Raw genomic sequence first — 56,351 nt, forward strand, 5'->3', positions numbered from 1 at the left:
GAAAGTGGGAATCGCCAACACTCGACGGATCGGCCGGTCGATTTTTTCCTGGGACACCTGCACGGTTTCCGCCGCGCCGCGCTTGGGCTCCTTGATGAAGAACATGAACAACGCCAGCACCAAGCCTGGTACCGCGGCGATAAAGAACGGCGCGCGCCAGCTGTCAAAGGCCTTGACCATCGCGCCGATGGTGAAGAACGCCAGCAACAAGCCAATCGGCAGGCCCAGCATGAAGATGCCCATGGCCCGCGCCCGGCGATGGGCCGGGAACAGATCGCCGATTAGCGAGTTGGCCGCCGGCGCATAGCTCGCCTCGCCGATCCCGACGCCCATGCGCACCAGCAGGAACGCCCAGAAACTGCCCACCAGGCCGTTGACCGCCGTCAGCGCGCTCCAGGTCGCCAGGCCCCAGCCCATCAACTTGCTGCGCGAACCGGTATCGGCCATGCGTCCCAATGGCAACCCGGCAATGGCGTAGACGATGGTGAAAGCGGTGCCGATGATGCCGATCTGGAAGTCGCTGAGGCTCCACTCCATGCGGATCGGCTCGATGATGATCGCCGGGATGGTGCGGTCGAAGAAGTTGAACAGGTTGGCCAGGAACAACAGGAACAGAATGCGCCAGGCATTCGCCGCTTGGGTCGAGTTCTGCATGGGTCCGTCTCTTTTATTGTTATGGAGCATTAGCGGAATCTGCAATCTAGACAGCGGTGTGCGGACTGTCTCCAATCATTCGCAAGGCTGATACCCACCCATGGCGAGCGGCGCGTTTCTTGATAACGGTCAATTTCCTGTAACAATTGCCATCATTTCGCCCATTCTTGATTAAAGATCGCCTGCCGGTGGCCGATTCAACCTATCAGGAAAGAATCTCTCGAGCGGCGCCCAGGCTATAGCCCTGGACGCTCGGGGCCGACCTTCGCGCCATCCAGGACGCGAGCTCCCATCCGCGATGGCTCGATGACAGCGCTCGTCGAGCCAACCAGTTCAGGCATATGGCGCACAATGACTTCCAAAAAAACAGCCACTGCGGTATCCGATCTGACCCTGAGCCCGGCCGCCAACGGCCCTGAAGTCTCGAAACCATCGAGCAGCTCGCGTCCCCTGTCGACTCAGCAGTATCTGTATTTCACCGAAACCAACACCGACCGGATCCTCGACAACCTCGATGGCCTGCGCGACGCGGTGTTCCCGCGACCGCCCCATCTGGTGGAAGACGAGAGCGACCGCGCCCAGCAGGAATTCCCGTCGGTGTGCCTGATCGGCCTGGGGCGCTGCGGTTCCAACATCGCCCTGGACGTGGCGGAGCTGGTGTACAACGCCCGCAAGTTCTACCTCAACGAATTCAATGCTGAAGACAAGGCTTACAGCGACAAGGGCTACAGCCCCGCGCAGTGGATCCGCAACAACCTGCGTCTTGGCACCAGCAAGGCCAGCAAACCGGTGTTCCTGGTGGAACCGCTGGTGATGCTCGGCGACCTGGACAAGGACATCGCCGGGCGTATCCGTTTTTCGCGCAAGGGCGAGAAAAGCGGCTTTTTGCGCGACTACAGCAAGATGAAGATCATGGACTTGTCGGAAGTCCACGCCGGTGGCGCCGGTAACGCGCCGATCCTGGGCCAGTACCTGGCCAAGATCATCCTGAACAAGGACACCCAGCGCTTCTCCAGCCCCGACTGGAAAATGATCCACTCGTACCTGATCGACAGCTGCGGTATCAAGGCCAACCAGTCGCGCCTGTACTTCTCGATCTTCAGTGCTGGCGGCGGTACCGGTTCAGGCATGGCCTCGGAGTTCGGCCTGGCCCAGCAATACTCGTACATGAACAAGACGTTCGACACCAAGCCGATGGACGAACACGACAGCAAGAGCGGTCACTCCTTCGTCTTCGAACCGATTTTCACCAGCGGCATCTGCGTACTGCCGAATATTTCCGACCATCGCAGCGAAATGTCCGAAGCCTTGCACATCAACGCCGGACGCCTGCTGTGCAAGTACCTGTCGGAAGAATGGGATTTCTCGTACAACTTCGCCAACGAAGACAGCAGCGAAGCCAGCGTGATGGGCCGTATCCGCCCATGGAACGCGATGATGCTGATCTCCAACGACATCATGCGCTATGCCGAAGAAAGCGATGACGGCAACATCCAGAACATTGATGTCAATGCCATGGAGAAGCACGCCAACCAGTACATCTCCCAGCAGATCTTCAACATCCTGACGGCCCAGGCGGTTACCACCGACTACGATCAGAACTACTTCCGCCGTGCCGGCATCGACATTGGCGAAACCATTCGCCTGGACGCCAACGACCTGTTCATGAGTCTGGCCGGCCCGGTGGCGATTGCCTACGCCGAGTCCGTCGTCCCGGAAACCCCGGCGCCGAGCGGCGACAAGTTCAAGGTGTTCGAGAAAGAACCGCCGCGCCTGAACATCGACGACCTGTTCTTCCGTTCCATCGACCTGCCGCACTTCAACAAGGTCACCCAGGCCATCGAAGGCATCAGTCTGTTGCCGATCGAATCCAAGCGCTACCGGGCGTCGCTGGAGCAGTACAAGAATTCCGGCTACGACGCCGCGGCCCTGCATGACCTGCACTTCTTCAAGAACTGCTCGTCGGTGGTGTCCATCGTCTCCCTGCCCAAGGACTACAAGCTGTCCTACATGGACCTGAACCGGCTCAAGACCCACCTCAACAGCCTGTTCCCCAACACCACGCTCAAGCGTTACGCGTTGGTGATCGGCGCGTCGGCCAACCTGTCGCTGACCACCCTGATCGCCAAGAGCCCGTGCCTGTCGGATGATTTCCTGACCCTGATCGTGGCCTTCATCAAACGCTGCTTCGCCCGCACCCCGTACCGCTTCGACGACACCCTGGACAACTCGATCCTGGACTTCATCATCAATGAAGACTTCGACGAAGAACGGATCGACGACCTGCTCAACGAATTCGAAAACCCGGCGAAAATCCTCGACACCAACTGGTACGCGATCAAGCCGATGTACGAGAAGAAGTATCGCGAGCTGATCAACGACAAGGACAAGTTCGTCTCGATCAACGACATCCGCCTGTCCCGCGACTGCGTGAAAAAAGCCATCAAGTACCTGCGCGAGATCTACCGTCACCGCATTGGCAAGACCAAGGTTATTTCCCTTAATAACCATACTGGCAGGACTTACTGAGGCCGGCGCAGCACCGTGTTGCCTCCAATCGCGAGCAAGCTCGCTCCCACAGGGATTTGTGAACACAGACCCAATGTGGGAGCGAGGCTGCTCGCGATAGCGGTCCTGAATCCCGCACCTGGACAACATCCAGAAACAATTGAGCAGCCCAAAGGCTGCTCCATAAACTGTTCCCGTTACGTATACGTCACCCTCCCCTGTGGCGTTTCGCCACGGCAGGACGCCATCACGCTACTCACCTACACACTTTCTTGCCCGCCCGAATACGAACCAACTTGGTGCATCGATCAGTTCGACGCCCTTTCCTGGATCATAATCCAGGGCGAAACCACCACCGCCCAAAGCTGCGGATCGCGTTCCAGAAAATCCAGCGCCCGCGTTTCAGACAGCTTGGCGAGCTGGTCGGCGGCCAGCCAGGCGGCGACTTTGGTACCTTCGTCCTGGGCGACGGCCTCGGCGGCTGCGATCAAATCCAGTGCCGGATCGACCCACAATAGGGCACCCTTGGCAAAGAACGGCTCCAGCTCTTTCCAGGTGATGGATGCGGTTTCACCAAGCAGCTTGGCATAGAGGGTGCTAGGTTCTTGACTCATGGGACCTGTCCGGAAAAGAAATCGGCGCGAATGATAACGTCGGTGCTCTGGCAGAAAAACCCGTTAGCAACTGCAGTACCGATTGAAAAGCGCAGGAAAGCCAAGGATTGCCGATATGACCGGACAAAACCCCGCCGCTATTCTGTCTTTTTCTTTCAATTAAGCGACACCCTCAGGTTTTGCCCCCAAGCGCCAGCTTCCCTTGCCAACAATCGGCGCTCTACACTGTACCGGTACAGTTGCCGGGGGCATTTTCCGCGAGGATATCCAAGATATCTGACCCGGTTCTGCTGCTACGGCGCCAGGACTATAAAAACTACAACAGCATGAGTGGAGCACTATGACTAAGGCTACTAAGCAGATTTCCAAACTGTTTGCCGCTATGGTTCTGGCCGGGGTTGCCAGCCATTCGTTCGCCGCCGACACCATCAAGATCGGCATCGCCGGCCCAAAAACCGGCCCTGTAGCCCAATACGGCGACATGCAATTCAGTGGCTCCAAAATGGCCATCGAACAGATCAACGCCAAGGGCGGCGTCAACGGCAAGCAACTCGTCGCCGTTGAATACGATGACGCCTGCGATCCAAAACAAGCGGTCGCGGTCGCGAACAAAGTCGTCAACGACGGCGTCAAGTTCGTGGTCGGCCACCTGTGCTCCAGCTCCACCCAGCCGGCTTCGGACATCTATGAAGACGAAGGCGTGGTCATGATCACTCCGGCCGCTACCAGCCCGGACATCACCGCTCGCGGCTACAAGATGATCTTCCGCACCATCGGCCTGGACAGCGCCCAAGGCCCTGCGGCCGGCAACTACATCGCCGACCACGTCAAGCCGAAGATCGTTGCGGTCCTGCACGACAAGCAGCAGTACGGTGAAGGCATCGCCAGCGCCGTGAAGAAAACCCTCGAAGGCAAAGGCGTCAAGGTTGCCGTCTTCGAAGGCGTGAACGCCGGCGACAAAGATTTCTCCTCGATGATCGCCAAGCTCAAGCAAGCCAACGTCGACTTCGTCTACTACGGCGGCTACCACCCGGAGCTGGGCCTGATCCTGCGTCAATCCCAGGAAAAAGGCCTGAAGGCCAAGTTCATGGGTCCGGAAGGCGTGGGTAACGACTCCATCTCGCAAATCGCCAAGGACGCTTCCGAAGGCCTGCTGGTGACCCTGCCGAAATCCTTCGACCAGGATCCGGCCAACGTCGCCCTGGCTGACGCGTTCAAGGCCAAGAAAGAAGACCCGAGCGGTCCGTTCGTGTTCCCGTCCTACTCCGCTGTCCAGGTGATTGCCCAGGCCATCACCACAGCCAAGAGCGAAGACGCGGCCAAAGTGGCTGAAGCCATCCACGCCGGCACCTTCAAGACCCCAACCGGTGACCTGAGCTTCGACGCGAAGGGCGACCTGAAGGACTTCAAGTTCGTGGTCTACGAGTGGCACTTCGGCAAACCTAAAACCGAAGCTTCGCCTCAGTAAGGCCTGGTCTGACTGACTGCCAATAAAGCCCACGGCGTGCCGTGGGCTTTGTTTTAAATGTATTGGGCCGCGCTGGCGTGATCCGCCAGTCTCCCCACCTGAAAATCTCAAAACCGTCATCAGCGGTTCGCTGGCAAACCTCGTGTTCGAAGTGGATGCAGATCCACGGGACCCGGGCGGGAAAATGACTCCACCAGTGAAATGCGTATCAGGTTTTTAGGAGCGCTGTAATGCCTGACATCTATCACTTCTTCCAGCAGCTGGTTAACGGCCTGACCGTTGGCAGCACGTATGCCCTGATCGCCATCGGCTATACGATGGTTTACGGCATCATTGGAATGATCAACTTCGCCCACGGCGAGGTGTACATGATCGGCTCCTACGTGGCGTTCATCGCCATCGCCGGGCTGAGCATGATGGGACTCGACAGTGTCCCGCTGTTGATGACCGCGGCTTTCATCGCGAGCATCGTCGTCACCAGCTCCTATGGCTACAGCATCGAACGGATCGCCTACCGCCCCCTGCGCGGCAGCAACCGTCTGATCCCACTGATTTCCGCCATCGGCATGTCGATCTTCCTGCAGAACACCGTACTGCTTTCGCAAGACTCCAAGGACAAATCCATACCCAACCTGATTCCGGGCAACTTTGCCATCGGGCCAGGCGGGGCACATGAAGTGCTGATTTCCTACATGCAAATCGTGGTGTTCGTGGTGACCCTGGTCGCCATGCTCGGCCTGACGCTGTTCATCTCCCGTTCCCGCCTGGGCCGCGCCTGCCGCGCCTGTGCCGAGGACATCAAGATGGCCAACCTGCTGGGCATCAACACCAACAACATCATCGCCCTGACCTTCGTCATCGGTGCGGCCCTGGCGGCCATCGCCGCGGTGCTGTTGAGCATGCAATACGGCGTGATCAACCCCAACGCCGGCTTCCTCGTCGGCCTGAAAGCCTTCACCGCCGCGGTACTGGGCGGCATCGGCAGCATTCCCGGCGCGATGCTCGGCGGGCTGGTGCTGGGCGTGGCGGAAGCCTTTGGCGCCGACATCTTCGGCGACCAGTACAAGGACGTCGTGGCATTCGGCTTGTTGGTTCTGGTTCTGTTATTCCGGCCGACCGGCATCCTGGGCCGCCCGGAGGTTGAGAAAGTATGACTAGGCATCTCAAATCGGCGCTCTTCAGCGCCCTGCTGGTCTGGGCCGTGGCCTACCCGGTACTGGGTCTTAAACTGACCATCGTCGGCATCAACCTGGAAGTGCATGGCACCAGCCCGGCCATCCTGGCGACCATCGCCGTGTGTTCGCTGCTGATGTTCCTGCGGGTGCTGTTCAGCACGCAGATCAGCGCCATGTGGAAGTCGTCGCCCGGCCTGCCGGTGATCCCGGCCAAGGCCAGCAACTTCCTCACCCTGCCATCGACCCAGCGCTGGATCGTGCTGGGCCTGATCGTCGTGGCACTGGTCTGGCCGTTCTTCGGCTCCCGCGGCGCGGTGGACATCGCCACGCTGATCCTGATCTACGTGATGCTCGGCCTTGGCCTGAACATCGTGGTAGGCCTGGCCGGCCTGCTGGACCTGGGTTATGTCGGCTTTTACGCCGTCGGCGCCTACAGCTATGCGCTGCTGTCCCACTACTTCGGCCTGAGCTTCTGGATCTGCCTGCCGATCGCCGGGATGATGGCCGCCACCTTCGGTTTCCTGCTGGGGTTCCCGGTCCTGCGCTTGCGCGGTGACTACCTGGCCATCGTGACCCTGGGTTTTGGCGAGATCATCCGTCTGTTCCTGCGCAACCTGACCGACATCACCGGTGGCCCGAACGGCATCAGCAACATCGAGAAACCGACGTTCTTCGGCCTGACCTTCGAACGTAAAGCCGCCGAAGGCCTGCAGACCTTCCACGAGTACTTCGGCCTGGAATACAACTCGATCAACAAGGTGATCTTCCTCTACCTGGTTGCCCTGTTGCTGGCCCTGGCCGCGCTGTTCGTCATCAACCGTCTGCTGCGCATGCCGATCGGCCGCGCCTGGGAGGCATTGCGTGAAGACGAAATCGCCTGCCGTGCCCTGGGTCTCAACCCGACGATCATCAAGCTGTCGGCCTTCACCCTCGGTGCTGCGTTTGCCGGTTTTGCCGGCAGTTTCTTCGCCGCACGCCAGGGCCTGGTGACGCCGGAATCCTTCACCTTCATCGAGTCGGCGATCATCCTCGCCATCGTGGTGCTGGGCGGGATGGGCTCGCAGCTGGGCGTGATCCTGGCAGCCATCGTGATGATCCTGCTGCCCGAAATGATGCGTGAATTCAGCGAATACCGCATGTTGATGTTCGGCGCCTTGATGGTGCTGATGATGATCTGGCGTCCTCAAGGTCTGCTGCCTATGCAACGCCCCCACATGGAGCTGCGCAAATGAGCCGCGAGATCCTGAAAGTTGAAAATTTAAGCATGCGCTTCGGCGGCTTGCTGGCGGTCAACGGCGTAGCCCTGACCGTGAAAGAGAAACAGGTCGTTGCGCTGATCGGGCCGAACGGCGCGGGCAAGACCACCGTGTTCAACTGCCTGACCGGCTTCTACCAGCCCACCGGTGGCACCATCGTGCTGGACGGCGAGCCGATCCAGGGCCTGCCCGGCCACCAGATCGCCCGCAAGGGTGTGGTGCGCACCTTCCAGAACGTGCGGCTGTTCAAGGACATGACGGCGGTCGAAAACCTGTTGATCGCCCAGCATCGTCACCTGAACACCAACTTCTTTGCCGGCCTGTTCAAGACCCCGGCGTTCCGCAAAAGCGAACGCGACGCCATGGAGTACGCCGAGTACTGGCTGGACAAGGTCAACCTCAAGGAATTCGCCAACCGTACCGCCGGGACCCTGGCCTACGGTCAGCAACGACGCCTGGAAATCGCCCGTTGCATGATGACCCGTCCGCGGATCCTCATGCTCGACGAGCCGGCCGCCGGCCTGAACCCCAAGGAAACCGAAGACCTGAAAGCCCTGATCGGCGTGCTGCGCGAGGAGCACAACGTCACTGTGCTGCTGATCGAGCACGACATGAAGCTGGTCATGAGTATTTCCGACCACATCGTCGTGATCAACCAGGGCACCCCCCTGGCCAACGGCTCGCCGGAACAGATCCGCGACAATCCTGAAGTGATCAAAGCCTACCTGGGGGAAGCGTAAATGCTGCAATTCGAAAACGTTTCCACCTTCTACGGCAAGATCCAGGCCTTGCACAGCGTCAACGTCGAAGTCCGCCAGGGCGAAATCGTGACGCTGATCGGTGCCAACGGCGCCGGCAAATCCACCCTGCTGATGACGCTCTGCGGTTCGCCCCAGGCCCACAGCGGCAGCATCCGCTACATGGGTGAGGAACTGGTGGGCCAGGACTCGTCACGGATCATGCGCAAGAGCATCGCGGTGGTGCCGGAAGGTCGTCGGGTATTTGCCCGGCTGACCGTGGAAGAAAACCTCGCCATGGGCGGATTCTTCACTGACAAGGGCGACTATCAGGAACAAATGGACAAGGTCCTGCACCTTTTCCCACGCCTGAAAGAACGCTTTACCCAGCGCGGCGGCACCATGTCCGGCGGCGAACAGCAAATGCTCGCCATCGGCCGTGCGCTGATGAGCAAGCCCAAGCTGCTGCTGCTCGACGAGCCTTCCCTGGGCCTGGCACCGATCATCATCCAGCAGATCTTCGACATCATCGAACAACTGCGCAAGGATGGCGTGACGGTGTTCCTGGTGGAGCAGAACGCCAACCAGGCGCTGAAAATCGCCGACCGGGCGTACGTGCTGGAGAACGGTCGCGTGGTGATGCAAGGCACCGGTGAAGCCCTGCTGACCGACCCGAAAGTGCGCGAGGCGTACCTGGGCGGTTGAGTCTGCAGCTATAGAAAAACGGCCTTCGGGCCGTTTTTTTTTGGAGTAGACAAAAAAATCGAGGACCCGCTGTAACACTTCCCCATCCCCCTTCTCTAGTTCAGCAGACCGGCGCTAACGCCGGTTCATTTCCCTGAATGACTGGAGAATCATCATGACTGTTTCGACCCGCACCCTGTCCGCCACCGCCCTGATCCTGGCCCTGGGTTCTGCCCTGAGCATGACAGCCGTCTCGACCGTCCACGCAGCCGACGACACCATGGAGAAATGCTTCGGTGTCGCCCTCAAAGGCAAGAACAACTGCGCCGCCGGTGCCGGCACCACCTGCGCCGGTACGGCGAAAATGGACTATCAGGGCAACGCCTGGAAATCGGTACCCAAAGGCACTTGCACCACTACCAAAAGCGAAACCTCCCCCACCGGTTTCGGCCAGCTCGAAGCGTTCAAAGCCAAGTCCTGATCGCATCTGCCGGAGGCCCGCCAGCATGTTGAATACCCCATCCCTCGCCACTGATAACCGGCTGCCGCCAAGGGCAGGGTTGGGGCTCAAGAGCGAGCATTTTCGTGAGGTGCTCCAGACCCGACCGGATCTGGGCTTTTTCGAAGTGCACGCGGAAAACTACATGGTGGCCGGCGGGCCGCTTCACCACTTCCTGGGGCGGATACGCGAACAGTACCCGCTGTCGCTGCACGGCGTCGGCCTGTCGATCGGTGGGGAGGGGCCGCTGGATATCGCGCATTTGCAGCGCCTGGCCGCATTGATCGACCGCTATCAGCCCCAATCCTTTTCCGAACACCTGGCCTGGTCCAGCCACGGCCCGGTGTTCCTCAATGACCTGCTCCCCCTGGCCTACGACGAAGCGACCCTAGACCGTGTCTGCGAACACGTCGACCAGGTGCAGTCCAGCCTCAAACGCACGCTCTTGCTGGAGAACCCGGCGACCTATCTGGCGTTCGAAGCCTCGACACTCGACGAGCCACACTTCATCAGCGAAGTGATCCGGCGCACCGGCTGCGGCCTGCTGCTGGATGTGAACAACGTTTACGTTTCGTGCATCAACCACCGCCGCGATCCACTGGCCTACCTCAACGCCCTGCCGCTGCAAGCGACCGGCGAAATCCATCTGGCCGGTTTTGCCGAAGACACCGACAGCCTTGGCGAGCGTCTGTTGATAGACGACCACGGCGCGCCAATCGACAACGCAGTCTGGCAGCTGTACCTCAAGGTTCTGGCGCAGACCGGGCCGGTAGCCACCTTGATCGAGCGCGACAACCACATCCCCCCATGGGAGGTGCTGCTGGCCGAAGCGCGCCAGGCCGATCAACTTTTAAATGCCATTGGAGCCAGGTCATGAGCGACCAGCGCACATTCGCCGCCGCCCTGCTCGACCCGCGCAAGGCTTGTCCGCCCGGCCTGGTCAGCGCCAACGGCGCCGACCCGCAGAGCCGCTTCGCGGTGTACCGCAATAACGTGCTCAGCTCATTGATCAACGCCCTGGCCGACAATTACCCGGTGGTGACGCAACTGGTGGGCGAGGAATTTTTCCGAGGCATGGCTGGGGTCTACGTCCAGTCGGTGCCACCGCGAAGCCCGGTGATGAGCAACTATGGGGATGATTTTGCCGGGTTCATCGAAGGCTTCGAACCCGCCGCCTGCGTACCGTATCTGGCGGACGTCGCCCGCCTGGAACGACTGCACCTGCAAGCCTGGCATGCCGCCGACGCCGAGCCCATGGCGCAAGAACGCATCGTCGAGGCGCTGTCATCCCCCACACAGACAAGGCACCTGAAGATCGGTCTGCACCCGTCACTGCGGCTGCTGCAATCGCCCTTCGCCGTGGTGACGATCTGGGCCGCCCATCAGCACGAGACACCCGTACCGTTCGAGGCGTCTGCTGCACAAAACGCCTTGGTACTGCGCGACGGCCTCGATGTGCAAGTGTTCGCGATCAATCACGCGGCCCATGGATTCATCAGCGCCCTGCAACAGGGGCGGTCCCTGACCGCCGCCATTGAAACCTCAATCGACCTCGACCTGGAACAGACCCTGGCGGGGCTCATTCGCCACAGAGCTATCACTCACCTCCTAGCTGGACAGGTATCCCCATGAACACGCTGATTGCCGGTTCCATTCAATGGCTGGAGAAAATCCCCCACAGCCTGATCGCCTTCATCGCGCGATTCTCGATTGCCGCGGTGTTCTGGAAATCCGGCCAGACCAAAATCGAAGGCTTGGCCATCGACCTGTTCGACGGCACCTTCCAGATCGGTCTGCCGCGGCTGGCGGACTCGACCATTCCCCTGTTCAAAAGCGAATACGCCTTGCCGTTGCTGTCACCGGAACTGGCTGCGCACCTGGCAGCCTCTGCCGAGCATGTGTTCCCGGTCCTGATCCTGTTTGGCCTGGCGACACGCTTTTCAGCGCTGGCCTTGCTGGGGATGACCTTGACCATCCAGCTGTTCGTCTACCCGGACGCCTACCCGACCCATGGTACCTGGGCAGCGATATTGCTCTACCTGATGGCGCGCGGACCGGGGGTACTGTCCATCGACCACCTGATCGCCAAGCGTTACGCCCGCTGACTGCGACTAGAAACTCCTGTGGGAGCGAGCCTGCTCGCGATAGCGATACCCGCTTCAATACAGTTGTTGACTGACCCACCGCTATCGCGAGCAGGCTCGCTCCCACAAGGGTTATCCAATAGGTTGAGACCATTACTACTTGAGCCGATCCAACGCCTCGCCGCTGCGCTTGAACCAGTCGATCAGATAGTCAGCCAGCACCTGGGTGCGCTTGGGCAATCCACCCTGGTACGGGTGCACCAGGTACATCGGCATGCGCCGGGTCTGGTAGTCGCGCAGCAGCCAGTGCAAGCGTCCGTCGGCCAACTCCTCATGCAGCAGGTATGACGGCAGCCGGGCGATTCCGGCCCCGGCCAGGGCGGCTTTTTTCAGCAGGCTGTAGTGGTTACTGGCGAACGGTCCCGACACTCGGACCCGCAGCAGTTCGTGTTGCTGGTGGTAAAGCCATTCTTCCCGGCCGCTGTAGTGGCTGTTCAGCAAGCAGCGATGTTCAGCCAGGGCCTGAGGGGTCTCAGGTTCGCCATAGCGTTCCAGGTAGGCCGGGCTGGCGCAGGTCATTTCGTGCCACGCCAGCAGTGGCCGGGCCACCAATCGCTCATCGATGGCGGCGTCGGAACGGATCGCCAGGTCGAAACCATCGCGGGTCAGGTCACGGTAACCGTTGTTGAGCTCCAGTTCGATCTGCACGTTGGGATACGTACGAGCGAACTCCATCAGCAAGCCTTCGAAGAACGTTTCGCCCAACGAAACCGGAACCGTCATACGCACCGGTCCGGAAATATCGTCCTTCAACCGGGCCAATGCCTGACGCGCCCTTTCCACCTGCACCAGCAACGCCTGGGCCTGGGGCAGCAACGCCGCCCCTGCCGCCGTGAGGCTCAAGCGCCGCGTGGTGCGTTGCAGCAACACCACCGAAAACCGCCTCTCCAACAGGCTGATGCGCTTGGACAACTGACCCTTGCTGCACCCCAGCTGCTGGGCCGCCAAGGTGAAACTGCCAGCCTCCATCAACACGGCAAACGCCGCCAGGTCATCCATTTCGCTCATTGGATTGTTTCCAATTGAAAACCAAAGGTTGCCTATTAGCATGATTATCAATGGAAAGAACCCCTCTAGACTGAAAACTCATTCACCCCATCGAGGAACAGCTCATGAAAATCCTGTTGATCGGCGCCAACGGCACCATCGGTTCGGCCATTGATAACGAATTGTCGCCGCGCCACGAGATCATTCGGATCGGTCGCCATAGCGGTGAACTGCAGGTGGATATCAGCGACAGCGCTTCAATCCGTGCGCTGTTCGCAAAAACCGGCCGCTTTGATGCCCTGGTTTGCGCCGCCGGCAACGTCACCTTTGCGCCCCTGGCCGACATGACCGAAGAGAGCTTCGCCCTGGGTCTGAAAGACAAGCTGATGGGCCAGGTCAACCTGCTGCTGATCGGCCGCGAATTCGCCAACGACGGTGCGTCCTTCACCTTCACCACCGGCGTGCTCAGCCACGATCCGATCAAGAGTGGGGGTTCGGCGGCCCTGGTCAATGGCGCCTTGGACAGTTTCGTGCGCGCCGCGGCAATCGAGTTGCCACGGGGCTTGCGGGTCAACTCGGTGAGCCCGAACGTGTTGCTGGAAGCCATGGACAAGTACGCCCCGTACTTCCGCGGCTACAAACCGGTTCCGGCCGTCGATGTGGCCTTGGCCTACGCCAAGAGTGTCGAAGGCCTGCAAACCGGTCAGACCTTTCACGTGGGCTAACCCCCTTGTGATGCAGGATCAGTCTGAGTAACTTGGCGGCACTTGTCTGGAGACCCAATGATGCGTGCCGCCCGCTCCCTGCTGTTTATCGCCCTCCTGCCGCTGTTCACCGGCTGCCAATTGCTCGATGCCCCACGTCAGAGCGCCTCCCACGCCGGCCAGACGCGCATGCAGGGCGAGCTCACGGCGGCCGACGGCAAGCTGGTGTTCCAGCCGTGCCAGGAACAGCGCCGCTACATCGTCAGCGACAGCGGTGGCACTAGCGTGCTGCAGCAGGCCGCCAGCTTGGCCGATGACCAGGGCAAGCTGTTTGCCGATGTCCGTGGCCGTATCGTCTCCAGCGCAGCGGCTGGCACCGACAGTCAGTTGGACGTTGAACAACTGTATCGCCTGGAGCGCTCGGGAACGGCTTGCGAAGACGTTGACTTCAAACGAGTGATTCTGCGCGCCGCAGGACACAGCCCTGAATGGATGCTCAAGGCCAGTGGCAAGGGCCTGGTGCTGGACCGCGAAGGCCAGCCGTCGTTGGCGGTGCCTTACGTCGAGGAGCAATTGGGCGATGGCCGCTTCAATTTGGGCACCGAGGCCAACGGTCAGAAAGTCGAGCTCTGGGTCACACCTGCGCGTTGCGTCGACAGCGTCAGCGGCAGTGTGCAACACATGAGCGCCGAACTGCGGGTCAACGGCCAGGTCCAGCGTGGCTGCGCCTACTTCGGTGGTGCGCGCAACGACTGATTCGCCGGTTTTGGCTTATAATCGCCGGTTCACGCCCTGGTGCAGTTGTGCATCCCGCGAACCGGATCCCACCATGTTACGAATCACCGAACTCAAGCTGCCGATCGACCACCCCGAAGAAGACCTGCGCCCCGCCATCGTGCAGCGCCTGGGTATCGCCAGCGATGACCTGCTCGACTTCACCTTGTTCAAGCGCAGCTACGACGCGCGCAAGAAATCCTCCGAACTGTGCTTCATCTACACCATCGACCTGACGGTGCGCGACGAAGCCAGCCTGCTGCGCAAGTTCGCCGATGACCGTAACGTCAACGAGGCGCCGGATGTCAGCTACAAAGTGGTGGGCCAGGCACCGGCCGACTTGAGCGAACGGCCGATCGTGGTCGGCTTCGGTCCGTGCGGGATCTTCGCCGCCCTGCTGCTGGCACAGATGGGCTTCAAGCCGATCATCCTCGAGCGTGGCCCGGAAGTGCGCCAGCGCACCAAGGACACCTGGGGCCTGTGGCGCAAAAGCGTGCTTAACCCCGAATCCAACGTGCAATTCGGTGAAGGCGGCGCGGGGACGTTTTCCGACGGCAAGCTCTACAGCCAGATCAAGGATCCGAAATTCCTTGGCCGCAAGGTTTTGCACGAATTCGTCAAGGCCGGAGCGCCGGAAGAAATCCTCTACGTCAGCAAGCCGCACATCGGCACGTTCCGTCTGACAGGTGTGGTGGAAACCATGCGTGAGCAGATTCGCGCCCTGGGCGGCGAAGTACGCTTCCAGCAGCGGGTCACCGATGTGCTGATCGAAGACGGCCAACTGGTCGGCGTCGAACTGGCCAGCGGCGAACAGATTCATTCGAAACATGTGATCCTGGCCCTGGGTCACAGCGCCCGGGACACCTTCCGCATGCTCCACAGCCGCGGCGTGTACATGGAAGCCAAGCCGTTCTCGGTGGGTTTCCGTATCGAACACCCGCAATCGCTGATCGACAGCGCGCGCCTGGGCAAGTACGCCGGCCACCCGAAACTTGGCGCCGCCGACTACAAACTGGTGCACCACGCCAAGAATGGTCGCTCGGTGTACAGCTTCTGCATGTGCCCGGGCGGCACCGTGGTAGCCGCGACGTCCGAGCCGAACCGCGTCGTGACCAACGGCATGAGCCAGTATTCGCGCAACGAGCGCAACGCCAACTCCGGCATCGTCGTCGGGATTACCCCGGAAGTGGATTATCCCGGTGGCCCGCTGGCCGGGATCGAGTTGCAGGAACGCCTGGAATCCCACGCGTACGTACTCGGTGGCAGCAACTACGAGGCCCCGGCGCAACTGGTGGGTGACTTTATCGCCGGCAAACCGTCTACGGCACTGGGCAGCGTCGAACCGTCCTACAAGCCCGGGGTGTCCCTGGGCGATTTGGCCCTGGCCCTGCCGGATTTCGCCATCGAAGCGATCCGCGAGGCCCTGCCGGCGTTCGAGAAACAGATTCGCGGTTACTCGCTGCACGACGCCGTGCTGACTGGCATCGAAACCCGCACCTCATCGCCCCTGCGCATCACCCGCAACGAATCGCTGCAGAGCCTGAACGTCAAGGGCCTGTTCCCGGCCGGTGAAGGCGCCGGTTATGCCGGCGGGATCCTGTCGGCGGGCGTGGACGGGATCCGGATTGCCGAGGCGGTGGCGCGGGATATCCTCGGGCTCGAGGCCTGAGGGGCCGATGCTGTTCACTCAAGGCAGAATTTGCCTGAGTGAACAGCATGACCCTGTGGGAGCGAGCTTGCTCGCGATGGCGGCCTGTCATCAACACAGATGTTGACTGATCCACCGCTATCGCGAGCAAGCTCGCTCCCACAAGGGACCTCAGTGATTCAGATATTGGCCCGCAACACGCTCTCCGGCAGCGCCTCGCCCCGTTCCACACACGCCGCCACGATGTCCATCAGCCCGCTCAACTCATACCCCTGGGCCTTGAGCCACACCGGGTCGTAATAGGTCGTGGCGTAGCGCTCGCCACCGTCACACAAAATCGCCACGATCGACCCCGACTCACCCGCATCCACCATCTGCCGGGCCGCCATGAGTGCGCCGATCAGGTTGGTGCCGCTGGACCCGCCGACCCGTCGTCCCAAGCGCTGGGCCAGGTAATGCATGGCCGCCAATGACAAGGCGTCCGGGACCTTGACCATCGCATCGATGACTTTCGGCAAGAACGACGCCTCGACCCGTGGCCGGCCGATACCCTCGATGCGTGAACCGCAATCCAGGCGCAGGCTGGCATCGCCGCTGCGGTAGTAGTCGAAGAACACTGAACGCTCGGCGTCGGCACACAGCACGCGGGTACCGTGCTGGCGATAACGGACGTAGCGCCCCAGAGTGGCCGTGGTGCCGCCAGTGCCGGGGCTTGAAATCAACCAGCTCGGCTCCGGGTGCCGCTCGAAGCGCATCTGCTGGAAGATCGATTCGGCAATGTTGTTATTGGCCCGCCAGTCCGTGGCGCGCTCGGCATAAGTGAATTGGTCGATGAAGTGTCCATCATGCTCGTGAGCCAAACGTTCGGATTCGGCGTAGATCTGCGTAGGATCGTCCACCAGGTGGCTCTGGCCGCCATAAAAAGCGATCTGTGCGATTTTTTCCCGGGAGGTGGTCGCCGGCATTACCGCAATGAACGGCAGGCCCAGCAACCTGGCGAAGTAAGCCTCGGAAATCGCCGTCGAGCCGCTGGAGGCCTCGATCACCGGCGCTCCGGGCTTGAGCCAGCCGTTACACAACGCGTAGAGAAACAGCGAACGAGCCAGTCTGTGCTTGAGGCTGCCGGTGGGATGGCTGGACTCATCCTTGAAATACAGTTCGATGCCCGGCAGGCCAGGCAGCGGCAGCGGAATCAGGTGAGTATCGGCGCTGCGCTGGAAGTCAGCCTCGATGATGCGGATCGCTTCGCGCGCCCACTGGCGATGGTCGTTCATGTTGTTTTCTCACTGGCTCGGTTCGACGCGGGGAAAGCTGATGGTCATGCAGGCGCAACGTGGTCTCGGAAAAACCAGTCGCAAGCTTAGGAAAAAACCGACATCGCGCACAGGTACAGCTAAGGTCCAATATGGCCCATAACTGCCTGACTGCGTGGAGCAAGCGTTGTAACGACATATAACAAAAAAGAATATAACTTTTGTTTTAACAACTAACAGTACGGGTTAGGGTGTGCCATCTTTTGATTCAATGAATGGAGAGCGATCGTGGCTCTACGTAATTCTCTGACACGTTTTTTCCAACTGGAGGCTGCCAGCGGCCTGCTGCTGATCGCCGCCGCCCTGCTGGCCCTGGCCATCAATAATTCACCGCTGTCCTGGCTGTATAACGGTCTGCTGGACACGCCGGTGGTCGCCCAGGTCGGCGCGTTGAAGATCGCCAAACCCTTGTTGCTGTGGATCAACGACGGCTTGATGGCGATGTTCTTCCTGCTCATCGGCCTCGAAGTCAAGCGAGAGGTCCTCGGCGGGCAACTGTCGAAACCGTCGCAAATCGTCTTGCCCGGTGCAGCAGCGATTGGCGGCATGGTAGTGCCGGCGCTGATCTACTGGTTCCTCAACCGCGACAATCCTCCCGCCCTCGCCGGCTGGGCAATTCCGACGGCCACCGACATCGCGTTCGCCCTCGGCGTGCTGGCCTTGCTGGGCAAGCGGGTGCCGGTGTCGCTCAAGCTGTTCCTGATGACCCTGGCGATCATCGACGACCTGGGCGCCATTATCATCATCGCGATCTTTTACTCCGGCGCCCTGTCCAGCCTGTCGCTCATACTGGCGGCAACCTGCATCGCCGCACTGGTGGCGATGAACCGGATGGGCGTGGTCAAGCTCGGGCCCTACATGGTTGTGGGCCTGATTCTGTGGGTCTGCGTGCTCAAGAGCGGTGTCCATGCCACCCTGGCCGGGGTAACCCTCGCGTTCTGCATCCCGCTGCGCACGAAAAACGCCGAGACTTCGCCCCTGCTCACCCTGGAACATGCCCTGCATCCCTGGGTGGCCTATGGCATCCTGCCGCTGTTCGCCTTCGCCAACGCCGGCTTGTCCCTGAGCGGCGTCACCGTCGAAAGCTTCACCCATCATGTGCCAATGGGCATTGCCATCGGCCTGTTGCTGGGCAAGACCGTCGGCGTCTTCGGCCTGACCTGGCTGGCCGTGAAAGTCGGCATCGCCAGCCTGCCCCTTGGCGCCAACTGGGGCCAGGTATTGGGGGTGGCGATCCTGTGCGGTATCGGGTTCACTATGAGCCTGTTCGTTGGCTCCCTCGCGTTTGAGCCGGGTGTCAGCGACTATGCGGGCATGGACCGGATGGGGATTCTCACTGGTTCGATACTGGCGGCGTTGTTGGGTTATGCGGTGACGGCGGCGGCCAGTCGCAAGCAGCCTGCATTGCCTGGTTGATCCTTGCTTCTGCGTTAGCGTCTTGAGAGCCATGGGAGGTTAAGGAATGGTGTGTATATCCGTTTCTGCGGTAACGGCCACTTAGGGTTCCGCCCTGACGGCGGCTCACTTTCGAAAAGCGCGAAAGTAAGCAAAGCGCTTCTGCCCCACCACTTGGCACCTCGCTTAGGCTCGGTGTGCCCTCACTCCGGCATTGCTCCGTGGGCCCGCCGCGAAGGGCCATCCATGGCCCAGCGCGGCTATCCCGGCATCCATGCCGGGATACCCACTGCGCAATGCCTGCGTTCGGCCAGCGTGGTTAACGGGGCGCCGAGATCAACGTCCGCCACGAGGCGTGCCTAGTAGCCGACCTGGTTCTGGGTGGGACCGCGTTTTTCCTGTGGGAGCGAGCTTGCTCGCGATGAGGCCAGCAAGCCCAGCATCCATGTAACTGAACCACCGCCATCGCGAGCAGGCTCGCTCCCACATTGGATCTTCAGCAGGCGCCCTATTCGTGTGCACCCGGAGCCCGCTCCCACAGGAGAAACACGGTCCCACCCAGAACCAGGTCGGCTATCAGGCCGCCTCGGTTCTGTTTTTGATCTGGGGCGCCCCGTTAACCACGATGGCTGAACGAAGGCCTTGCGCAGTGGGCACCTCGGCATGGATGCCGAGGTAGCCGCGCTGGGCCATGGATGGCCCTTCGCGGCGGGCCCACGGAGCAAGGCCTTCGTTCAGGCATGCCGAGCCTAGGCGAGGCACCGAGTGGTGGGGCAAGAGCGTTTTGGTTACTTTTGCGCTTTTCAAAAGTGAGCCGCCGTCAGGGCGGAACCCTAAGTGGCCGTTACCACAGCAACGGATATGTACCCAATCCAATCCAACCCCATAAAAAAACGGCGCTTTCCATTCCCGGAATAAGCGCCGTTTTCTCTTACCGACTCAAGCTTAGTGCGATACGCGACTCGTACCATCCACAGTGGAAATACGAACCCGCTCACCCACACGGAACACCTCGTTCTCCTGAACCTGCTGCACATAGGCGCGCATGCTACCGTCATCTTCACGAACGGTGATTTCCACACCCTGGGTACGGGTCAGGCCTTCCTCAGTCGCAGAACCAATCAGGCCACCAGCCACCGCGCCAATCACAGCGGCGACGATGCTGCCACGGCCACCACCGATGGCGCTGCCACCGACACCACCGACCACCGCACCGGCCGCACCGCCGATTGGGGTCTTGGTGCCTTCGATCTTCACAGGGCGCAAGGACTCGATGGTCCCCATGCGAATCGTCTGCACGCGACGCGCTTCGTCACGGGAGTAGGAGTCACCGGTCAGGCTCGACTGACAGCCAGTGAGCAACATCGCCATCGTGGAAAAGGAAGCAACCAGCAAAACAGACTTACGCATAGCATCAACTCCAAAAGACAGGGATTCATTAAACTCCGCAGCTTGACGCCTGTCACGGCCTCGCCGGGATAAAATTGTTTTCATTCAGGTGGGATACAGGCGCACCCGAAAAATTCACCAAACAGTAGCGCCAATTTCCGAAACCTGCGTCATCAACCCGGGGATTTTCATGGATTATTTCATCATCGTCGCGGTCACCGTGGCCGGTTTGTACTTCCACTGGTGGCTGTACGTACGAATCAAACGCTGGATGGACCGCGACCTGGCGCTGTCCCTGGCGGGGCAGGATGAGCAGAAAAAGACCTACATGCTGCAACAATTGGCCCGCGCCCGGGAGCAAGGGGTCAAGCGCCGGGACTTGCCGCAATGGCTTAAAACCGCTGCGGCAGGTTACCCAGAAAGTTAAGGCGCCAGACGCTCGCGCGTCCAGTTCGCCCCTTGCAGGCGGTAGTTGAGGCGATCGTGCAGGCGGCTCGGACGCCCCTGCCAGAACTCGATGCGCTCGGGCAGCAAACGATAACCGCCCCAATGTTCCGGGCAGTGCGGTTGGCTGTCGCTGAAGCGTTGTTCGGTGGCCTTGAGCAAGTCGTCCAGCTCAGCGCGCCCTGAAATCACTCGGCTCTGGGGTGAAGCCCAGGCGCCGAGGCGGCTGCCTAGCGGGCGAACCTGATAATACGCGTCCGACTCCTGCGCGGTGACCTTCACCACTTTGCCCTCGATGCGCACCTGGCGCTCCAGGGCCGGCCAGAAAAACGTCATGGCCGCGAATGGATTCGCGGCCAATTGCTGGCCCTTGGCGCTGTCGTAGTTGGTGAAGAACGTGAAACCCAGGGCATCCAGGCCCTTGAGCAGCAGGATCCGGCAATGCGGGCGCCCTTCTGCATCCACCGTCGCCAAGGTCATGGCGTTGGCCTCCACCGGGGCCTGTTCGGTTTTCACCGCGTCGGCGAACCATTGGTGGAACAGTGCAAACGGCTCGGCCGGAGCTTGCGCCTCGGTCAAGCCATCGCGGGTGTAGTCGCGGCGCATATCAGCCAGCGGTTGGGTCATGGCGCGTTCCTTGTGGTTAGCCCATCACTGCTTGGGGGTATCGGCGGCCGCGACTTTCTTGGTATCGGTGGCGGCTTTGGCCGGTTGGGTTTTCTTCGCCGGGGTAGTGGCCTTGGCAGGGGCTTTCTTGGCAGGTGCCTTGGCCACGGCTTTTTTGGCCGGTGCTTTTTTGCTGGTCGGGGTCACGGCTTTTTTCGCCGCAGGCGCTGGGGCCGGGGCCACGGGCTTCACGTCCTGGGCCGCCACCAGCGTCACTGGTGCGGGGGCTGGCATGTTGTATTTACTCAGCAGCGCAACCATGGTGTTGGCCGGCGTGACCAGCAGTTCCACGCGACGGTTCAAGGCACGCCCTTCCACACTGTCGTTGGCCGCACGTGGCGCCACTGCGCCCATGCCGCGCAGCATCAGGCGATCACGTTGCAGACCGCTGAGACGGAAAATCGCCGCCACGGACTGGGCACGCTCCTGGCTGAGCTTCAGGTTCGCAGGTGCGGCGCCCGAGGTGTCGGCGTGGCCGAGGATCAGCACGGCGGTCTTGGGGTCGGCTTCAAGGATCTTCGCCACGCGGGTGAACGGCCCTAGGGTCACGGGCAGCAGCATGGCCGGACGGTCCGGGTTGAAGGAGCCGTCCACGGGCGCGGTGACCACCAGCACGTTGTCGCGGCGCTCGAGTTGGAGCTTGCTGTCCTGGATAGCCGTGCGCAGCTTCGGCTCGTAGTCGTCGAGCCAGGCCTGGGTGACTTTCGGATCGGGCATCGGCACCGCCTTGGCGGTTTCCTGATCCTTGCCGCCAAACGGCCACCACCACTTGCCGTTGCTTTCGGCTTCGGCCTTGGCAACGGCCGGCGCCTTGGCTTCAGGCTTGTCCTGGGGCTTGACGTCATCTTTCTTCGCAACGTCGGCAGCATCATCGGAAGAGAACGGCCACCACCAGTGGGTGGCGCTCTCCGCCTTGGCTTGCGGTGCGACGGCGGCCGGTTTCAGAGGCGCCGCTGGCGCCGTGTCCTTGGCCACGACCTTGTCGGAAGAGCCGAACGACCACCAGCTACTGCCGCCTTCGGCATCATTTTGTGGGGTTTGTGCGCAACCGGTGATAGCGAAGCACAGCGCCAGAGCGAGGGTTTTATTCGATGACATTGGATATCCACAAAATGATGTAAATGGAAAATAAAGGCCATGTTTTGGCCGCATAAACAGTCGCTTGGAAACTGAAAAGGCCCCGAGGTTCCGGTGCCCGCCGCCTTCAATGGCGTTTTATAGACAAGTGGCAAGTACCTTCGCAAGGTTCTGCGCGCGCGGGTCCATCAATACGTAAGGCCCGAGCGTGTTGGTCACGAAGCCAAAAGCCACATCATGTTCCGGGTCGGCAAAACCCAAGGAGCCCCCGGCCCCCGGATGACCGAACGCCCGTGGGCCGAGGCCGTAGGTCGCATTCGGCACATCCGGCTGGTCGAGCATGCAACCCAGGCCGAAACGGGTCTGGGTCAACAAAGTCTTATCCTCGCCGAAGCTGTGCTGGCGAGTCAGTTCATCGAGCATTTCACCTTCCAGCAGGCTGCCATCCAGCAGCCCCGCATAGAACCCGGCCAGGCTACGGGCGTTACCGTGGCCGTTGGCCGCCGGTTGCTGCATGCGCCGCCACTCCGATTTGTTGGTACTGGTCATGATCGACGGCGGGTTGGTGAAGGCCCGGGTGGTCATGGCCGTGGGCTCGCGCATCGTCACCTGCAGCAGGCGTTGGGCCGCGGCATCGCCGACGTTACCTTTGCCACGGGCGATGTGGGCCACGCGATGAAACTCCTCGTCGGCCAGGCCAACATGAAAATCCAGGCCCAACGGCTTGGCCACACGGGCCACGATGGACTCACCCGGACCACGCCCATCAGCCCTTCGCAGCAGCTCGCCGATCAGCCAGCCATAGGTGATCGCGGCATAACCGTGACCCTCGCCCGGCGTCCACCAAGGTGCTTCGGCGGCCAGGGCATCGACCATGGCTTGCCAGTCATAAAGCGCTTCGGGCGGCAGCAATTCACGCAGCGCCGGCAGCCCGGCCTGATGGCAGAGCAACTGACGCAGGGTAATGGATTGCTTGCCGGCGGCGGCAAACTCGGGCCAATAGCGGGCTACCGGGGCATCCAGCTGCAACTTGCCTTCGGCCACCAGTTGCAGGGCGGTGACGGCGGTGAAGGTCTTGGTGCAGGAAAACAGGTTGGCGATGGTGTCGCTGTGCCAGGCTTCATGGCCATCCTTGTCGGCGGTACCGGCCCACAGATCGATTACCGTGCGACCACCCACCTGGATGCACAACGCCGCGCCGCGCTCCTGGGGATTATCGAACAGCGCCGCGAACGCTTCACGCACCGCCTCGAACTGAAGTTCATAATGGCCTTGAATCTGCACCCGTAACTCCCTTGAAACAAACACTTTTAAGGTGGCAGGCATTGTTTCAGCCATTAGGGTTTTTGGGAACCGTCGCAAGACGGCTGGCTAAGCATGCCCACCGAGGCAAGAAGAACCTGTGGGAGCAAGGCTTGCCCGCGATGAGGCCCGCGAGGTCTTTCTGAAACTCAGGTGCCTTCATCGCGGGCAGCCTTGCTCCCACAAATACATTGCTTCACCGTGAAATCGCAGCAGCCTCAGGAAATCTCCCGCCGAAACGGCGGCAGCGCGTTGAGGATCGCCTTGCCATAGCGCTGGGTTACCAGCCTGCGGTCGAGCAAGGTGATGGTGCCGCGGTCTTCCTCGGTGCGCAGCAGGCGGCCACACGCCTGGACCAGCTTCAGCGAAGCGTCCGGTACGGAAATTTCCATGAACGGGTTGCCGCCTCGGGCTTCGATCCACTCGGCCAGCGCGGCTTCCACCGGGTCATCGGGGACCGAGAACGGAATCTTGGCAATCACCACGTGCTCGCAATAGGCACCGGGCAAGTCCACGCCTTCGGCAAAACTCGCCAGGCCGAACAGCACGCTGGAATCCCCACCATCGACCCGCGCCTTGTGTTTGTTCAGGGTTTCCTGCTTCGACAGGTTGCCCTGGATGAACACCTGCTTGCGCCAGTCACGGTCAAGGCCATCGAACACGTCCTGCATCTGTTTGCGCGAGGAAAACAGCACCAGGGTGCCCCGTGAGCCTTCCACCAGTTCCGGCAGGTCGCGGATGATCGCCGCCGTGTGGGCAGCGGCATCCCGCGGATCGGCCTTGAGGTCCGGCACCCGCAGCACGCCGGCGTCGGCGTGGTGGAAGGGGCTCGGGACCACGGCGGTCACGGCTTTCTTCGGCAGGCCGGCGCGCATGCGGAAGCGGTCGAACGTGCCCAGGGCGGTCAGCGTGGCGGACGTCACCAGCGCGCCATAGGCCACGTTCCACAGGTTGCGACGCAGCATTTCCGCCGCCAGGATCGGGCTGGCATTGACCTCTATATCGAACAGCGAACCGCTTTCGGCCAGGGTCAGCCACCGCGCCATTGGCGGGTTGTCTTCCGGGTCTTCGGCGGTGAAGGCCGTCCACAGTTCCCAGTTGCCTTGTGAGCGGGACAACAGGCTGCCAAACAGCGGGTACCACTCCTCGGCCTGGTTGCTGGCGATTCCGATGTTGACCTCGCCATCCATGCCTTCCTTGAGCAGGTCGGTCAGGCGCGTGAACAGGTCGGTCAGGCGTGCGAAACCTTTCTTGAGCTCGATGCCCATTTCGCGCATGTGCTCGGGGATCACCCCGCCGACAAACCGATGGCGTGGCCGCTCGCGGCCCTCGACGTCTTCGCCGGGCTTGAAGTCGGCCACCTGCTCGCAAGCGGTGAACATGAACTGCTGGTTCGTCTTGATTTCCCGCGCCAGCTCCGGCACTTGCTCGATGAACTTGCCCAGGTCGCCCGGCAATGGATGCTGGGCCAACAGTTTGGTGAGGTTCTTGGCAGTGGTTTCCAGCCAGTCGGCGGTGGAGCGCAGCCGGGTGTAATGGGCGAAATGGCCGATGGCCTTGTCCGGCAGGTGGTGACCTTCGTCGAACACGTAGATCGTGTCGCGCGGGTCCGGCAGCACCGCACCACCGCCCAGGGCCAGGTCGGCCAGCACCATGTCGTGGTTGGTGACGATGACGTCGACCTTGCCCATGCCTTCGCGAGCCTTGTAGAAGGCGCACTGGCCGAAGTTCGGGCAATGCCGGTTGGTGCACTGGCTATGATCGGTGGTCAGGCGGGACCAGTCGGCGTCTTCCAGGGCCGTGGACCAGCTGTCGCGGTCGCCGTCCCATTTATTGCCGGCCAGCTTCTCGATCATGCTGGTGAACAGCTTCTGGCTGGCCTCATCGACTTCAATCTTGAAGCCTTCTTCTTCGAACAACTGGGCCGTGGCGGTCTGCGCGTGGCCTTCCTGGAGCAACATGTCGAGCTTGGAAAGGCACATGTAGCGCCCACGGCCCTTGGCCAGCGCGAACGTGAAATTCAGCCCGCTATTGCGCATCAGGTCGGGCAGGTCCTTGTAGACGATCTGCTCCTGCAGGGCGACGGTGGCCGTGGCGATCACCAGGCGTTTGCCGGCGGCCTTGGCAGTGGGAATCGCCGCCAGGCTGTAGGCCACGGTCTTGCCGGTACCGGTGCCGGCCTCCACCGCCACGATAGCGGGCTCGCCACTGCGCCGACCTTCGTCGTCGGTGTCGATGTCACCCAGGACTTTTGCCACTTCGGCAATCATCAGGCGCTGGCCATATCGCGGCTTGAGGCTCTTGGCTTCGAGAAAACGCGAATAGGCGCCCTGGATCGTGGTTTTGAGTTCGGTGCTGATCATGTATGGTCGGGCGCTAAAAACGCTGGATAAATTTTCAGTGGTTCGGATCGGCGGCTATCATACCCCGCTAATGAATCCTGCGCAGAACGGAGTAACCCAATGACACCCTTTGCCCTCGTCTACACCCTGCATTTACTGGCGGCCCTGGTCTGGGTCGGCGGCATGTTTTTCGCCTGGATGATCCTGCGCCCCGCCGCAATGACGGCGCTTGAGGGCCCTGCCCGGCTCAAGCTGTGGGTAGAAGTGTTTCAGCGTTTTTTCGTCTGGGTCTGGGTCGCCGTGGTGCTTTTACCGATCAGCGGTGTAGGCCTGATCCATGTGCGCTTCGCCGGTTTCGAAACCGCGCCGCGGTACGTGCAGGTGATGATGGGGTTGTACGTGGTGATGACAGCGCTGTTTATCCGCATCCAAGGCCTGCAGCTGCCGGCATTGCGTAGCGCCGTGACGGCGCAGGACTGGCCGGCGGGTGCGGCGGTGCTGGGGAAGATTCGGCGGTTGGTGGGGATCAACCTGTTGATCGGCTTGCTGGTGGTGGCGATTGGCGCGGCGCGACCGATGTTCTGAAAAGATTGTACAAGACCCTGTGGGAGCGAGCTTGCTCGCGATAGCGGTGGATCAGTCAGCCTTATGTGACTGACATACCACTATCGCGAGCAAGCTCGCTCCCACAGGTTCAGATCAGGTTTTTCTTCAGAACCGCTGCACCGTTACCACCCCAGCCGCTCCGGCAGGCCCAGGCTGACCGTCAGCGCCAGGACGACCGCTTTTGCCGCCGTCAGCGGTATAGACCAGGCAGCCCTTGGCCTTGCCTCCCGCCCCGGGTTTGCCGCCGTGCCCCGCCGCGCCACCGGCACCGCCGTCCACCGTCACTTTGATCTGCTCGGCAGGATAGGCGCGGGGCAGTTCAAGGCGTACCAGCGCACCGGCCGCACCCGGCTGGCCATCGCTGCCATTGCTGCCGTCGGCCCCGCGACCGGCCGAACCCCAGGTGCAACCCGGCGCCTGGCCATTGGCGCCGTCAAGACCGACGAAACCCGGCGCACCGGTACCACCGCGGGCATCCACCGACAACAGCGGCGCATTCAAGGCATTGAAACGCAGGTTGAGATCGCGCCCAGGCCGCGCGGCCTTGGTATAGGTACCCGGTGCGCCGCGTGAAGTGATCTGGCTGCCCTCGGCCAGCTCAGCCTGGGCCACTTTCATTTCCAATACCTGCTGCGCCGGCACGATGGCGATCCGCGCCTCACGTCCCAGGTGCAATTGATCGATGGTCAGTTCAGTGACATTGGAAGGCACCAGCAGCGTGCCGTAGTCGGCCACGTCCAGTCGCTCGAGGGCCAGGGTGCTGGTGGTGTTGGGCAGGCGCATCAACGAATGGCTTTCGACCTGGACCACCTGGGCCGAAGCCCACGGGCATACGAGTGCGGCGAGCAGACACAATTTACGCATGGGAAGCCTCTGGCGCGGTCGGGAGGGTTTGCAAATGGAAGATACCGAACAGCAGCACTCTGAGGCGATCACGACCTGGCGCGGGGCGGCCACGGAAACTGGCCCTGAACAACAGCAGTTCCAGCACATGGAGCACCAGCAAAAACGCGCCGGCGACGTTGACCAGCAGATGCAGCGGATGGACGAACGGCACGACCAGATTGACCAGCACCACCAGCCAGAACAACAGGGTCAGCAAGCGCCCCAGCCCCCAAAACACCTTCATATGCCCCCCTGATCGGGAATTATTCTTTGCGCGCACAGTAACGGCTTGCGCGCAGGATAAGCCAGAGGGTCAGGCAAATTTAATCTAACCTGAGCCCCGGCTCGCCTTCCCGACGACCCGGTAGCCCTGGCCCGCGCTTCAACGCTGGATATGCAGCTCGACCCGACGGTTCTGCGCCCGTCCTTCGTCGGTCTCATTGTCGGCCACCGGCTCGCTTTCGCCTTTGCCTTCGCTGGTGAGTTTGTCGGGGGCCAGCCCCTGGGTCAGCAAATACTCCACGACGCTGCTGGCCCGACGTTCAGACAGCCCCTGGTTATAGGCATCACTGCCGACACTGTCGGTGTGACCCACGACCCGGATGCTGGCGACATTGGCATGGCTGAGCTTGCCCATCAGCCCATCGAGCTGGCTTCGAGCTTCTGCGGTGAGGTCGGATTTGTCGAAATCGAACAGTACCTTGCCGGCATCGTTGAGGGTGATGACCTCGCTAGCCGGTGCTTCAGGCTCCACAGGTGGGGCACTGGCCGGGTATTGCGGCACCGGGCAACCGTGATGTTCGACAGGGGTATTGGCCGGTGTATCAGGGCAACGGTCGCGGCGGTCGAACACCCCGTCGTCGTCTTCATCGCCATCCTGGGCGTAGCAGATCAAACCACCGCCCAGCAGCCCCAACGCGGCGCCACCGGCGGCCCAACCGCTGCTTTCAATGGCCCCCAACCCGCCACCGACCAGGCCGCCGATCAGGCTACAGATTGGCCAGGTGCGTTGATTGAGAGGTGCGCTGCCGTCGCTGTGAGTGGCGCAACCGGACAACAGACTGCTCGCCAGCAGTACCGGTAAGGCGGCCCTGATTAGAACGTTCATGATGAAGGCTCCTGTGTCACCGGCCCATACCGGTCACACAGGAGTAAAGACCCGCATCCGCAACTCCACAAGCCGCGGATGGCAAGGGTTTCAACGGTTTATCTTGATTTCCGTGCGACGGTTCATTGCGCGGCCGTCGGCGGTCTTGTTATCGGCCACCGGCTGGCTCTCACCGGCGCCGGACACCGAGACAAAACTGGCACGCGGTACGCCGTTGTCGACCAGGTACTGCACCACCGAGTTGGCCCGTTTCTCCGACAACCGTTGGTTGTAGGCATCGCTGCCGACACTGTCGGTATGGCCGGTGACCCGCAGTTGCGTGGTGGACGTTTCCTGTTTCAGCCGGGTCGCAACGCCGCTCAGGACATTTTTGTCGGCCGGGGTCAGCGTGGCTTTGTTGAACTCAAAGTGCACGTCGCGGATCACGATGGTTTCTTCCTTGACCACTGGAGGCTCTTCAGCCATTGGCGGTGGTGCGGGAGGTGGGCAACCGTCGGCATCGACCTGCACGCCCTTCGGTGTGCCCGGGCACTTGTCGCGGCTGTCCGGCACGCCATCGCCGTCTTCATCGCCATCGCCGTGTACCCAGCAATAAGCCGCCGCCATGCCACCGACGAACAACGCGCCGCCGCCAGCCCAGGAACTACTTTCGGTGGCGCCCAAGCCTGCGCCGATCACACCGCCGACGGCGGCACAGGTCGGCCAGTCGGTTTTCTGCAAACCTGCGCAACCAGTCAACACACTGGTTAGCAGAACCAGGGGTAACGCTGTCCGAACTATGCTCATCGGTTTTCTCCTTGAGGGATCGGCTTGTCGCCGATTCAGGGGAGTAAAGACCCGTCTTCGAATCTGCGCCAGCCTGAGTAATCGCGGGTTTTCGCCCCGTGTTTGCGAAGATTCCGCACGTTCAGGGACAAACCGCTCTAGGCCACGATGTCCGGGCAGGCTATCGTGGTGGTTCTGACTGAGGAACTTCGATGACCGTTGCCATTTCTGCGCGTACGCCCCAGCAAGCCTTGGCGGCCGTGCTTGACCGTTATGCCCCGCAAAAACTGCTATTGATCGGTGCCAGCGGCTTTCCCGCGCTCGAAGCATTCCAGCAGGCCCATCCCGACACCGAAGTGGTCCACGCCAGCCCCGGCGCACTGCCGGCGGAGGTGGCGGCGCGGCGTTTTGACCTGGCCCTGGCGCTCGATTGCCTGGAGCATTTGCCCAAGCGCGAGGGTCTGAACCTGTTGGGTGGCATCCGCAATCTCAATGCCAGCCGCATCGCCGTGCTGGCAGACCTCAACGCCTGCGGCTGGCAAGAGACGGACTTTTTTTCCCTGGCCCTGCAAGCCAGCGAGCGATTCCAGCGCGAAGATCAGGTCCTGACCCTGTTTACCTACGATCTGCTTGAATACAAACAGGTCCCCGACTGGCTCAACTCGCGCTTTTGGGCCAACCCGGAAAATTTTGGAAAATACTGGTGGTAACCGTGAACACAAGCCCGCACACACCCATTTGCCCCTGCGGCAGTGGAAACCCACTGGACGCCTGCTGCGGCCACTACCACGACGGTCACCCGGCGCCCTGCGCCGAAGCCTTGATGCGCTCGCGCTACAGCGCCTATGTGCTGGGGCTGGTTGATTACCTGGTCGCCACCACCCTGCCCGCCCAGCAGCCAGGCCTCGATCGCCAGTCGATCAGCGAGTGGAGCGCCAACAGCACCTGGTTGGGGCTGGAAGTGGAAAGCAGCGAAGTGCTCGGTGGTCAACCGGAACACGCCTTTGTCACGTTCACGGCACGCTGGCACGACGGCCAGGGCGAGCACAGCCACCGCGAGCAGTCCTCCTTCGTACAGAACAGCGGGCGCTGGTACTTCATCGACCCGACCGTACCGGTCAAGACCGGCCGCAACGACGGCTGCCCTTGCGGTAGCGGGCATAAATTCAAAAAGTGCTGCGCCGGCTACTTCAATCGTTGATCTCGCAAATGTCCGACACTCATCCATCGGCCCATGGGGCTAGACTGGGGGTAAACCAGAGGCTCGGACATGACCGCCACATCACTCCTGCTGCGCATCACCTGCCTGCTGCTGTTCGTCGGGCTCGGCGGTTGCGCGTCCTGGCAAGGTGAAGAAGCCCCTGAACCACAGGTGCACCTGGTCAAGGTCGAGGTGGTGCGGGCCCGGCTGCTGGAACAGAAGTTCATGCTGCACTTTCGCGTCGATAACCCCGGCGACAGCGACCTGACCGTTCGCGGCCTGACATACCGCATCCACCTGGGCGACCTGTTGCTGACCGAAGGTGAGCATGAACACTGGTTCACCGTGAGCCCCCGGCACAGCGCCTACTTCAAGGTGCCGATCCGCACCAACCTGTGGCCGCAGGTGCGGCAGGTGGTGAAGTTGCTGGAGAAACCCCGGGAACAGATCCCCTATCGTCTGGAAGGTGAGCTGGAAACCGGATTATTCATCGCTCACTACGTGCACCTGGAACGCAATGGCGTGATAATCGCCGCCGATTTTATTGCGGAGTAACCCCGATGACCCAACAACCCCACGTCCATGGCCCTGATTGCAACCACGATCACGACCATCATCACGATCATGACCACGGCCATGTCCACGGTCCGAACTGCGGCCACGCCCACCAGGAACCGGTGCGCAACGCCCTGAAGGATGTCGGCCGCAACGACCCTTGCCCGTGCGGCAATGGCAAGAAATTCAAGAAGTGCCACGGGGCTTGAGGGTCCGGGCGAAAAACCTTTTCGCCTGCTAGACCGTCATCGCGAGCAAGCTCGCTCCCACAGGAGATTTGCGAAGAATCAATGTGGGAGCGAGCCTGCTCGCGATGAGGCCGGCACATTCAGCACCTGTCTGTCAGCCCGCCTGCAAAATCCGCTTCACAGCAACCACCGTCGCATACTCGCCATGCAAGTTGCCCAGGGACATGGCATGCACGTCGGCCGCCGAACGGGCGTTGCCGAAGTAATCGCTCTTGTCGAAGGTAAAGCAGGCATCCTCGACCACCCACGTGTCGAATCCCAGGTTGCCGGCCGTACGCGCCGTGGACTCCACCGAGTTGTGCGTCGCCACGCCGACGATCACCAGTTGCCCGATGCCCGCCCTGCGCAGGTCTTCCTCCAGGCGCGTGCCACTGAACGCATCCGGTACTTGTTTCTGCACCAGCCCTTCCCCCGCCAGCGGTTCGAACCGTGGCTGGACCTCCACGCCCGACTGCCCCGGCCAGAACACCGAGTCCGGCGAGCGGGACAAGTGGTGGACGTGAATCACCGGTCGTGCCGTGTGTCGCCATAAAGCCAGTAGCTCGAGCATGCGCAGCTCTGCCTCGGGATTGTTGCGAGGGCCGAGTCTGGGATGAAGGATGCCTTTTTGTTGATCGATGAGGATCAGCGCTGCGTTGTGTTGTAGCTCCATACCAGTTTTCTCTTCTCGATCACTGAATCTTCCACACTTGAGCATCACCTCTTCCTACAGGCAAGCCTTCGAGCAAAAGCGATGCCCCAGCCCCGGAGTTTCATCGCCAAACCAACAAATAACCCTCGCCCCGCTTGCGCGGCCCCCTCCTGCTCACTAACGTAGCGCCTTTATTGGTGCCACCCCCCCTCCCGCAGGAGCTTTGCCATGGCCTCGCCAGCCTCTATTTCCGTTATCCCCCGGCTCGGCGTTGCCGCCGCAGTGGCCAGTGTGCTCGGCTTGAGCGGATGCCAGACCTGGAATGCCCAGGACACTGTCCCACCGACTTCCGGTGTGCAACCGCTCAAGGGGCTGGCGCAGAACGTCTCGGTCCGGCGCAATGCCACGGGCATGCCGCTGATCGAAAGCAACAGCTTCCATGACGCCCTGTTCACCCTCGGCTACGTCCACGCCAGCGATCGCATCACCCAGATGGTGACCCTGCGCCTACTGGCCCAGGGGCGGCTGGCAGAGATGTCCGGCGCCGAACGGCTGGACGTCGACCGCTACATGCGCGCCGTCAACCTGAAGAAAAACGCCGACGAGCTGTACAAGGCATCTTCGCCACGGCTCAAGCGCTTCTTCGAAGTCTATGCCCGCGGCGTCAACGCCTACCTGTTCCGCTACCGCGACAAGTTGCCGTCGGACCTGGCCGCCACCGGCTACAAACCCGAATACTGGAAACCGGAAGACTCGGCGCTGATGTTCTGCCTGCTGAATTTCAGCCAGTCAGCCAACCTGCCGGAAGAAATCGCCAGCCTGGTACTGGCCCAGACCGTCACCAATGACAAACTCGCCTGGCTGAGCCCGTCCTATCCAGACGAACCACTGCCCATGGCCGAGGCCGACAAACTCCAGGGCTTGCGACTCAATGGCCAGATTCCGGGCCTGAACGAGATCAGCAAGGCCACCAGCCAGTTGGCCGAGCTGAACCTTTTGAGCGCTGCGTCTTCGAGTAACTGGGCCATCGCGCCGCAACGCAGCCGCAGCGGCAAGAGCCTGTTGGCCAGCGACAGCCATGGGCCGCTGGGCATGCCGGGGCTGTGGAGCCCCGTACAGATCCGCGCACCCAAGTACCAGGCGGCCGGGATTTCCGTGGCGGGGATCCCGATGATCCTGGCCGGGTTCAACGGCAAAGTGGCCTGGAGCATGACCAGCGTACTGGGGGACAACCAGGATCTGTTCCTGGAAAAAATCCGCCGCCAGGGCAACAGCCTGTCCTATGAGGTCAACGGCAAATGGCAGCCAGCGATCGTGCGCAACGAAACCTATTTCATCAAAGGCCAGCGGCCGATTCGTGAAGCGGTGTTCGAGACCCGTCACGGCCCGCTGCTCAACAGCGCCCAGGGCCCGGCCATGGCCAACGGCTTTGGCCTGGCCTTGCAGACGCCGAGCTTGAGCGACGACAAGACTTTGGATGCCTTCTTCGACCTGTCCCGGGCGCAGACCGTCGAGAAAGCCTCCGACGCCAGCCGGGAAATCCGCGCCATGGCGGTGAACCTGGTATTTGCCGACGCCAGCCATATCGGCTGGCAAGTCACCGGTCGCTATCCAAACCGCCGTGAAGGCGAAGGCCTGTTGCCGTCGCCGGGTTGGGACGGTCGCTACGATTGGGACGGTTACGCCGACCCGATGCTGCACCCTTATGATCAGGACCCGGCCCAGGGCTGGCTTGGCACGGCCAACCAACGGGTCATCCCACACGGCTATGGCATGCAGCTGTCCAACTCGTGGGCCGCACCGGAGCGTGGCGAACGCATGGCCGAGCTGGCCGGCGCGGGCAAGCACGACACTCGCAGCCTGACCGCCATGCAATATGACCAAGGCACGACGTTCGCGGCCAAGCTCAAGAAAGTCTTCGAAGCACCGGGCATGGCCCAGCCGCTCAAACAGGCGATCGAAGCCCTGCCGGTGGCTGACCGGGCCAAGGCCCGCGAGGCCTACACTCGCTTGATGGCATTTGATGGCCGGCTCAGCCCGACCTCCGCCGACGCGGCGATCTATGAGCTGTTCCTGCAGGAAAGCATGAAGCAGATTTTCCTCGACGAACTGGGCCCGGACAGCAGCCCGGCGTGGAAGGCGCTGGTCGCCAACGGCCAATTGTCCTACTCGGCCCAGGCCGATCATCTGCTGGGGCGTGAAGACAGCCCGTTCTGGGACGATGTGCGCACACCTCAGAAAGAAGACAAGGCCGTCATCCTCGCCCGCAGCCTGGCCGCCACCATCAGCGCCGGTGAAAGCCAGTTGGGCGGTGATCGCAAGGCTTGGCAGTGGGGCCAGTTGCATCGCTACGCGTGGAAGAACAGCAACAGCCAGATCGTACGCGGCCCGCTGCCGGCCGGTGGCGACGCCAGCACGCTCAACACCGCAGCGTTCGCTGAGGGGCAGGACTTCAACACCACCCTGGCGCCAGCCATGCGCTTTATCATCGACTTCGGCCAGCCTGAACCGTTGATGATCCAGGATGGTGCCGGACAGTCCGGCAACCCGGTCAGCCCGAACTACGCCAATGGCATCGATCCATGGATCAAGGGGCAGTACCAGAGCCTGCCGTTGCAATCGCAGAATTTCGATCGGGGCTATGGCAAGTCGCGGTTGACCCTGGTGCCTGGCAAATAACAGCAGGCTGTTCATTGCCCTGTAGGAGCTGCCGAAGGCTCGGGCCGCGTTCGGACGATCTTTTGATCTTTCGCTTGAGATTCAAGCATCAGGGGAAAGATCGCAGCCTCGTTGCACTCGTCAGCTCCTACAGTCCCACAGGCCAGCGGGGCGGGGCGACGTTTTGCTAGATTTCCTCGCCACATTTGTCCATCCCATCACCCGATCCTGCCCCCCGAAAATCCGATAGAACTTCTCCCCTTACCCTCGCCTCTACCTGACAAGCCCATCGCTCCGGTGACCGCATGGATCTTGTCATTGCCCGCCCCGAAGGCTTGTACTGTCCGCCCGGGGATTTCTACATCGACCCGTGGCGTGCGGTGGAACGTTCGGTCATCACCCACGCCCACGGCGACCATGCCCGCAGCGGCAACCAACACTACCTGGCAGCGGCACCCGGCGAAGGCATTCTGCGTTCACGCCTGGGCCAGGACATCAACCTGCAAACCCTGCCCTACGGCGAACGCCTGTCGCATCATGGCGTGACCTTGAGCTTTCACCCCGCCGGCCATGTGCTGGGCTCGGCCCAGGTGCGGCTGGAATATCAAGGCGAGGTCTGGGTGGCGTCGGGGGATTACAAAGTCGAGCCTGACGGCACCTGCACCCCGTTCGAGCCGGTGAAATGCCATACCTTCATCACTGAATCGACCTTCGGCCTGCCAATCTACCGCTGGCAGCCCCAGGCGCAGATCTTCGAAGAGATCAACCAGTGGTGGCGCGGGAACATCGCCGCCGGCCGAGCCAGCGTGTTGTTCTGCTATTCCTTCGGCAAGGCCCAGCGGATTCTTCACGCCATCGATGAAAGCCTCGGCCCGATCCTGGCCCATGGGGCGGTGGAGCCACTGAACCGGGTCTACCGCGAGGCCGGTGTTCACCTGCCGCCGACAATTTATGCCAGCGACATCAACAAGAACGACCCGATCATGGGCCGGGCGCTGGTCATCGCCCCGCCCTCTGCCGGTGGCAGCAGCTGGATGCGCCGCTTCGGCGACTACAGCGACGCCTTCGCCAGCGGCTGGATGCGCCTGCGCGGTACGCGACGGCGGCGCGGCGTGGACCGGGGTTTTGTGCTGTCCGACCACGCCGACTGGCCTGGCCTGCTCTGGGCCATCGAACAGACCGGCGCCGAGCGGGTGATGGTCACCCACGGCTCGGTAAGCGTGCTGGTGCGCCATCTCTGCGAGCAAGGTCTCGACGCCCAGGGGTTCAGCACCGAATACGGTGACGATGAAGAAGACCTCGCCACGGCCACCGACAGCGGTGAGGAGGCGTCATGAAAGCCTTCGCCGAGCTGTACGCCGAACTGGACGCCACCACCTCCAGCAATGCCAAGCTTGCCGCCATGCAAGCCTATTTCACCAAGGCCTCGCCTCAGGACGCGGCGTGGGCCGTGTACTTCCTGTCCGGCGGGCGACCACGGCAACTGGTGCCGGTAAAAATCCTGCGGGAGTTGGCGGTCCAGGTATCCGGATTGTCGCTCTGGCTGTTCGAGGAAAGTTATCAGGCCGTGGGCGACCTGGCCGAAACCATTTCGCTGGTAATACCCGAATCGCCCCATAGCTCCGATGAAGGCCTGGCGCTGTGGATCGAAGAGAAGCTGCTGCCGTTGCGCGGTGAGTCGCCCGAAATCCTGGCTGAACAGCTCCCGGCGCTGTGGGCGCAACTCGATCGGCCGAGCCTGATGCTGTGCATCAAGCTCATTACCGGCAGCTTTCGCGTCGGCGTGTCAAAACTGCTGGTAACCCGGGCCCTGGCCGGCATGGCCAACCTGGACAGCAAGCGGGTGGCCCAACGCCTGGTGGGCTACACCGACCTGTCCCATCGTCCGACGGCCGCCAGTTACCTCAAGCTGATCGCGGCCGAATCCGCCGATGAACATGCCCAGCGCGGCGGCCAGCCTTATCCGTTTTTCCTGGCCCATGCCCTGTCTGCCCCGGTGGAGCAATTCGACACCCTGCTGGGACCGGCCAACGACTGGCAGGTGGAATGGAAATGGGACGGCATCCGTTCCCAGGTGATCAAGCGCGATGGCCATTTATGGGTCTGGTCTCGAGGCGAGGAACTGGTGACCGAGCGCTTCCCCGAACTGCACGCCCTGGCGCAGGTACTGCCCGACGGTACCGTGATCGATGGCGAAATCGTCGTGTGGAAAACCGCCCGGCCGGTGACCGGGGACGCCTTCGACCCGGACGCGCCGTTGCAGCCGGCGGTGCAACCCTTCGCCCTGTTGCAACAGCGCATCGGTCGCAAGACCCTGGGCAAGAAAATCCTCGAGGATGCCCCGGTGGTGGTGATGGCCTACGACCTGCTGGAATGGCAAGGCGAGGACTGGCGCAGCCGCCCCCAGGCCGAGCGCCGCGAACGGCTGGAAGCGCTGATCGCCCGTGTTCACAGCCCGGTGTTGTTGCCATCGCCGACGGTCACCGGCCAGGACTGGTTCGACCTCGCCCGGCAACGCGAAGCCTCTCGCCGCCTCGGTGTCGAGGGCATGATGCTCAAGGCTCGCAACGCGCTATACGGCGTCGGTCGCACCAAGGACATGGGCGTGTGGTGGAAATGGAAGATCGACCCCTTCAGCGTCGACGCGGTGCTGATCTACGCCCAGCGCGGCCACGGCCGGCGCGCCAGCCTGTACAGCGACTACACCTTCGCCGTATGGGACAACCCGCCGGACAGTCGCGAGCGCACGCTGGTGCCGTTTGCCAAGGCTTATTCAGGGCTGACCGATGCAGAAATGCGCCAGGTCGACAGCATCGTGCGCAAGACCACCGTGGAGAAGTTCGGCCCGGTGAGCAGCGTCACACCCACCCTGGTGTTCGAACTGGGTTTCGAAGGCATCGCCCTGTCCAATCGCCACAAAAGCGGGATCGCGGTGCGCTTTCCACGGATGTTGCGCTGGCGCCAGGATAAAACCGTCGAAGAGGCAGATACCTTGGCAACGCTTCAGGACCTGCTGAAATAGCGCGGTACGCTCTTTGTGGCGAGGGGATTTATCCCCGCTGGGCTGCGAAGCGGCCCCAAAAAGCCTGAGATGAACAACCTGACACTCCGAGGCGACTGACTGTTGGGGCTGCTGCGCAGCCCAACGGGGATAAATCCCCTCGCCACAAATAATGGCTCACCCCATAGCGTTTCCCAAACAACGCACGCTCCATCCCGGTGCATCTTTTGATGTACGCTCATCCCCGCGCACCATCGCATTCCGTTGCCAGCCGTCGAAGCTTTTAAAACACTTGTTCGGCACTCTGGTTCGGAAATTGCTACCTTTATGCCGTCATACCGTTCTCGCCTTCACCGGTAACAATACTTACGCGCCACAAGCGCTCATATTGGTTTTAGGGATTGAATAATGAAAAAAGCACTGCTGACCCTTTCTGCACTGGCGTTGTGCATGGCTGCTGGCATCGCCACGGCCAAGGAATACAAGGAACTGCGTTTTGGTGTCGATCCTTCCTACGCCCCGTTTGAGTCCAAAGCCGCCGACGGCAGCCTGGTCGGTTTCGACATCGATCTGGGCAACGCGATCTGCGCAGAGCTGAAGGTCAAATGCAAATGGGTCGAAAGCGATTTCGACGGCATGATCCCAGGCCTCAAGGCCAATAAATTCGACGGCGTGATCTCCTCCATGACCGTTACCCCGGCTCGCGAAAAAGCCATCGACTTCTCCAGCGAGCTGTTCTCCGGCCCAACGGCCTATGTCTTCAAGAAGGGCTCGGGCCTGAGCGAAGACGTTGCCTCGCTCAAAGGCAAGACCGTCGGCTACGAGCAAGGCACCATCCAGGAAGCCTACGCCAAGGCCGTGCTGGACAAGGCCGGCGTCAAGACCCAGGCCTACCAGAACCAGGACCAGGTTTATTCCGACCTGACCTCCGGCCGCCTCGATGCAGCGATCCAGGACATGCTGCAGGCCGAATTGGGCTTCCTGAAATCGCCAAAAGGCGAAGGCTATGAAATCAGCAAGCCGGTGGACAGCGAGCTGTTGCCCGCCAAGACCGCGATCGGTATCAAGAAAGGTAACAGTGAGCTGAAGGCACTTTTGGATAAAGGTATCAAAGCGTTACACGACGACGGCAAATACGCCGAGATCCAGAAAAAACACTTTGGCGATCTGAATCTGTACAGCGGCAAATAATGCGCTGCGCCCATCCGGTCTCGGATGGGCGCTTTTCTCCTGCCAAAGGCTTTCTTCCATGTTCGAACAACTCCTACAAAATCTGGGGCTCTCCGCCTTCAGCCTGCAGGGCTTTGGCCCGCTGCTGATGCAAGGTACCTGGATGACCATCAAGCTGTCGGCCCTGTCCCTGTTGCTGAGCGTCTTGCTCGGCCTGCTGGGCGCCAGTGCCAAGCTGTCCAGCGTCAAACTGCTGCGAATCCCTGCCCAGCTCTACACCACGCTGATCCGCGGCGTGCCGGACCTGGTGCTGATGCTGCTGATCTTCTACAGCCTGCAAACCTGGCTGACCTCGCTTACCGACTTCATGGAATGGGAATACATCGAGATCGACCCATTCGGCGCCGGGGTGATTACCCTGGGCTTCATCTATGGCGCGTACTTCACCGAAACCTTTCGCGGCGCGATCCTCGCGGTCCCCCGAGGCCAGGTCGAAGCCGCCACCGCGTATGGCCTCAAACGTGGCCAGCGCTTTCGCTTCGTGGTGTTTCCACAAATGATGCGCTTTGCCCTGCCGGGTATCGGCAACAACTGGATGGTGATGCTCAAGGCCACCGCGCTGGTGTCGATCATCGGCCTGGCCGATCTGGTCAAGGCCGCCCAGGATGCGGGCAAGAGCACCTACCAGCTGTTCTACTTCCTGGTACTGGCGGCACTGATCTATCTGCTGATCACCAGCGCGTCCAACTTCATCCTGCGCTGGCTTGAACGCCGCTATGCCGCCGGAGCCCGGGAGGCGGTGCGATGATCGAACTTCTGCAAGAATACTGGCGGCCATTCCTTTACAGCGATGGCGTCAACGTCACGGGCCTGGCCATGACCCTGTGGCTGCTCAGCGCCTCGCTGCTGATCGGTTTCCTGGTGTCGATCCCGCTGTCCATCGCCCGGGTTTCACCCAAGTTCTACGTCCGCTGGCCGGTGCAGTTCTACACCTACCTGTTCCGTGGTACGCCGCTCTATATCCAACTGCTGATCTGCTACACCGGCATCTACAGCATCGCGGCGGTGCGCGCCCAGCCCATGCTCGACAGTTTCTTTCGCGACGCGATGAACTGCACGATCCTGGCCTTCGCCTTGAACACCTGCGCCTACACCACGGAAATTTTCGCCGGGGCGATTCGCAGCATGAACCATGGCGAAGTCGAGGCGGCCAAGGCCTACGGCCTGACCGGTTGGAAGCTGTACACCTACGTGATCATGCCGTCGGCGTTGCGCCGCTCGCTGCCGTATTACAGCAACGAAGTCATCTTGATGCTGCACTCGACGACCGTGGCGTTCACCGCTACCGTTCCAGACGTGCTGAAAGTGGCCCGGGACGCCAACTCGGCGACATTCCTGACGTTCCAGTCGTTCGGGATCGCCGCGTTGATCTACCTGACCGTCACCTTTGCACTGGTGGGCCTCTTCCGCCTCGCCGAACGCCGCTGGCTGGCCTTTCTCGGGCCGACCCACTAGGGCTTTTGTTCCAGGACACACACGCAAATGCGCCACCAGATCCATGACCTGCTGGCCCCGGTACCGGGGACCGCACGCAAGATCCACAGCTTTCACTTCGGCCCGGAAAAAGCCGTCGGCAAAATCTATATCCAGTCGTCCCTGCACGCCGATGAGCTGCCGGGCATGCTGGTCGCCTGGCACCTCAAGCAGCGCCTGGCCGAACTCGAAGCGTCGGGCCACCTGCGGCACGAGATCGTGCTGGTGCCCGTCGCCAACCCTATCGGCCTCGAACAAGTGCTGATGGACGTGCCCCTGGGCCGCTACGAAACCGAGAGCGGGCAGAACTTCAACCGCCGCTTCGTCGACCTGAGCGAAGAGATCGGCAACGAAATCCAGGACCTGCTCACCGACGATCCGCAGCACAACCTGATGCTGATCCGCACCAGCCTGCGCGACGCCCTCGCCCGGCAGACCCCAGGCACGCAATTGCAATCCCTGCGCCTGGCCCTGCAACGGCTGGCCTGCGACGCCGACATGGTGCTGGACCTGCATTGCGACTTCGAAGCCGTGGCCCACCTCTACACCACACCCGAAGCCTGGCCACAGGTCGAACCGCTGGCCCGCTACATCGGCGCCGAAGCCTGCCTGCTGGCGACCGATTCGGGCGGCCAGTCGTTCGACGAATGCTTCACCCTGCTCTGGTGGCAACTCAAGGAACGCTTCGGCGAACGCTTCGAGATTCCCCTGGGCAGCTTTTCGGTCACCGTGGAATTGCGTGGCCAGGGTGACGTCAACCACGGGCTGGCGAGCCTGGACTGCCAGGCCTTGATCGAATACCTGATCCGTTTCGGCGCCATCGACGGCGAACCGATGCCCATGCCCGAGCTGCCTTACCCGGCCACGCCGCTGGCCGCTGTCGAGCCGGTGGCAACGCCCGTGGGTGGATTGCTGGTCTACAGCGCCCTGCCTGGCGAATACCTGGAGGCGGGGCAGTTGATCGCGGAAGTCATCGACCCGGTCAACGACACCGTCACCCCCGTTCATTGCCGTAACGCCGGGCTGCTATACGCCCGTTCGCTACGCCGCATGGCCACGGCCGGCATGGTGATCGCCCATGTCGCCGGCACCGAAGCCTATCGCAGCGGCTACCTACTTTCGCCTTGAGGATGCATGCTCCATGTACAAACTGACCATCGAAGGCCTGCATAAAAGCTATGGCGAACATGAAGTGCTCAAGGGCGTTTCGCTCAAGGCCAAGACCGGCGACGTCATCAGCCTCATTGGCGCCAGCGGCTCAGGCAAAAGTACCTTTTTGCGCTGCATCAACTTCCTCGAACAACCCAACGACGGCGCCATGAGCCTGGACGGCCAGCCGATCCAGATGATCAAGGACCGCCACGGCATGCACGTGGCCGACGCCGACGAACTGCAACGCATCCGCACGCGCCTGGCCATGGTGTTCCAACACTTCAACCTGTGGAGCCACATGACCGTGCTGGAAAACATCACCATGGCGCCACGCCGGGTGCTGGGGGTCAGCAAGCAGGAAGCCGACGACCGCGCCCGTCGTTATCTCGACAAGGTCGGCCTGCCGGCACGGGTCGCCGAGCAATACCCGGCGTTCCTCTCCGGCGGCCAGCAACAGCGCGTGGCCATTGCCCGCGCCCTGGCGATGGAGCCGGAGGTGATGCTGTTCGACGAACCCACCTCGGCCCTGGACCCGGAGCTGGTGGGTGAAGTACTGAAGGTGATCCAGGGCCTGGCTGAGGAAGGCCGGACCATGATCATGGTGACCCACGAAATGAGCTTCGCCCGCAAAGTCTCGAACCAGGTGCTGTTCCTGCACCAGGGCCTGGTGGAAGAAGAAGGCAGGCCGGAAGACGTGCTGGGCAATCCCACCAGCGAACGACTCAAGCAGTTTCTCAGTGGCAACCTGAAATAAACCTCGGGTTCGATCGTTCCCACGCTCCTGCGTGGGAATGTCGCCAGGGACGCTCACCACGATATCCTGCATAAAACCTTTCGCATCCCGCCGTGGTCACTGAAAGAAGACGTTCAGGGCGCACACGGCAGGCATGGCGACATCCAACAATTTCGCGAAACAGTGGTTCGATGCCCGCGGCTGGAAGCCGTTCGCCTTTCAGAAGCAGGTATGGGCCGCGGTCAAGCGGGGGGAATCCGGGCTGCTGCATGCCAATACCGGTGCCGGCAAGACCTACGCCGTCTGGTTTGCCGCCCTCAACCGTTTCGCACGGCCGGCACCGCCGCTGGATAAACCGCGCAAACGTAAACCGCCGGCCGAACCACTGACTGTCCTGTGGATCACGCCGATGCGCGCATTGGCGGCCGACACCGGCAAAGCCCTCGAAGCCCCCCTGGCAGACCTGCACCTGCCATGGAGCGTCGGCCTGCGCACCGGCGATACCAGCGCCAACGAACGCGCCCGCCAGGGCCGGCGCCTGCCCACCACGCTGATCACCACCCCCGAAAGCCTCACCCTGATCCTCGCCCGGGCCGATGCGCACGCCGCCGTCTCGACCCTGCGCATGGTCGTGGTGGATGAATGGCACGAGTTGCTCGGCAACAAACGTGGTGTGCAATTGCAACTGGCCCTGGCGCGCTTGCGGCGCTGGCACCCCGAACTCATCGTCTGGGGCGTCTCCGCGACCCTGGGCAACCAGGCCCACGCCGAACAGGTATTGATCCCGCAAGGTAACGGGATCAGCGTGCGGGGGGCCGATGGCAAGGCGCTGCGGGTCGACACGCTGTTACCCCCGACCCTCGAACGTTTCCCGTGGGCCGGGCATATCGGCCTGAAGATGCTGCCTCAGGTCGTAGCCGAAATCGACGCCAGCAGCAGTTGCCTGGTCTTCACCAACACCCGGGCACAATCGGAAATCTGGTATCAGGCGCTTCTTGAGGCGCGACCCGATTGGGCCGGGCTGATCGCCCTGCACCATGGCTCGCTGTCGCGTGACACCCGGGATTGGGTGGAACAGGCATTGAAGGACGGCCAGCTCAAAGCGGTGGTCTGCACGTCCAGCCTGGACCTGGGGGTGGACTTCCTGCCAGTGGAACGGGTGCTGCAGATCGGCTCGGCCAAGGGCGTAGCCCGACTGATGCAACGGGCCGGGCGCTCCGGCCACGCACCGGGCCGGACCTCGCGGGTGACGCTGGTGCCGACCCACAGCCTGGAATTGATCGAGGCCGCCGCCGCGCAGGACGCCGTGGCCCAACGGCGCATCGAACCGCGCGAATCGCCCCACAAGCCGCTGGATGTCCTGGTGCAGCACTTGGTGAGCATGGCCCTGGGTGGCGGCTTCGTTCCCGACGAATTGTTCGAGGAAGTGCGAGGTGCCTGGGCCTACCGCGACCTCAACCCGGCCGAATGGGCCTGGGCCCTGGCGTTTGTGCGCCATGGCGGCCTGTCATTGACCGCCTACCCCGATTACCGACGCGTCGAACCGGACGAACACGGGATCTGGCGAGTGCCTGACGCACGCCTGGCCCGGCGTCACCGCATGAGCATCGGCACCATCGTCAGCGATGCCAGCCTGCAATTGAAGTTCTGGAGCAAGGGCGGAGGCGGCAAGATCCTGGGTAGCGTAGAGGAAGGCTTCATCGCCCGTCTGCGCCCCGGTGACGGTTTCCTGTTCGCCGGGCGGTTGCTGGAATTGGTCCGGGTCGAGGACATGACCGCCTACGTGCGACGCAGCCAGGCCAGGAAGGCCGCTGTGCCGCGCTGGAACGGCGGGCGCATGCCGCTCTCCAGCGAACTGGCCGCCGCCGTCGTGGCCCGTCTGAGCGAAGCCGCCGCGGGCCGCTTCGAGGGCCCGGAGATGCACGCCGTACAGCCCCTGCTCTTGACCCAACAACGCTGGTCCGGTTTGCCCACGCAAAGCACATTGCTGGCCGAAGCCCTCAAGTCCCGGGAAGGCTGGCACCTATTCCTCTACCCGTTTGCCGGACGCCAGGTTCATCTGGGCCTGGCCAGCCTGCTGGCCTGGCGTGTCAGCCGGCAACAGCCGCTGACATTTTCCATTGCGGTCAACGACTACGGCCTGGAACTGCTCAGTGCCACGGCAGTGGATTGGTCGCAATACCTGACCCCGGGCCTGCTGAGCGTCGATCATCTGCTGACCGACGTGCTCGCGAGCCTGAATGCCGGGGAATTGGCCCTCAGGCGCTTCCGCGAAATCGCCCGGATCGCCGGGCTGGTCTTCGCCGGTTACCCCGGTGCGCCGAAAAGCACCCGGCAAGTCCAGGCGTCCAGCGGGTTGTTCTTCCAGGTGTTCAAGCAATACGACGCCAACAATCTCTTGCTGGCCCAGGCTGGGGAGGAAGTCTTGCGCGAAGAATTGGATATCCATCGACTGGAGCAGACCTTGCAACGCCTCAATACCTTGAAGCTGGACCTGCACGTGATCAAGCGCCCCACCCCGCTCGGGTTTGCGCTGCAGGTGGAGCGATTCCGGGAAAGCATGAGTTCGGAAAAGCTCGCCGACCGCATCCGGCGGATGGTCAGCGAACTGGAAAAGACTGCCGATCGCGGTGACGCCTGATGCCAGCGCCTTACCCCATCAGCCTGGCCGGCGAAGAACTCTGGTTGCTCCCGGAAAAAGCCGTGTACTGGCCCGCCCAGGAAACCCTGATGGTGGCCGATGTTCATTTCGGCAAGGCCGCCGCCTATCGCAGCCTCGGGCAACCGGTGCCCCACGGCACCACCGCCAGCAACATCGCAGTACTGGATGCATTGCTGGCCAGCCTGCCGTGCCGACAGTTGATTTTTCTCGGGGATTTTCTCCACGGTCCCGGCTCTCATGCGCCCGGCACCTTGAAGGCACTTTCCGACTGGCGTGAGCGACATCCGCACTTGGCCATGACGCTGATTCGTGGCAACCACGACAAACGCGCCGGTGACCCGCCGCAAGCGCTGAACATTCGCGTCGTACCGGAGCCGTTGCTTCTGGGCCCTTTCGCCGTGCAACACGAGCCTGCCCCACACCCCAGCCGCCATGTGCTGGCCGGTCACGTGCACCCGGTCTACCACCTGAGCGGCAAGGGCCGGCAACGCCTGCGCCTGGCCTGCTTTCGGCTGGGCAGCGAAATCAGCCTGCTGCCGGCCTTCGGTGCGTTCACGGGCGGTTATCGAGTCGAGCAAGACAGCGATTGCAGAATTTTTGTCATCGGCGATAACGAAATATGGCCCGTCAACTGAAGCACTCTGTGCTATCGCTGGCGGGCCATCGTCTCATCAGGCAACAGGCGCAGGAGGCGGCTCGTCCGGCAGGGTAGGCTCGCCGGGTTCGGTAGGTTGTTCGTTGGGGGTATCGGGATCGGGCTGGCCAGGGATGCCGCCCGCCGCTTCGACAGGATGGGCCAGCAATGACCAGGCCATGACGCCGATCTGATTGGGCTCAAGCCTTGCCAGTTCGGCACTGATTCGCGGATCGATCTTCATAGAGCAACTCCTGAGCGAAGGCCCGCTGCGCTGACGCACAAAAACGGGCAGTACACGCAATAGAGTGTCTGCCCGCCCAGGAATTCCAACAGCTCGTCAGATTCAGGTACGCGGCAGTGTCACACCGCGCTGGCCCTGGTACTTGCCGCCACGATCCTTGTAGGAAACTTCACATTCTTCATCGGATTCCAGGAACAGCATCTGCGCCACACCCTCGTTGGCGTAGATTTTCGCTGGCAGGGTCGTGGTGTTGGAGAATTCCAGGGTCACGTGGCCTTCCCACTCGGGTTCCAGCGGCGTGACGTTGACGATGATGCCGCAACGGGCGTAGGTACTCTTGCCCAGGCAGATGGTCAGCACGTTGCGCGGAATGCGGAAGTACTCGACGGTGCGCGCCAGGGCGAAGGAGTTCGGCGGGATGATGCAAACGTCGCTCTTGACGTCGACGAAGCTCTTCTCATCGAAGTTCTTCGGGTCGACGGTGGCCGAATTGATATTGGTGAACACCTTGAATTCGTCGGCGCAGCGCACGTCGTAGCCGTAGCTGGAGACACCGAAGGAGATCAGCCGGTCGGCGCCTTCGCCACGCATCTGGCGTTCGACGAAGGGCTCGATCATGCCGTGCTCTTGCGCCATGCGGCGAATCCACTTGTCCGATTTGATGCTCATGGCGGTTTCCTGAAATAGCGAGGTGGAAAAAATACGTCCGGCATCTTACTGGGGCGCGGGTCCGAGTTCAAAGCGCGGTACGCAAATCTCGCCGATCCGCCTTGATTTCCGGGTCCTGCCGGCCATCGCCCGCGCCGTCAGTCACCAAATAAGAGAAACCTTCGCAAAGACCATTGGCACATTCTGGAAAAAGGGTTAAGGTGGCGCCACTGTGCTGCTTGTGTCACTGAGAATCTCTACACGATATGTTGAATTTCGATCCAACCATCTACAAGAATTTTTCCTGCTCTTTGCACTCAGTCTCGGCCAGGGTTCTTCCTGAGTCGCAGTTATCTTTGTTCAAGGAGTTACACCATGTCTAATCGCCAAACCGGTACCGTTAAGTGGTTCAACGATGAAAAAGGCTTCGGCTTCATCACCCCACAATCCGGTGACGACCTGTTCGTTCACTTCAAAGCTATCCAATCCGACGGCTTCAAAAGCCTGAAAGAAGGCCAACAGGTTTCTTTCATCGCTACCCGCGGTCAGAAAGGCATGCAAGCTGAAGAAGTTCAAGTTATCTAACTTGTCCTTGCTTTAGTAAAAGGCCCCGCCCTCAAAAGCGGGGCTTTTTTGTGCCTGTCTGTTTTGCAGGCACAAAAAATAATGTGGGAGCGAGCTTGCTCGCTCCCACAGGATTTGTTACTCGCCTGGGTTTACCAGGTCACGCCAAACCCAGCCGTGTAGCGCGTCTTGCTCAAGTCGCTGTCTTCGGTGCCTTCAATGACATCCTTCTCAGCCTTGAGGTTGAGCGACGCCCAATCGGTAACCTTGTAGCGCAGCCCCACTTCAGCGTCATAGGCGTAATCCGCCACGTCGGACAGTGGCTTGCCCACTTCGCCGTTGGTGAAGAACTCGACGCGCTTGCCAATCAGGTAGCGGTTGTAGTCCCACTTCATGGCGACGGAATAGAAGTTGTCCTTGCCGCCGTCGCGGTATTCATAGTCGGTGCGGTTCAACAGCGAGCCCAGCGAGAACGCGCCCAGCTCGTCATCCCAGAACTGATAACCCGGACCGGTACCCACCACGCGCTGACGCGCCAGGTCTTCGACTTTGTCGCGCTTGTAGTTCAGGCGGCCTTGCCAGAACCATTTGTCCGTCAGGAACCGGTCGAGGGAATATTCCAGGCGCCAGTTATCGGCGGAAACCACATCGTCCTGGAACTCACGGTTGTATTCACCCTCGGCGGTGTGCCGCCATCTGCCGTGGCGCGCCGAAGTCTTGAAGTCGATGTCGTAGTCGTCGGTATCTTTTTCCGCACGCTGGTAATCCAGCGCGGCATCGATGTTGCCCTTCCACACCAGATCCTCGACCACCGGCTTGGGCTTGAGGATCTGCTGGATACTGGCCAGATCGACAGTCTTGGGCGCATCACCGTTGGCCAAGGTGACCTTGCCATCCTCGGCCGCATGCAGCGCCTTGGCTTTCTCGCCGGTATAAGCATCCTGCTTGACCAAGAGTTGCTGATCACTTTCCAGCGTCTTGACCTGTTTCCAGTCGATGGGAATCGCGCCGGCGTAATCGGTCTGGATCAGCAACTTGCCGCCATCAAAAACGGTAATCTTGCCACTGAGTTTGTCCCCATTCTTCAACCAGACTGTGTCGGCAAGCAAGGGCATGGAGGCACTGGCAACAGCCAGGCAAAGCAGGGTTCTAGACAACATAAGCGATAAAGGGCTCAAGTTTGCGGTGAAAAGGCGGCATTATCCCCCAGGATGACACCTCAGCAAGGACTGACCCGCGTAAGGGTGATGAGTTCATTTCTCAATCAGCCCAGTAGGAATTAATCTACAGACGGACATCCCCATTTCAGGAACCCTTTACGTGACCGATACCCCAGCGGACACCGAGAACGCCGCCCAAATCCGCCGCACCACCCTTTACCTGACCCTGGCACAGGTGCCAGCGGGCAAGGTAGTCACCTATGGCCAACTGGCTGAAATGGCCGGCCTGGGGCGCGCGGCGCGTTGGGTCGGGCGGACCCTCAGCCAATTGCCGAACGACACGAAACTGCCCTGGCATCGGGTATTGGGTGCCGGCGGTCGGATCAGCCTGCCGGTGGGCAGCGCCTCAGGGGATGAACAGCGCGCACGCCTGCGCATGGAAGGGATCAGCGTCCTGAACAATCGTGTTGATATTCAGCGCCATGGCTGGCGCCCGGTAGAGCACAGCGGTTAGAGTGCGCGCTTTGTTTTCGCAATTTTTGAGGCAGACTCCAGCCCATGCCCCGTAAAACCTGGCGCGCCGCCCTCGCCGCCTATGCCAGTCCCTCGACGCTCGTGCTGTTGCTGCTTGGCTTCGCCGCCGGCTTGCCGTACATGCTGGTGTTTTCCACGCTTTCGGTCTGGTTGCGCGAAGCCGGTGTGGCTCGCGAAACCATTGGCTACGCGAGCCTGATCGGCCTGGCATACGCCTTTAAGTGGGTCTGGTCGCCGCTGCTCGACCAATGGCGCCTGCCGCTGCTGGGTAAACTCGGGCGTCGGCGTTCATGGCTGGTGCTCTCCCAAGGCCTGGTGATCCTCGGCCTGATCGGCATGGGTTTCTGCGACCCACAGAAACACCTGTCATGGTTGATCGCCATCGCCGTTATCGTGGCTTTCGCCTCTGCGACGCAGGACATCGCCGTCGACGCCTATCGCCTGGAGATCGCCGACGACACCCGCCAGGCCGCCCTCGCCGCCAGCTACATGTCCGGCTACCGCATCGCGGCACTGCTGGCCACCGCCGGCGCCCTGTTCTTCGCCGAAGGGTTTGGCTCCACCGGCTTCAGCTACAAACACTCGGCCTGGGCCGGCACCTACCTGCTGTTCGGCGTATTGATGGTCCCGGCGCTGCTCACCTCGCTGTTCATGCGCGAACCGCCGGTGCCGCTGCGCACTCAACTGCAGGCCGGACGCTACTCGTTCGCCCATCAACTGGCGTCGGTGTTCGTGCTGATCGTGCTGCTGGTGTCTGTCCCGGCGATGTTCACCCAGCTCTACAACACCGACTTCGCCAGCGTGCTGTTCGAGGGCGTCAGCCTGCTCGACCTGCTGCTCGAAGACCGCGCATTCCTGCGAGCCATCCTCTATATCATCCTGACCGCCCTATGCCTCTCGGCTGTGGGCCGCCGCGGATTGGCACCGGTGCTGACGCCGGTCAACGATTTCATCCTGCGTTACCGCTGGCAGGCCCTGCTGCTGCTCGGGCTGATCGCGACCTATCGGATGTCTGACACCGTCATGGGCGTCATGGCCAACGTGTTCTACATCGACCAGGGGTTCACCAAGGACCAGATCGCCAGCGTCAGCAAGATTTTCGGGTTGATCATGACCCTCGTCGGTGCCGGCATGGGCGGCCTGCTGATCGTACGTTTCGGTATCCTGCCCATCCTGTTCATCGGCGGTGTCGCCTCGGCCGGCACCAACATCCTCTTCCTGATGCTCACCGACATGGGCGCCGACCTGAAGATGTTGATTGTCACCATCTCCCTGGACAACTTCAGCTCCGGCCTGGCCACTTCGGCGTTCGTCGCCTACCTGTCGAGCCTGACCAACCTGAAATTCTCCGCCACCCAATACGCCCTGCTCAGCTCGATCATGCTGTTGCTGCCACGCCTGATCGGTGGTTATTCAGGCGTGATGGTGGAGAAGTTCGGCTATCACAACTTCTTCCTGATCACCGCGTTGCTGGGCGTTCCGACCCTGTTGCTGATCGCCTTGCACTGGTTCCAGGAGAACCGTCGCCAGGGCTCGACACCCACTGCGGAACCGACGCCCACCCGGCCTGCGGAAGAGTCGTAGGAAACTTCAGAAAACGCCGGGGAAACCGGCGTTCGCATCGGGCGACCGCCCACGCGCCTGTACGCCAAGGCATCTCGCCCGTACAATGCTCCGTCACTTCTCGTCATCAGCAACCGACAACGGCCAACCATGCGCACCAGTCAATATTTGCTCGCCACACAGAAAGAAACGCCTTCCGACGCCGTCGTGATCAGCCATCAGTTGATGCTGCGTGCCGGCATGATCCGCAAACTCGCCTCGGGCCTGTACACCTGGCTGCCGATGGGCCTGCGGGTCATGCGCAAGGTGGAAGCCATCGTTCGCGAAGAGATGGACGCTGCCGGTTCTCTGGAAGTGTTGATGCCGGGCACCCAACCGGCCGAGCTGTGGCAGGAATCGGGGCGCTGGGAAGAATACGGCCCTGAGCTGCTGCGCATCAAAGACCGTCACGGTCGCGACTTCTGTGCAGGCCCGACTCACGAAGAAGTGATCACCGACCTGATGCGCAACGAGTTGAGCAGCTACAAGCAGCTGCCGATCAACCTGTATCAGATCCAGACCAAATTCCGTGACGAAATCCGTCCACGCTTCGGCCTGATGCGCGGTCGCGAATTCATCATGAAGGATTCCTACTCCTTCCACGCCGACCTGGCTTCGCTACAGATCACCTACGACCGCATGCACCAGGCGTACTGCAACATTTTCACCCGCCTGGGCCTGAAATTCCGTCCGGTTGAAGCCGACAACGGCTCCATCGGCGGCGCCGGCTCCCACGAATTCCATGTACTGGCCGAGTCCGGCGAAGACGACATCGTCTTCAGCAATGGCTCCGACTACGCCGCCAACATCGAGAAAGCCGAAGCCGTGCCACGGGAAACCTCCCGCGCCGCGCCGACCGAAGAGTTGCGCCTGGTGGACACGCCGAACGCCAAGACCATTGCCCAACTGGTGGAAGGCTACAATCTGCCAATCGAGCGCACCATCAAGACCCTGATCGTGCGGGCCGAAGAGGAAGGCAAGCTGATTGCCCTGATCGTCCGTGGCGACCACGAGCTCAATGAAATCAAGGCCGCCAACCAGCCAGGCGTCGCCAGCCCGCTGGTCATGGCTACCGAAGCCGACCTGCGCGACGCCATCGGTGCCGGTGCCGGTTCTCTCGGCCCGTTGAACCTGCCACTGCCGATCATCATCGACCGCTCGGTGGAACTGATGAGCGACTTCGCCATCGGCGCCAACGTCGACGACAAGCACTATTTCGGCGTGAACTGGGAACGCGACCTGCCGGTTCCAACCGTCGCGGACCTGCGCAACGTCGTGGCCGGCGACCCGAGCCCGGACGGCAAGGGCACCCTGGAAATCAAGCGAGGCATCGAAGTCGGGCACATCTTCCAGCTGGGCAACAAGTACAGCAAGGCGATGAAGTGCGAAGTGCTGGGCGAAAACGGCAAGCCGGTCACCCTGGAAATGGGTTGCTACGGCATCGGCGTTTCCCGCGTGGTGGCTGCCGCCATCGAGCAGAACAACGACGAGAAAGGCATCATCTGGAGCGACACGCTGGCGCCTTTCCAGATTGCCCTGGTGCCGCTGCGCTATGAAACCGACCTGGTGCGTGAAGCCACCGACAAGCTCTACGCCGAACTGACGGCCGCCGGCTTCGAAGTGCTGCTCGACGACCGCGACAAGAAAACCAGCCCCGGCATCAAGTTCGCGGACATGGAACTGATCGGCATCCCGCATCGGATCGTCGTCAGTGATCGTGGCCTGGCCGAAGGCAACCTGGAATACAAGAGCCGCACCGAGGCCGAGCCGCAAGCGCTGCCGGTCGCCGACGTGCTGTCGTTCCTCCAGGCCCGTATCCGCCGCTGACACCAGATAGAGACGTCATGTTCAAGCGAAACACCTTAGGCCTCGGTGGCGCCGCCCTGTGCGGCGCCCTGCTGGTCAGCGGCTGTGCCAACCAAATGTCACAACGCAGCGAGCACGAAGAGCGGGTCGAGCGCAAATTGCTCGACCACAGCCTGCAGATCGACGTGGGCGAACCCAAGGTGCTCGACCTGCCGCAGCGTCGGGTGCGAATCAATGAGCAGAAGACCTTCGAAGTCACTGAATTCGAGGTCACTCGCCATTACGATCGCTACACGCCGTACCAACCCTGGCGGGAAATTTACGAGGTCCCCCTGGGCGCGGTGGCGGTAGTAGCGGGTGTCGGCGCAAACGTGGTCAATGTGTTCGCCCTCGGCAATCTGCCGGACACCGTGACCCGTGACTGGATCAGCTACGGTTTCGCCGGGCTCAACCCGTTCATGAACGTCCCTTCCCATGGCCGTGCCCAGCAGAACCTGGCGGGCATCGACGAAGTCCAGCGCGACAAGCGTACGGAACACTCGAGTCTGCCTTGGAGCGAACGCCCGGTGGAGGTCAAGGCCGCCCGACAGACCTTCGAGCTGAGCACCGACCGTAACGGCGTGCTGCGCTTGAACCTGCTGGAAAGCCCGTTCGCCGAGCAGGACCTGAGCCAGTTCGGCAAATTGCAGATCAGCGTGACAGATGCCCAGGACGAAGTGCACACCGACTCATCCCTGAGCATCAGCAGCACCTTGCGCAGCAAGCTGCTGGAAGCCCACGCGTTGATCTACGACGACCTGGAAGATGACGAGGTGAGCCAATGGGTGCATCGAGTCAAGCGCCTGTCGGAGCTGGGACTTGAAGAAGAGGCCAGCGAACTGGAGCAGAGCCTGATCGAACTGACCCGCAATGATCCGGAGTTGCAGGCCGAATTCATGAAAGCACTGACCAAGGATGGCGGGCGGTTGGTGGCGGATCCTGGCGTTAACTGAAATCCCCCTATGGCAAGGGGTTGTGTGAGGGCAAGACCTGTGGGAGCAAGGCTTGCCCGCGATAGCGGTCTCAAGGATGCCATCGCGAGCAAGCTTTGCTCCCCAGGATTCCCTTGCCACCAGGACCGCGCCAAGCAGGGGCTCATCGTCAACCTCACCGCTCAAACAACTCCAACTGCTCAAACCCACCGCGCAAATCCTCCAGCCGCACCCCTATCCCCAATAACCGCACCGGCTTGCCGCCCCGGTTGAACGCCTGGGTCAACAGCAGCTGGTAGCTGCCCAGGTCCCGCCCTGCCCCGGCCTGTTCCAGTGTGGTTTGGGTGAAGTCGTGGAATTTCACTTTGACGAATGGTTTGCCCGGTCGATAACTGCTGTCGATCCGCGCCATGCGTCCGTTGAGGGTTTCCATCAGTTCCGGCAGCTTGGCGAGGCAACTCACCAGGTCGGGCAGGTCGACATCGTAGGTGTTTTCCACACTGATGGACTGACGTCGGCTGTCGTTGTGCACCAGCCGCTCATCGATCCCACGAGCCAGGCTCCAGAGCCGCTCACCGAAACTGCCAAATTCGCGCACCAGCGCCAACTTGTCCCATTGGCGCAACTGCAGGCAATCGACGATGCCGAGCCGGTTCAGCTTATCGGCGGTGACCTTTCCAACACCGTGGAGCTTGCTGACCGGCAGGGCCGAAACAAAGTCATCGACCTGGTCGGGGGTGATGACGAACAACCCGTTGGGCTTTTTCCAGTCACTGGCGATCTTGGCCAGGAACTTGTTCGGCGCGACGCCTGCGGACACGGTGATGTGCAACTGGTTGGAAACCCGCCGGCGAATATCCTGGGCGATGCGCGTGGCGCTGCCACCGAAATGGGCACTGGCAGAGACGTCCAGGTAGGCCTCGTCCAGCGACAGCGGCTCGATCAGGTCAGTGTAATCGCTGAAAATCGTATGAATTTCCTTCGACGCTTCCCGATAGGCATCCATTCGTGGCTTGACGATGGTGAGGTCCGGGCAAAGCTTCAAGGCGTGGCCGGAAGACATGGCCGAGCGCACTCCGTAGGCCCGCGCTTCGTAGTTACAGGTGGCAATCACGCCCCGCCGATCCGCCGAGCCTCCCACCGCCAAGGGTTTGCCGGCCAGCCGCGGGTCATCGCGCATCTCGATGGCGGCATAGAAACAATCACAGTCGACATGGATGATCTTACGTTGCGTCATAAATAAAGCAGCAGAGTGTGCGACGAATCGGGGCCACCAGTATCGCACCGGCACCTGTATATAGCACCAGTAGTTTAAAAGATCCTTCGTCGAGACCCGAAAGTGCCTACACAAATTTACTTCTTCAATCGCAATGAAGCCTCCAATAGAGCTTCAACCCTTGCCAGGCTTGCGTCACAGCGCTGTCACAATGCCTTTCTCCAAGGCTAAGCACTTGAAGCGGAACAGTTTTTTATATAGCCAGGGTTGACAGCCGCGCGATTCTCTGTAGAATGCCGCCACACAGACGCGGGATGGAGCAGTCTGGTAGCTCGTCGGGCTCATAACCCGAAGGTCGTCGGTTCAAATCCGGCTCCCGCAACCAAACATCAAAAAAGGCTACTCGAAAGAGTGGCCTTTTTTGTGCGTGCCCGTTTTTGACTGCCTGATCAGAGAGTCGCCGCCTACGCCATCCTACCCACAACCAGTTGTAGGACAATTTCCTTTAAATTCCGAGCGTTTAGGAAGACAAGGGGCGGATCGAGGGTTTATTTGAGCCCATTACCTTTTAACGGTTGACACTCGGGCGTTCGCCTGTAGAATGCCGCCACACAGACGCGGGATGGAGCAGTCTGGTAGCTCGTCGGGCTCATAACCCGAAGGTCGTCGGTTCAAATCCGGCTCCCGCAACCAAATATCAAGAAAGGCTGCTCGAAAGAGTGGCCTTTTTTGTGTCTGGCGAAAAAAGCCCTACATTACAAAGATTTTGTAATTATTTTCCTCCGCGGGGATTGGTAACTTGGCTGGATACCCCCATCCTGTCGCGCATAGCTCAAGAGGTGATTGATGCGCGCCCACTCGTCTGACCCGCAAGACCCTGTTACTGCGACACAACCGATCAAGGCCGAACGATTGCGCTGGCTGGATCGGATCAGTCAATACCGCCAGCCTATTGGTCTCGCGGTAACGTTGCTGCTGTTTGCGATTGCCTTGATTGCCTGTCGCCACTTGCTGAGCGAGCTCGATCTTTACGCCCTGCATGATTCAATTCTGGAAGTGCCACGACCGGCCCTGCTGGGCGCGATCGCCGCCACGGTAGCCGGCTTCATCATTCTTTTAGGCTACGAGTGGTCCGCCAGCCGTTATGCCAGGGTGACACTGCCGCCACAAACCATGGTCCTGGGTGGATTCACCGCGTTCGCCATCGGCAATGCCATTGGCCTGTCACTGCTGTCGGGCGGCTCGGTTCGCTACCGTCTGTATGCGCGTCATGGCCTGGGGGCCTCGGATGTCGCCCACATGACGCTGTTCGCCAGCCTGTCCCTGGGCTGCGCGTTGCCGCCGCTGGCGGCCCTGGCGACGCTCAGCAACCTGCCCGCCGCGTCCACCGCGCTGCACCTGCCTGCGGCTTTGCTGGGGACCATTTCCGTCGCGGTGCTGCTGCTCACCAGCGTGTTGGCCGTCGGCATCTATCGTCGACGCCTGCCGGAACAGCCTCATCGCGACAGCCTGCTGGTAAAAGCCGGGCGCCGCACGCTGCGCCTGCCGGGCCGACGCCTGACCTTCCTGCAATTGGTAATCACCGCGCTGGATGTCGCCGCCGCCGCCACCGTGTTGTATCTGTTGCTGCCCGAAGCGCCGCCGTTCGGCGCCTTCCTGCTGGTGTACCTGCTGGCGCTGGCTGCCGGGGTGCTCAGCCACGTACCGGGCGGTGTCGGGGTGTTCGAAGCGATCCTGCTGGCCGCGTTCGCCGACAAACTCGGGGCCGCGCCACTGGCCGCCGCGCTGTTGCTGTATCGCTTGATCTACGTGCTGCTGCCGATGCTGGTGGCCTGCGTACTGTTGCTGATCAATGAGGCGCAACGGCTGTTCCAGACGCGCCAGACCCTGCGGGCGGCATCGGGTTTCGCGGCGCCAATCCTGGCGGTGCTGGTGTTCCTCTCAGGTGTCGTGCTGTTGTTTTCCGGGGTAACGCCGGAAATCGACACCCGCCTGGAGCACATCGGCTTCCTTATCCCTCATCGGCTGGTCGACGCTTCGCACTTCGGCGCCAGCCTGGTGGGCGTGTTGTGCCTGTTGCTCGCCCAAGGCCTGCGCCGTCGCCTGTCGGCCGCCTGGATGCTGACCACGGTCTTGCTCCTGGTCGGCGCCCTGCTCTCGCTGCTCAAGGGTTTTGACTGGGAAGAAGCCACGCTACTGACGCTGACGGCCACCCTGCTGGCGGTGTTCCGGCGCTCCTTCTATCGTCCGAGTCGCCTGACTGAACTGCCCTTTTCCCCGCTGT

Annotated in this window: 54 protein-coding genes and 2 tRNA genes (2 of these 56 cut by a window edge); 38 read left to right on the top strand and 18 right to left on the bottom strand. The window is 61.5% G+C overall.

Annotated elements, in window-relative coordinates; all coding sequences use genetic code 11:
* Positions 1-654, bottom strand: partial view of a spinster family MFS transporter gene (locus KGA89_RS00260; protein ID WP_003198487.1) — the 5' portion only. It extends 696 nt beyond the left edge of the window; the window shows 654 of its 1,350 coding nt (coding positions 1-654); its start codon is at positions 652-654; its stop codon lies off the left edge, out of view.
* A 351-nt stretch (positions 655-1,005) separates the two neighbouring features.
* Here KGA89_RS00260 and KGA89_RS00265 point away from each other — a divergent pair, with 351 nt between their 5' ends.
* Positions 1,006-3,183, top strand: a complete 2,178-nt coding sequence (locus KGA89_RS00265; RefSeq protein ID WP_003198485.1) for a hypothetical protein — start codon at positions 1,006-1,008, stop codon at positions 3,181-3,183.
* A gap of 287 nt (positions 3,184-3,470) precedes the next feature.
* Here KGA89_RS00265 and KGA89_RS00270 read toward each other — a convergent pair whose 3' ends face one another.
* Positions 3,471-3,776: a DUF2288 domain-containing protein gene (locus KGA89_RS00270; protein ID WP_003198483.1), complete on the bottom strand. Its 306-nt coding sequence runs from the start codon at positions 3,774-3,776 to the stop codon at positions 3,471-3,473.
* Between the two features lie 340 nt (positions 3,777-4,116).
* On the opposite strand from KGA89_RS00270, the gene KGA89_RS00275 reads away from it, so the two are divergent.
* From KGA89_RS00275 to KGA89_RS00315, 9 genes are all read left to right on the top strand, one after another.
* The gene (locus KGA89_RS00275) at positions 4,117-5,244 is read left to right on the top strand and encodes a branched-chain amino acid ABC transporter substrate-binding protein (RefSeq protein WP_003198482.1); all 1,128 of its coding nucleotides are present in this window, start codon (positions 4,117-4,119) and stop codon (positions 5,242-5,244) included.
* Positions 5,245-5,474: 230 nt separating this feature from the next.
* A complete protein-coding gene (gene livH, locus KGA89_RS00280; RefSeq protein WP_003198480.1) occupies positions 5,475-6,398 on the top strand; it encodes a high-affinity branched-chain amino acid ABC transporter permease LivH in 924 nt (307 codons plus the stop codon).
* Positions 6,395-7,651 carry a high-affinity branched-chain amino acid ABC transporter permease LivM gene (locus KGA89_RS00285; protein WP_003198478.1) on the top strand — a complete coding sequence of 419 codons (1,257 nt, stop codon included), beginning with the start codon at positions 6,395-6,397 and terminating at the stop codon, positions 7,649-7,651. Before livH ends, KGA89_RS00285 begins: the two co-directional genes overlap by 4 nt.
* Positions 7,648-8,415: a high-affinity branched-chain amino acid ABC transporter ATP-binding protein LivG gene (gene livG, locus KGA89_RS00290; RefSeq protein ID WP_003198476.1), complete on the top strand. Its 768-nt coding sequence runs from the start codon at positions 7,648-7,650 to the stop codon at positions 8,413-8,415. Before KGA89_RS00285 ends, livG begins: the two co-directional genes overlap by 4 nt.
* Positions 8,416-9,117, top strand: a complete 702-nt coding sequence (locus tag KGA89_RS00295; protein WP_003198474.1) for an ABC transporter ATP-binding protein — start codon at positions 8,416-8,418, stop codon at positions 9,115-9,117.
* Positions 9,118-9,271: 154 nt separating this feature from the next.
* Positions 9,272-9,577 carry a DUF2282 domain-containing protein gene (locus KGA89_RS00300; RefSeq protein ID WP_013692423.1) on the top strand — a complete coding sequence of 102 codons (306 nt, stop codon included), beginning with the start codon at positions 9,272-9,274 and terminating at the stop codon, positions 9,575-9,577.
* A gap of 25 nt (positions 9,578-9,602) precedes the next feature.
* Complete coding sequence (locus tag KGA89_RS00305; protein ID WP_223470177.1) at positions 9,603-10,472, top strand: DUF692 domain-containing protein; 870 nt, start codon at positions 9,603-9,605, stop codon at positions 10,470-10,472.
* Positions 10,469-11,227 carry a DUF2063 domain-containing protein gene (locus KGA89_RS00310; RefSeq protein WP_223470178.1) on the top strand — a complete coding sequence of 253 codons (759 nt, stop codon included), beginning with the start codon at positions 10,469-10,471 and terminating at the stop codon, positions 11,225-11,227. Before KGA89_RS00305 ends, KGA89_RS00310 begins: the two co-directional genes overlap by 4 nt.
* A complete protein-coding gene (locus KGA89_RS00315) occupies positions 11,224-11,700 on the top strand; it encodes a DoxX family protein (protein WP_223470180.1) in 477 nt (158 codons plus the stop codon). Before KGA89_RS00310 ends, KGA89_RS00315 begins: the two co-directional genes overlap by 4 nt.
* 135 nt (positions 11,701-11,835) lie before the next feature.
* On the opposite strand, the gene KGA89_RS00320 is transcribed toward KGA89_RS00315, so the two are convergent.
* Complete coding sequence (locus KGA89_RS00320) at positions 11,836-12,747, bottom strand: LysR family transcriptional regulator (protein ID WP_223470182.1); 912 nt, start codon at positions 12,745-12,747, stop codon at positions 11,836-11,838.
* A gap of 104 nt (positions 12,748-12,851) precedes the next feature.
* Between KGA89_RS00320 and KGA89_RS00325 the strand changes: the two genes are divergently transcribed.
* The 3 genes from KGA89_RS00325 to KGA89_RS00335 all read left to right on the top strand — a co-directional run bounded on the left by KGA89_RS00325 (position 12,852) and on the right by KGA89_RS00335 (position 15,873).
* Positions 12,852-13,451, top strand: a complete 600-nt coding sequence (locus KGA89_RS00325; protein ID WP_223470184.1) for a short chain dehydrogenase — start codon at positions 12,852-12,854, stop codon at positions 13,449-13,451.
* A gap of 60 nt (positions 13,452-13,511) precedes the next feature.
* Complete coding sequence (locus tag KGA89_RS00330) at positions 13,512-14,186, top strand: COG3650 family protein (RefSeq protein ID WP_223470185.1); 675 nt, start codon at positions 13,512-13,514, stop codon at positions 14,184-14,186.
* A 73-nt stretch (positions 14,187-14,259) separates the two neighbouring features.
* Positions 14,260-15,873 carry an NAD(P)/FAD-dependent oxidoreductase gene (locus tag KGA89_RS00335; RefSeq protein ID WP_003198458.1) on the top strand — a complete coding sequence of 538 codons (1,614 nt, stop codon included), beginning with the start codon at positions 14,260-14,262 and terminating at the stop codon, positions 15,871-15,873.
* Positions 15,874-16,031: 158 nt separating this feature from the next.
* Here the strand turns inward: KGA89_RS00335 and KGA89_RS00340 are convergent, their stop codons facing one another.
* The gene (locus KGA89_RS00340) at positions 16,032-17,126 is read right to left on the bottom strand and encodes a PLP-dependent cysteine synthase family protein (protein WP_003198456.1); all 1,095 of its coding nucleotides are present in this window, start codon (positions 17,124-17,126) and stop codon (positions 16,032-16,034) included.
* 267 nt (positions 17,127-17,393) lie between these two features.
* Between KGA89_RS00340 and nhaA the strand changes: the two genes are divergently transcribed.
* Entirely contained in the window at positions 17,394-18,581 is a 1,188-nt protein-coding gene (gene nhaA / locus KGA89_RS00345) for a Na+/H+ antiporter NhaA (RefSeq protein WP_223470187.1), read from the top strand.
* Between the two features lie 924 nt (positions 18,582-19,505).
* Here nhaA and KGA89_RS00350 read toward each other — a convergent pair.
* A complete protein-coding gene (locus tag KGA89_RS00350) occupies positions 19,506-19,970 on the bottom strand; it encodes a glycine zipper 2TM domain-containing protein (protein WP_003184697.1) in 465 nt (154 codons plus the stop codon).
* 169 nt (positions 19,971-20,139) lie between these two features.
* Between KGA89_RS00350 and KGA89_RS00355 the strand changes: the two genes are divergently transcribed.
* On the top strand, positions 20,140-20,376 hold the full coding sequence (locus tag KGA89_RS00355; RefSeq protein ID WP_003198448.1) for a hypothetical protein: 237 nt from the start codon (positions 20,140-20,142) through the stop codon (positions 20,374-20,376).
* On the opposite strand, the gene pdxH is transcribed toward KGA89_RS00355, so the two are convergent.
* The 4 genes from pdxH to dinG all read right to left on the bottom strand — a co-directional run bounded on the left by pdxH (position 20,373) and on the right by dinG (position 25,801).
* Positions 20,373-21,020, bottom strand: a complete 648-nt coding sequence (gene pdxH, locus KGA89_RS00360; protein WP_003198446.1) for a pyridoxamine 5'-phosphate oxidase — start codon at positions 21,018-21,020, stop codon at positions 20,373-20,375. The two genes, KGA89_RS00355 and pdxH, sit on opposite strands and share 4 nt — an antisense overlap.
* 24 nt (positions 21,021-21,044) lie before the next feature.
* Positions 21,045-22,157 (bottom strand): OmpA family protein, encoded by a 1,113-nt coding sequence (locus KGA89_RS00365; RefSeq protein ID WP_003198444.1) that lies wholly within the window; start codon positions 22,155-22,157, stop codon positions 21,045-21,047.
* A 117-nt stretch (positions 22,158-22,274) separates the two neighbouring features.
* A complete protein-coding gene (locus KGA89_RS00370; protein ID WP_003198442.1) occupies positions 22,275-23,420 on the bottom strand; it encodes an EstA family serine hydrolase in 1,146 nt (381 codons plus the stop codon).
* Between the two features lie 236 nt (positions 23,421-23,656).
* Positions 23,657-25,801: an ATP-dependent DNA helicase DinG gene (gene dinG / locus KGA89_RS00375; RefSeq protein WP_003198440.1), complete on the bottom strand. Its 2,145-nt coding sequence runs from the start codon at positions 25,799-25,801 to the stop codon at positions 23,657-23,659.
* 99 nt (positions 25,802-25,900) lie between these two features.
* On the opposite strand from dinG, the gene KGA89_RS00380 reads away from it, so the two are divergent.
* A complete protein-coding gene (locus tag KGA89_RS00380; RefSeq protein ID WP_003198438.1) occupies positions 25,901-26,365 on the top strand; it encodes a CopD family protein in 465 nt (154 codons plus the stop codon).
* A 126-nt stretch (positions 26,366-26,491) separates the two neighbouring features.
* On the opposite strand, the gene KGA89_RS00385 is transcribed toward KGA89_RS00380, so the two are convergent.
* The 4 genes from KGA89_RS00385 to KGA89_RS00400 form a co-directional block, all read right to left on the bottom strand.
* Positions 26,492-27,250: a hypothetical protein gene (locus KGA89_RS00385; RefSeq protein ID WP_003198436.1), complete on the bottom strand. Its 759-nt coding sequence runs from the start codon at positions 27,248-27,250 to the stop codon at positions 26,492-26,494.
* The gene (locus KGA89_RS00390; protein WP_003198434.1) at positions 27,243-27,515 is read right to left on the bottom strand and encodes a DUF1145 domain-containing protein; all 273 of its coding nucleotides are present in this window, start codon (positions 27,513-27,515) and stop codon (positions 27,243-27,245) included. Before KGA89_RS00390 ends, KGA89_RS00385 begins: the two co-directional genes overlap by 8 nt.
* Positions 27,516-27,653: 138 nt before the next feature.
* Positions 27,654-28,379 carry an OmpA family protein gene (locus KGA89_RS00395; RefSeq protein ID WP_003198431.1) on the bottom strand — a complete coding sequence of 242 codons (726 nt, stop codon included), beginning with the start codon at positions 28,377-28,379 and terminating at the stop codon, positions 27,654-27,656.
* Positions 28,380-28,469: 90 nt separating this feature from the next.
* Positions 28,470-29,165: an OmpA family protein gene (locus tag KGA89_RS00400; protein WP_212795596.1), complete on the bottom strand. Its 696-nt coding sequence runs from the start codon at positions 29,163-29,165 to the stop codon at positions 28,470-28,472.
* 191 nt (positions 29,166-29,356) lie between these two features.
* Between KGA89_RS00400 and KGA89_RS00405 the strand changes: the two genes are divergently transcribed.
* The 4 genes from KGA89_RS00405 (at position 29,357) to KGA89_RS00420 (ending at position 31,109) form a co-directional block, all read left to right on the top strand.
* On the top strand, positions 29,357-29,854 hold the full coding sequence (locus KGA89_RS00405) for a DUF6231 family protein (protein ID WP_027912089.1): 498 nt from the start codon (positions 29,357-29,359) through the stop codon (positions 29,852-29,854).
* Positions 29,855-29,856: 2 nt separating this feature from the next.
* Complete coding sequence (locus KGA89_RS00410) at positions 29,857-30,345, top strand: YchJ family protein (protein ID WP_003198424.1); 489 nt, start codon at positions 29,857-29,859, stop codon at positions 30,343-30,345.
* A gap of 69 nt (positions 30,346-30,414) precedes the next feature.
* Positions 30,415-30,900 (top strand): LEA type 2 family protein, encoded by a 486-nt coding sequence (locus tag KGA89_RS00415; RefSeq protein ID WP_003198422.1) that lies wholly within the window; start codon positions 30,415-30,417, stop codon positions 30,898-30,900.
* 5 nt (positions 30,901-30,905) lie between these two features.
* A complete protein-coding gene (locus KGA89_RS00420; protein WP_003198420.1) occupies positions 30,906-31,109 on the top strand; it encodes an SEC-C metal-binding domain-containing protein in 204 nt (67 codons plus the stop codon).
* Between the two features lie 133 nt (positions 31,110-31,242).
* Here KGA89_RS00420 and KGA89_RS00425 read toward each other — a convergent pair whose 3' ends face one another.
* Positions 31,243-31,800 (bottom strand): cysteine hydrolase family protein, encoded by a 558-nt coding sequence (locus tag KGA89_RS00425; RefSeq protein ID WP_003198418.1) that lies wholly within the window; start codon positions 31,798-31,800, stop codon positions 31,243-31,245.
* Between the two features lie 207 nt (positions 31,801-32,007).
* Between KGA89_RS00425 and KGA89_RS00430 the strand changes: the two genes are divergently transcribed.
* The 10 genes from KGA89_RS00430 (at position 32,008) to pdeM (ending at position 45,323) form a co-directional block, all read left to right on the top strand.
* Entirely contained in the window at positions 32,008-34,458 is a 2,451-nt protein-coding gene (locus KGA89_RS00430; protein WP_223470189.1) for a penicillin acylase family protein, read from the top strand.
* Positions 34,459-34,742: 284 nt separating this feature from the next.
* Positions 34,743-35,774 carry a ligase-associated DNA damage response exonuclease gene (locus KGA89_RS00435; protein ID WP_223470191.1) on the top strand — a complete coding sequence of 344 codons (1,032 nt, stop codon included), beginning with the start codon at positions 34,743-34,745 and terminating at the stop codon, positions 35,772-35,774.
* Positions 35,771-37,459, top strand: coding sequence for an ATP-dependent DNA ligase (locus KGA89_RS00440; protein ID WP_223470192.1), 1,689 nt, complete (start codon positions 35,771-35,773; stop codon positions 37,457-37,459). Before KGA89_RS00435 ends, KGA89_RS00440 begins: the two co-directional genes overlap by 4 nt.
* Positions 37,460-37,846: 387 nt before the next feature.
* Positions 37,847-38,629, top strand: a complete 783-nt coding sequence (locus tag KGA89_RS00445) for a transporter substrate-binding domain-containing protein (RefSeq protein WP_223470193.1) — start codon at positions 37,847-37,849, stop codon at positions 38,627-38,629.
* Positions 38,630-38,687: 58 nt separating this feature from the next.
* The gene (locus KGA89_RS00450) at positions 38,688-39,416 is read left to right on the top strand and encodes an ABC transporter permease (protein WP_003198406.1); all 729 of its coding nucleotides are present in this window, start codon (positions 38,688-38,690) and stop codon (positions 39,414-39,416) included.
* Positions 39,413-40,123 (top strand): ABC transporter permease, encoded by a 711-nt coding sequence (locus KGA89_RS00455; RefSeq protein WP_003198404.1) that lies wholly within the window; start codon positions 39,413-39,415, stop codon positions 40,121-40,123. Before KGA89_RS00450 ends, KGA89_RS00455 begins: the two co-directional genes overlap by 4 nt.
* Positions 40,124-40,150: 27 nt before the next feature.
* Complete coding sequence (locus KGA89_RS00460) at positions 40,151-41,269, top strand: succinylglutamate desuccinylase/aspartoacylase family protein (protein WP_003198402.1); 1,119 nt, start codon at positions 40,151-40,153, stop codon at positions 41,267-41,269.
* Positions 41,270-41,282: 13 nt separating this feature from the next.
* Complete coding sequence (locus tag KGA89_RS00465; RefSeq protein WP_003198401.1) at positions 41,283-42,047, top strand: ABC transporter ATP-binding protein; 765 nt, start codon at positions 41,283-41,285, stop codon at positions 42,045-42,047.
* A gap of 133 nt (positions 42,048-42,180) precedes the next feature.
* Positions 42,181-44,667 (top strand): ligase-associated DNA damage response DEXH box helicase, encoded by a 2,487-nt coding sequence (locus KGA89_RS00470; protein ID WP_003198399.1) that lies wholly within the window; start codon positions 42,181-42,183, stop codon positions 44,665-44,667.
* Positions 44,667-45,323 (top strand): ligase-associated DNA damage response endonuclease PdeM, encoded by a 657-nt coding sequence (gene pdeM, locus KGA89_RS00475; RefSeq protein WP_013692411.1) that lies wholly within the window; start codon positions 44,667-44,669, stop codon positions 45,321-45,323. The genes KGA89_RS00470 and pdeM overlap by 1 nt, the downstream gene beginning before the upstream one ends.
* Before the next feature lie 36 nt (positions 45,324-45,359).
* Here pdeM and KGA89_RS00480 read toward each other — a convergent pair whose 3' ends face one another.
* Both KGA89_RS00480 and dcd read right to left on the bottom strand, forming a co-directional pair.
* Positions 45,360-45,566, bottom strand: coding sequence for a hypothetical protein (locus KGA89_RS00480; RefSeq protein ID WP_003184748.1), 207 nt, complete (start codon positions 45,564-45,566; stop codon positions 45,360-45,362).
* Positions 45,567-45,668: 102 nt separating this feature from the next.
* Positions 45,669-46,235, bottom strand: a complete 567-nt coding sequence (gene dcd, locus KGA89_RS00485; RefSeq protein ID WP_003184751.1) for a dCTP deaminase — start codon at positions 46,233-46,235, stop codon at positions 45,669-45,671.
* Between the two features lie 354 nt (positions 46,236-46,589).
* Here dcd and KGA89_RS00490 point away from each other — a divergent pair, with 354 nt between their 5' ends.
* Positions 46,590-46,799, top strand: a complete 210-nt coding sequence (locus KGA89_RS00490) for a cold-shock protein (protein WP_002554837.1) — start codon at positions 46,590-46,592, stop codon at positions 46,797-46,799.
* A 131-nt stretch (positions 46,800-46,930) separates the two neighbouring features.
* Here KGA89_RS00490 and KGA89_RS00495 read toward each other — a convergent pair whose 3' ends face one another.
* Positions 46,931-47,938, bottom strand: a complete 1,008-nt coding sequence (locus KGA89_RS00495; protein ID WP_223470194.1) for a DUF481 domain-containing protein — start codon at positions 47,936-47,938, stop codon at positions 46,931-46,933.
* A gap of 136 nt (positions 47,939-48,074) precedes the next feature.
* On the opposite strand from KGA89_RS00495, the gene KGA89_RS00500 reads away from it, so the two are divergent.
* The 4 genes from KGA89_RS00500 (at position 48,075) to KGA89_RS00515 (ending at position 52,872) form a co-directional block, all read left to right on the top strand.
* On the top strand, positions 48,075-48,452 hold the full coding sequence (locus tag KGA89_RS00500; RefSeq protein WP_411740633.1) for an MGMT family protein: 378 nt from the start codon (positions 48,075-48,077) through the stop codon (positions 48,450-48,452).
* A gap of 44 nt (positions 48,453-48,496) precedes the next feature.
* Positions 48,497-50,056, top strand: coding sequence for an AmpG family muropeptide MFS transporter (locus KGA89_RS00505; protein ID WP_003198391.1), 1,560 nt, complete (start codon positions 48,497-48,499; stop codon positions 50,054-50,056).
* 129 nt (positions 50,057-50,185) lie between these two features.
* Positions 50,186-51,901 carry a proline--tRNA ligase gene (locus KGA89_RS00510; protein ID WP_003198389.1) on the top strand — a complete coding sequence of 572 codons (1,716 nt, stop codon included), beginning with the start codon at positions 50,186-50,188 and terminating at the stop codon, positions 51,899-51,901.
* A 17-nt stretch (positions 51,902-51,918) separates the two neighbouring features.
* Positions 51,919-52,872, top strand: coding sequence for a hypothetical protein (locus KGA89_RS00515; RefSeq protein ID WP_223470196.1), 954 nt, complete (start codon positions 51,919-51,921; stop codon positions 52,870-52,872).
* A gap of 154 nt (positions 52,873-53,026) precedes the next feature.
* Here KGA89_RS00515 and dinB read toward each other — a convergent pair whose 3' ends face one another.
* Positions 53,027-54,088 (bottom strand): DNA polymerase IV, encoded by a 1,062-nt coding sequence (gene dinB, locus KGA89_RS00520; protein ID WP_003198386.1) that lies wholly within the window; start codon positions 54,086-54,088, stop codon positions 53,027-53,029.
* Between the two features lie 287 nt (positions 54,089-54,375).
* On the opposite strand from dinB, the gene KGA89_RS00525 reads away from it, so the two are divergent.
* The 3 genes from KGA89_RS00525 to mprF all read left to right on the top strand — a co-directional run.
* Positions 54,376-54,452: transfer RNA gene (locus KGA89_RS00525), tRNA-Met, on the top strand.
* A gap of 231 nt (positions 54,453-54,683) precedes the next feature.
* Positions 54,684-54,760, top strand: a tRNA-Met gene (locus KGA89_RS00530).
* Positions 54,761-54,913: 153 nt separating this feature from the next.
* Positions 54,914-56,351 carry the 5' portion of a bifunctional lysylphosphatidylglycerol flippase/synthetase MprF gene (mprF, locus tag KGA89_RS00535; protein ID WP_223470197.1) on the top strand. It continues 1,205 nt past the right edge of the window, so 1,438 of the gene's 2,643 nt are visible here — the first part of the coding sequence; the start codon lies at positions 54,914-54,916; its stop codon lies off the right edge, out of view.

The organism is Pseudomonas sp. A-RE-22 (assembly GCF_019956035.1).
Lineage (GTDB): Bacteria > Pseudomonadota > Gammaproteobacteria > Pseudomonadales > Pseudomonadaceae > Aquipseudomonas > Aquipseudomonas brassicacearum.

Coding starts and splice junctions, on each gene's coding strand:
- KGA89_RS00310 (WP_223470178.1), top strand. CDS start 10,469: ATGAGCGACCAGCGCACATTCGCCGCCGCCCTGCTCGACCCGCGCAAG.
- KGA89_RS00455 (WP_003198404.1), top strand. CDS start 39,413: ATGATCGAACTTCTGCAAGAATACTGGCGGCCATTCCTTTACAGCGAT.
- KGA89_RS00355 (WP_003198448.1), top strand. CDS start 20,140: ATGGATTATTTCATCATCGTCGCGGTCACCGTGGCCGGTTTGTACTTC.
- KGA89_RS00385 (WP_003198436.1), bottom strand. CDS start 27,250: ATGCGTAAATTGTGTCTGCTCGCCGCACTCGTATGCCCGTGGGCTTCG.
- pdeM (WP_013692411.1), top strand. CDS start 44,667: ATGCCAGCGCCTTACCCCATCAGCCTGGCCGGCGAAGAACTCTGGTTG.
- KGA89_RS00305 (WP_223470177.1), top strand. CDS start 9,603: ATGTTGAATACCCCATCCCTCGCCACTGATAACCGGCTGCCGCCAAGG.
- KGA89_RS00340 (WP_003198456.1), bottom strand. CDS start 17,126: ATGAACGACCATCGCCAGTGGGCGCGCGAAGCGATCCGCATCATCGAG.
- KGA89_RS00395 (WP_003198431.1), bottom strand. CDS start 28,379: ATGAACGTTCTAATCAGGGCCGCCTTACCGGTACTGCTGGCGAGCAGT.
- KGA89_RS00440 (WP_223470192.1), top strand. CDS start 35,771: ATGAAAGCCTTCGCCGAGCTGTACGCCGAACTGGACGCCACCACCTCC.
- KGA89_RS00490 (WP_002554837.1), top strand. CDS start 46,590: ATGTCTAATCGCCAAACCGGTACCGTTAAGTGGTTCAACGATGAAAAA.
- pdxH (WP_003198446.1), bottom strand. CDS start 21,020: ATGACCCAACCGCTGGCTGATATGCGCCGCGACTACACCCGCGATGGC.
- KGA89_RS00315 (WP_223470180.1), top strand. CDS start 11,224: ATGAACACGCTGATTGCCGGTTCCATTCAATGGCTGGAGAAAATCCCC.
- KGA89_RS00415 (WP_003198422.1), top strand. CDS start 30,415: ATGACCGCCACATCACTCCTGCTGCGCATCACCTGCCTGCTGCTGTTC.
- KGA89_RS00450 (WP_003198406.1), top strand. CDS start 38,688: ATGTTCGAACAACTCCTACAAAATCTGGGGCTCTCCGCCTTCAGCCTG.
- KGA89_RS00300 (WP_013692423.1), top strand. CDS start 9,272: ATGACTGTTTCGACCCGCACCCTGTCCGCCACCGCCCTGATCCTGGCC.
- KGA89_RS00330 (WP_223470185.1), top strand. CDS start 13,512: ATGCGTGCCGCCCGCTCCCTGCTGTTTATCGCCCTCCTGCCGCTGTTC.
- KGA89_RS00460 (WP_003198402.1), top strand. CDS start 40,151: ATGCGCCACCAGATCCATGACCTGCTGGCCCCGGTACCGGGGACCGCA.
- dinG (WP_003198440.1), bottom strand. CDS start 25,801: ATGATCAGCACCGAACTCAAAACCACGATCCAGGGCGCCTATTCGCGT.
- KGA89_RS00425 (WP_003198418.1), bottom strand. CDS start 31,800: ATGGAGCTACAACACAACGCAGCGCTGATCCTCATCGATCAACAAAAA.
- KGA89_RS00420 (WP_003198420.1), top strand. CDS start 30,906: ATGACCCAACAACCCCACGTCCATGGCCCTGATTGCAACCACGATCAC.
- KGA89_RS00505 (WP_003198391.1), top strand. CDS start 48,497: ATGCCCCGTAAAACCTGGCGCGCCGCCCTCGCCGCCTATGCCAGTCCC.
- KGA89_RS00400 (WP_212795596.1), bottom strand. CDS start 29,165: ATGAGCATAGTTCGGACAGCGTTACCCCTGGTTCTGCTAACCAGTGTG.
- KGA89_RS00480 (WP_003184748.1), bottom strand. CDS start 45,566: ATGAAGATCGATCCGCGAATCAGTGCCGAACTGGCAAGGCTTGAGCCC.
- dinB (WP_003198386.1), bottom strand. CDS start 54,088: ATGACGCAACGTAAGATCATCCATGTCGACTGTGATTGTTTCTATGCC.
- KGA89_RS00445 (WP_223470193.1), top strand. CDS start 37,847: ATGAAAAAAGCACTGCTGACCCTTTCTGCACTGGCGTTGTGCATGGCT.
- KGA89_RS00495 (WP_223470194.1), bottom strand. CDS start 47,938: ATGTTGTCTAGAACCCTGCTTTGCCTGGCTGTTGCCAGTGCCTCCATG.
- KGA89_RS00295 (WP_003198474.1), top strand. CDS start 8,416: ATGCTGCAATTCGAAAACGTTTCCACCTTCTACGGCAAGATCCAGGCC.
- KGA89_RS00350 (WP_003184697.1), bottom strand. CDS start 19,970: ATGCGTAAGTCTGTTTTGCTGGTTGCTTCCTTTTCCACGATGGCGATG.
- KGA89_RS00465 (WP_003198401.1), top strand. CDS start 41,283: ATGTACAAACTGACCATCGAAGGCCTGCATAAAAGCTATGGCGAACAT.
- KGA89_RS00405 (WP_027912089.1), top strand. CDS start 29,357: ATGACCGTTGCCATTTCTGCGCGTACGCCCCAGCAAGCCTTGGCGGCC.
- KGA89_RS00510 (WP_003198389.1), top strand. CDS start 50,186: ATGCGCACCAGTCAATATTTGCTCGCCACACAGAAAGAAACGCCTTCC.
- KGA89_RS00470 (WP_003198399.1), top strand. CDS start 42,181: ATGGCGACATCCAACAATTTCGCGAAACAGTGGTTCGATGCCCGCGGC.
- KGA89_RS00380 (WP_003198438.1), top strand. CDS start 25,901: ATGACACCCTTTGCCCTCGTCTACACCCTGCATTTACTGGCGGCCCTG.
- KGA89_RS00430 (WP_223470189.1), top strand. CDS start 32,008: ATGGCCTCGCCAGCCTCTATTTCCGTTATCCCCCGGCTCGGCGTTGCC.
- KGA89_RS00270 (WP_003198483.1), bottom strand. CDS start 3,776: ATGAGTCAAGAACCTAGCACCCTCTATGCCAAGCTGCTTGGTGAAACC.
- KGA89_RS00435 (WP_223470191.1), top strand. CDS start 34,743: ATGGATCTTGTCATTGCCCGCCCCGAAGGCTTGTACTGTCCGCCCGGG.
- livG (WP_003198476.1), top strand. CDS start 7,648: ATGAGCCGCGAGATCCTGAAAGTTGAAAATTTAAGCATGCGCTTCGGC.
- KGA89_RS00320 (WP_223470182.1), bottom strand. CDS start 12,747: ATGAGCGAAATGGATGACCTGGCGGCGTTTGCCGTGTTGATGGAGGCT.
- KGA89_RS00275 (WP_003198482.1), top strand. CDS start 4,117: ATGACTAAGGCTACTAAGCAGATTTCCAAACTGTTTGCCGCTATGGTT.
- KGA89_RS00335 (WP_003198458.1), top strand. CDS start 14,260: ATGTTACGAATCACCGAACTCAAGCTGCCGATCGACCACCCCGAAGAA.
- KGA89_RS00325 (WP_223470184.1), top strand. CDS start 12,852: ATGAAAATCCTGTTGATCGGCGCCAACGGCACCATCGGTTCGGCCATT.
- KGA89_RS00285 (WP_003198478.1), top strand. CDS start 6,395: ATGACTAGGCATCTCAAATCGGCGCTCTTCAGCGCCCTGCTGGTCTGG.
- KGA89_RS00515 (WP_223470196.1), top strand. CDS start 51,919: ATGTTCAAGCGAAACACCTTAGGCCTCGGTGGCGCCGCCCTGTGCGGC.
- KGA89_RS00265 (WP_003198485.1), top strand. CDS start 1,006: ATGACTTCCAAAAAAACAGCCACTGCGGTATCCGATCTGACCCTGAGC.
- KGA89_RS00365 (WP_003198444.1), bottom strand. CDS start 22,157: ATGTCATCGAATAAAACCCTCGCTCTGGCGCTGTGCTTCGCTATCACC.
- KGA89_RS00390 (WP_003198434.1), bottom strand. CDS start 27,515: ATGAAGGTGTTTTGGGGGCTGGGGCGCTTGCTGACCCTGTTGTTCTGG.
- livH (WP_003198480.1), top strand. CDS start 5,475: ATGCCTGACATCTATCACTTCTTCCAGCAGCTGGTTAACGGCCTGACC.
- dcd (WP_003184751.1), bottom strand. CDS start 46,235: ATGAGCATCAAATCGGACAAGTGGATTCGCCGCATGGCGCAAGAGCAC.